The sequence below is a fragment of the Paenibacillus sp. DMB20 genome, from assembly GCF_000987955.1.
Taxonomy (GTDB): Bacteria; Bacillota; Bacilli; order Paenibacillales; family Paenibacillaceae; genus Paenibacillus_AQ.
Genome location: NZ_LAZU01000049.1, coordinates 1 through 47,382 on the forward strand (window position 1 = coordinate 1; position 47,382 = coordinate 47,382).

Annotated in this window: 36 protein-coding genes, 2 tRNA genes, 8 pseudogenes and 1 other annotated feature; of the genes and pseudogenes, 3 read left to right on the top strand and 43 right to left on the bottom strand. The window is 52.4% G+C overall.

Annotation, left to right across the window (positions count from 1 at the left end):
• Positions 1-205: 205 nt before the first annotated feature.
• The 39 genes and pseudogenes from rpmA to XI25_RS27065 all read right to left on the bottom strand — a co-directional run bounded on the left by rpmA (position 206) and on the right by XI25_RS27065 (position 41,418).
• Entirely contained in the window at positions 206-517 is a 312-nt protein-coding gene (gene rpmA / locus XI25_RS26875; protein WP_046680503.1) for a 50S ribosomal protein L27, read from the bottom strand.
• A 5-nt stretch (positions 518-522) separates the two neighbouring features.
• Positions 523-867, bottom strand: a complete 345-nt coding sequence (locus XI25_RS26880) for a ribosomal-processing cysteine protease Prp (RefSeq protein ID WP_046680502.1) — start codon at positions 865-867, stop codon at positions 523-525.
• 13 nt (positions 868-880) lie between these two features.
• Positions 881-1,192, bottom strand: a complete 312-nt coding sequence (gene rplU, locus XI25_RS26885) for a 50S ribosomal protein L21 (protein WP_046680501.1) — start codon at positions 1,190-1,192, stop codon at positions 881-883.
• 171 nt (positions 1,193-1,363) lie between these two features.
• Positions 1,364-2,590, bottom strand: coding sequence for an Rne/Rng family ribonuclease (locus XI25_RS26890; protein WP_046680500.1), 1,227 nt, complete (start codon positions 2,588-2,590; stop codon positions 1,364-1,366).
• A gap of 109 nt (positions 2,591-2,699) precedes the next feature.
• On the bottom strand, positions 2,700-3,566 hold the full coding sequence (locus XI25_RS26895) for a M50 family metallopeptidase (RefSeq protein WP_046680499.1): 867 nt from the start codon (positions 3,564-3,566) through the stop codon (positions 2,700-2,702).
• Positions 3,563-4,063 carry a peptidoglycan DD-metalloendopeptidase family protein gene (locus XI25_RS35465; protein WP_235440451.1) on the bottom strand — a complete coding sequence of 167 codons (501 nt, stop codon included), beginning with the start codon at positions 4,061-4,063 and terminating at the stop codon, positions 3,563-3,565. Before XI25_RS35465 ends, XI25_RS26895 begins: the two co-directional genes overlap by 4 nt.
• Complete coding sequence (locus XI25_RS35470) at positions 4,011-4,454, bottom strand: hypothetical protein (protein WP_235440452.1); 444 nt, start codon at positions 4,452-4,454, stop codon at positions 4,011-4,013. The genes XI25_RS35465 and XI25_RS35470 overlap by 53 nt, the downstream gene beginning before the upstream one ends.
• Before the next feature lie 208 nt (positions 4,455-4,662).
• Complete coding sequence (minD, locus tag XI25_RS26905) at positions 4,663-5,457, bottom strand: septum site-determining protein MinD (protein ID WP_046680497.1); 795 nt, start codon at positions 5,455-5,457, stop codon at positions 4,663-4,665.
• A gap of 3 nt (positions 5,458-5,460) precedes the next feature.
• Positions 5,461-6,123, bottom strand: coding sequence for a septum site-determining protein MinC (minC, locus tag XI25_RS26910; protein WP_046680496.1), 663 nt, complete (start codon positions 6,121-6,123; stop codon positions 5,461-5,463).
• A gap of 83 nt (positions 6,124-6,206) precedes the next feature.
• Positions 6,207-6,734: a rod shape-determining protein MreD gene (mreD, locus tag XI25_RS26915; protein WP_046680495.1), complete on the bottom strand. Its 528-nt coding sequence runs from the start codon at positions 6,732-6,734 to the stop codon at positions 6,207-6,209.
• Positions 6,731-7,594, bottom strand: coding sequence for a rod shape-determining protein MreC (mreC, locus tag XI25_RS26920; RefSeq protein WP_268794557.1), 864 nt, complete (start codon positions 7,592-7,594; stop codon positions 6,731-6,733). Before mreC ends, mreD begins: the two co-directional genes overlap by 4 nt.
• A 68-nt stretch (positions 7,595-7,662) precedes the next feature.
• Positions 7,663-8,697, bottom strand: coding sequence for a rod shape-determining protein (locus XI25_RS26925; protein ID WP_046680493.1), 1,035 nt, complete (start codon positions 8,695-8,697; stop codon positions 7,663-7,665).
• A 39-nt stretch (positions 8,698-8,736) separates the two neighbouring features.
• The gene (gene radC, locus XI25_RS26930) at positions 8,737-9,426 is read right to left on the bottom strand and encodes a RadC family protein (RefSeq protein ID WP_046680492.1); all 690 of its coding nucleotides are present in this window, start codon (positions 9,424-9,426) and stop codon (positions 8,737-8,739) included.
• Positions 9,427-9,486: 60 nt separating this feature from the next.
• Positions 9,487-10,092, bottom strand: a complete 606-nt coding sequence (locus tag XI25_RS26935) for a Maf family protein (protein ID WP_046680491.1) — start codon at positions 10,090-10,092, stop codon at positions 9,487-9,489.
• Between the two features lie 22 nt (positions 10,093-10,114).
• On the bottom strand, positions 10,115-10,357 hold the full coding sequence (locus tag XI25_RS26940; RefSeq protein WP_046680490.1) for a DUF4321 domain-containing protein: 243 nt from the start codon (positions 10,355-10,357) through the stop codon (positions 10,115-10,117).
• Positions 10,358-10,495: 138 nt separating this feature from the next.
• Positions 10,496-10,621 carry a hypothetical protein gene (locus XI25_RS35960; RefSeq protein ID WP_268794580.1) on the bottom strand — a complete coding sequence of 42 codons (126 nt, stop codon included), beginning with the start codon at positions 10,619-10,621 and terminating at the stop codon, positions 10,496-10,498.
• Between the two features lie 22 nt (positions 10,622-10,643).
• Positions 10,644-11,675, bottom strand: coding sequence for an SPOR domain-containing protein (locus tag XI25_RS26945; RefSeq protein ID WP_052759779.1), 1,032 nt, complete (start codon positions 11,673-11,675; stop codon positions 10,644-10,646).
• 219 nt (positions 11,676-11,894) lie between these two features.
• A complete protein-coding gene (murC, locus tag XI25_RS26950; protein WP_046680522.1) occupies positions 11,895-13,271 on the bottom strand; it encodes a UDP-N-acetylmuramate--L-alanine ligase in 1,377 nt (458 codons plus the stop codon).
• A gap of 7 nt (positions 13,272-13,278) precedes the next feature.
• Positions 13,279-14,655 carry a bifunctional folylpolyglutamate synthase/dihydrofolate synthase gene (locus tag XI25_RS26955; protein ID WP_046680488.1) on the bottom strand — a complete coding sequence of 459 codons (1,377 nt, stop codon included), beginning with the start codon at positions 14,653-14,655 and terminating at the stop codon, positions 13,279-13,281.
• A gap of 31 nt (positions 14,656-14,686) precedes the next feature.
• Positions 14,687-17,354 (bottom strand): annotated as a pseudogene (locus XI25_RS26960) (valine--tRNA ligase).
• An 818-nt stretch (positions 17,355-18,172) separates the two neighbouring features.
• A complete protein-coding gene (locus tag XI25_RS26965) occupies positions 18,173-19,621 on the bottom strand; it encodes a LysM peptidoglycan-binding domain-containing protein (RefSeq protein WP_046680521.1) in 1,449 nt (482 codons plus the stop codon).
• A gap of 209 nt (positions 19,622-19,830) precedes the next feature.
• Positions 19,831-20,746 (bottom strand): annotated as a pseudogene (locus XI25_RS26970) (RluA family pseudouridine synthase).
• On the bottom strand, positions 20,743-22,038 hold the full coding sequence (hemL, locus tag XI25_RS26975) for a glutamate-1-semialdehyde 2,1-aminomutase (RefSeq protein WP_046681028.1): 1,296 nt from the start codon (positions 22,036-22,038) through the stop codon (positions 20,743-20,745). Before hemL ends, XI25_RS26970 begins: the two are co-directional and overlap by 4 nt.
• Before the next feature lie 36 nt (positions 22,039-22,074).
• Positions 22,075-23,076, bottom strand: a complete 1,002-nt coding sequence (gene hemB, locus XI25_RS26980; protein ID WP_046680484.1) for a porphobilinogen synthase — start codon at positions 23,074-23,076, stop codon at positions 22,075-22,077.
• 75 nt (positions 23,077-23,151) lie between these two features.
• Positions 23,152-24,709 (bottom strand): annotated as a pseudogene (gene cobA / locus XI25_RS26985) (uroporphyrinogen-III C-methyltransferase).
• Between the two features lie 4 nt (positions 24,710-24,713).
• Positions 24,714-25,670, bottom strand: coding sequence for a hydroxymethylbilane synthase (gene hemC / locus XI25_RS26990; RefSeq protein ID WP_046680482.1), 957 nt, complete (start codon positions 25,668-25,670; stop codon positions 24,714-24,716).
• Between the two features lie 2 nt (positions 25,671-25,672).
• Positions 25,673-26,320, bottom strand: a complete 648-nt coding sequence (locus XI25_RS26995; protein ID WP_046680481.1) for a precorrin-2 dehydrogenase/sirohydrochlorin ferrochelatase family protein — start codon at positions 26,318-26,320, stop codon at positions 25,673-25,675.
• A 7-nt stretch (positions 26,321-26,327) separates the two neighbouring features.
• Positions 26,328-27,152, bottom strand: a complete 825-nt coding sequence (ccsA, locus tag XI25_RS27000) for a cytochrome c biogenesis protein CcsA (protein ID WP_046680480.1) — start codon at positions 27,150-27,152, stop codon at positions 26,328-26,330.
• Positions 27,153-27,169: 17 nt separating this feature from the next.
• Complete coding sequence (hemA, locus tag XI25_RS27005; RefSeq protein WP_046680479.1) at positions 27,170-28,576, bottom strand: glutamyl-tRNA reductase; 1,407 nt, start codon at positions 28,574-28,576, stop codon at positions 27,170-27,172.
• Positions 28,577-28,929: 353 nt separating this feature from the next.
• Entirely contained in the window at positions 28,930-29,328 is a 399-nt protein-coding gene (speD, locus tag XI25_RS27010) for an adenosylmethionine decarboxylase (protein WP_046680478.1), read from the bottom strand.
• Positions 29,329-29,773: 445 nt separating this feature from the next.
• Positions 29,774-30,361, bottom strand: coding sequence for a hypothetical protein (locus XI25_RS27020; protein ID WP_046680520.1), 588 nt, complete (start codon positions 30,359-30,361; stop codon positions 29,774-29,776).
• Positions 30,362-30,606: 245 nt separating this feature from the next.
• Positions 30,607-31,248, bottom strand: a complete 642-nt coding sequence (gene yihA / locus XI25_RS27025; protein ID WP_046680477.1) for a ribosome biogenesis GTP-binding protein YihA/YsxC — start codon at positions 31,246-31,248, stop codon at positions 30,607-30,609.
• 15 nt (positions 31,249-31,263) lie between these two features.
• A pseudogene (lon, locus tag XI25_RS27030) lies at positions 31,264-33,601 on the bottom strand (endopeptidase La).
• 84 nt (positions 33,602-33,685) lie between these two features.
• Positions 33,686-35,414: pseudogene (lonB, locus tag XI25_RS27035) on the bottom strand (ATP-dependent protease LonB).
• Between the two features lie 238 nt (positions 35,415-35,652).
• Positions 35,653-36,763, bottom strand: a pseudogene (ispG, locus tag XI25_RS27045) (flavodoxin-dependent (E)-4-hydroxy-3-methylbut-2-enyl-diphosphate synthase).
• Positions 36,764-36,866: 103 nt separating this feature from the next.
• A pseudogene (clpX, locus tag XI25_RS27050) lies at positions 36,867-38,130 on the bottom strand (ATP-dependent protease ATP-binding subunit ClpX).
• A gap of 14 nt (positions 38,131-38,144) precedes the next feature.
• A complete protein-coding gene (gene clpP / locus XI25_RS27055) occupies positions 38,145-38,735 on the bottom strand; it encodes an ATP-dependent Clp endopeptidase proteolytic subunit ClpP (RefSeq protein ID WP_046680471.1) in 591 nt (196 codons plus the stop codon).
• Positions 38,736-39,112: 377 nt separating this feature from the next.
• Entirely contained in the window at positions 39,113-40,435 is a 1,323-nt protein-coding gene (gene tig / locus XI25_RS27060; protein WP_046680470.1) for a trigger factor, read from the bottom strand.
• A 143-nt stretch (positions 40,436-40,578) separates the two neighbouring features.
• Positions 40,579-41,418, bottom strand: coding sequence for a hypothetical protein (locus XI25_RS27065; protein WP_046680519.1), 840 nt, complete (start codon positions 41,416-41,418; stop codon positions 40,579-40,581).
• A gap of 338 nt (positions 41,419-41,756) precedes the next feature.
• Between XI25_RS27065 and XI25_RS27070 the strand changes: the two genes are divergently transcribed.
• Positions 41,757-41,830: transfer RNA gene (locus XI25_RS27070), tRNA-Arg, on the top strand.
• Positions 41,831-42,166: 336 nt separating this feature from the next.
• Here XI25_RS27070 and XI25_RS27075 read toward each other — a convergent pair.
• Entirely contained in the window at positions 42,167-42,697 is a 531-nt protein-coding gene (locus XI25_RS27075; protein ID WP_046680469.1) for a GNAT family N-acetyltransferase, read from the bottom strand.
• Between the two features lie 295 nt (positions 42,698-42,992).
• Between XI25_RS27075 and XI25_RS27080 the strand changes: the two are divergent.
• Positions 42,993-43,423: pseudogene (locus XI25_RS27080) on the top strand (EamA family transporter).
• A gap of 178 nt (positions 43,424-43,601) precedes the next feature.
• Positions 43,602-43,825, top strand: a binding site (T-box leader).
• Between the two features lie 147 nt (positions 43,826-43,972).
• Positions 43,973-45,853: an arginine--tRNA ligase gene (locus tag XI25_RS27085; protein WP_046680468.1), complete on the top strand. Its 1,881-nt coding sequence runs from the start codon at positions 43,973-43,975 to the stop codon at positions 45,851-45,853.
• Positions 45,854-46,027: 174 nt separating this feature from the next.
• On the opposite strand, the gene XI25_RS27090 is transcribed toward XI25_RS27085, so the two are convergent.
• From XI25_RS27090 to XI25_RS27100, 3 genes are all read right to left on the bottom strand, one after another.
• Positions 46,028-46,471, bottom strand: coding sequence for a hypothetical protein (locus XI25_RS27090; RefSeq protein WP_052759722.1), 444 nt, complete (start codon positions 46,469-46,471; stop codon positions 46,028-46,030).
• A gap of 35 nt (positions 46,472-46,506) precedes the next feature.
• Positions 46,507-46,965: an SAM-dependent methyltransferase gene (locus XI25_RS27095; protein ID WP_046680518.1), complete on the bottom strand. Its 459-nt coding sequence runs from the start codon at positions 46,963-46,965 to the stop codon at positions 46,507-46,509.
• A gap of 259 nt (positions 46,966-47,224) precedes the next feature.
• A tRNA-Arg gene (locus tag XI25_RS27100) sits at positions 47,225-47,298 on the bottom strand.
• Positions 47,299-47,382 lie beyond the last annotated feature (84 nt).

Genomic DNA, 47,382 nt, shown 5'->3' on the forward strand with positions numbered 1-47,382 from the left:
CGAAGCTTATMCTTTCTTGATCTCTAAAGAAAAACGTCTATCGACGTACTTTCTCAGAAGACAGACCGCATTTAGCGGAAGTTTTTCTTGCGAGATAAGGAAGCCGCGTCTCCGAAGCTTATCCTTTCTTATCTCTTAAAAAAAGAAGCCCCCGGCAACTAATAATGCCGGAGACTTCTTATCTGTAAGCCCCTATAAGAAGCAATTAAGCTTCCACTGCAGCCGCTACCGGAGCAGCCTCAACCGGGTAGACGCTCACTTTCTTGCGATCACGACCCCAACGTTCGAATTTCACGACGCCATCGACTTTCGCAAACAAAGTATCGTCTTTACCGATGCCTACGTTTGTGCCTGGGTGAATTTTCGTTCCGCGTTGGCGAACAAGGATGCTGCCGCCGGTCACTACCTGACCGTCCGCACGTTTCACGCCCAAACGTTTCGCTTCACTGTCGCGACCGTTCTTTGTGGAACCCACACCTTTTTTCGATGCGAATAACTGAAGATCCAACTTCAACATGTTGTCTACCTCCTTCTTTTAGTAGTCATTTCTTTTATTTGAATATACTCACGGTATGAATCTGCAATTCCTTGCAACATCAGCACCATGGACTCGAGAAGCAGCTGAACTTGACCGGAATTCGTCGACTCCTCTTCAGACGGAAGCACCGCACTGAGAAAGCCGCCCTTCATTCGGGTCTCCATGATTGTACCGGTTAACGCTTCAATGGAGTTCACCGTACCTACGGTAACGCTGGAAACTCCGGCGCATACGATATCTTGTCCAGGGTCGGCATAACCCGCATGCCCCTTGACTTCAAAACCATGGATTCGTCCGTCTTCCTTGCGTGAAATTTGTACAGTAATCAATTACCGCACCTTCTTACGCTTGGATTTTCTCGATGGTTACTTTTGTATAAGGCTGACGATGGCCTTGCTTCTTGTGGTAGTTTTTCTTCGGCTTGTATTTGTATACAACGACCTTGCGGCCTTTGCCGTGTTTCTCTACCTTCGCGGTTACGGATGCACCGGAAACAACCGGCGTACCTGCTACCAGTCCGTCCCCTTTGGAAACAGCCAGTACACGGTCGAAAGTCACACTTTCCCCGTCACCTGCGTTCAGCTTCTCGATGAACAATACATCGCCCTCTTGAACTTTGTATTGTTTGCCACCAGTTTCGATAATAGCGTACATTTGCTTGCACCTCCTCATGTCTCAGACTCGCCTGATTCAGGTGTCCGTTCAATGGTTTGACCGTCCTTGTCAACCCGATCGGAGCGGTTACAGCATGTGCAGCAATTGCTCGCTATACACATACCTGATGATAATACCACAATCCGTTCATAGCGTCAATAGAATTACCGTTTAAACCATGCCTGTCCCGCCGCAAGCCTTACATATTCGGGAAAACGGGGCCAGGAAGCTTTCCCGGGCTTTTTTGCGCGTCATCTCCAAAAGCCCCAGCTTGGTCCAGCCGACCACAAAGCTCTTCGTCCGGTCTTTGCGCATGCCTTCTTCCATTACGGCGATGACCTCGCGCCGGTGTTCCTCTTCCTCCATGTCGATAAAATCAACGATAATCATGCCGCCGATGTCCCGTAGACGAATGATGCGCGCTATTTCCCGGGCGGCCAGCAGATTCGTTTTGGTAACCGTGTCTTCAAAGCTGTCCCCGCCTGTATACTTTGCGGTATTCACATCGATAACCGTAAGGGCCTCCGTCTGATCGACCACGATGGTTCCCCCGCCAGGCAGGATAATTTGTCTGGAAAAACCCGCTTTCAGCTGATCCTCGATCCCGTATGACTGAAAAATATGCCCCTTGCCCTCATAAACCCGGACCTTGGGATTGCTTCCCGGCATCAGATCAGCCAGATAGCTTTTCGCTTCACGGGCGTCACGCTCGCAGTCGATAATCATCTCGTCCCGATCGGGATCGAAAGCATCCCGGATAAACCGCTGCAAAATCCCCAGATCCCGATGCAATAAAGCGGGAGAAGAGGCTTCGGCGGCACGTTCCTGAATCCGCCCCCACTCCAGCCTCAACCATTCCAGGTCGCCTAAAACGGCTTCGACCGGCTCCTCTTCGGACACCGTACGCATGATAATGCCTTCTTCCCCGTGCCTCAGACGCTCCCCGATCATCTTAAGCCGCAAACGTTCCGCTTCCTTGGCTATCTTCTTGGATACCGCAACGTAATCGGAGTTCGGCATAAACACGATAAACCTTCCCGGCAGCGAAAAATGCGTTGTAACCCTGGCGCCTTTTCCGCCCCTCGCTTCCTTCATGACCTGTACCACCAGCTCCTGACCGACGGACAACAGTTCGGTTATGGAAGGTTTTTGCTTGGGCTGTTTTTCAAGGTGGGGATGCAGAACATCGTCCACATACAAGAAAGCATTCTTTTTCAGACCAATATCGACGAAAGCGGCCTGCATCCCCGGAAGCACGTTTACAACTTTCCCTTTATAAAAACTGCCGACGATGCTTTGCTCCCGGCTTCGCTCAGCCGCATATTCCACAAGCCTGTCATCTTCAATGAGGGCCATCTGGATGGTTTCCGGTTCACAGTGTACGATTAATTGTTTCATGGCTTCACCTCTCCATGGAAGACTACTCCATTGTACCATCCTATCACGAAGTCGCCCTTAAGGGGGCACTAAAACGCCATTTTTTTCCACATTGTTTCCTTCACGCTATTTACGGATACCACGGGGTCCCGCCGGATGCAAAGTACGAAGCTATCACATGCTGCTCCGGTACGACGGCCATCAGGCCTCCCTGGCGATTCATGACATAGATCAAATGATATTTCTCTCTTTTAAATAAACGCAAAATCTCATGCAAAGGTTTCGAGGAATCCGCAACAATCGGCTGCGCCCCAGCTGTCCTAAGCTCATGATCCTCAAACATCCGGCTTCGGGTCACCAAAAATCTCAAAAAGCGGTAAGGAACGTTGCGGTGATCCTCAAAATTCGAATAAGCCAAAAACAATCCGATCATAAGCAGGTTGAGCCTAAGCCCTTCCCCGCTCAGCAAGGGCCACAGTCCATATCCGAGCAGAAGAAGGCTGCATGCCAGACCGGCTCTGGCGGTCCACAGCAAAGTTGCATGATACGGAACAAACAGGCTGACTAAAGCCTGCAGTACCTTCCCCCCATCCAAAGGCAGAATCGGCAGCAAGTTGAACAAGGCGATGATCAGGTTGCCCTGAATAATGTACGACAAAAACGGCCCGTCCCCCAAGCCGGCGCTCTGGCACGTTAAGGCAGCGCCGATCATGATCGCGTTTTGCAGCGGCCCGGCCAAGGCAATCACGATTTCCCTAACCGCATTCAAACGTCCTTCAACATCCTCGATGACGGCCACTCCGCCAAACGGCAGCATCTGGATGGATCTTACCTTGAAGCCCATAGCCAGAGCCGCCCCCGCATGACCCAGCTCGTGGATGAACACGATCCCAAACAAAGTGAGCAGTTCCAAGAAACGGCCGGTAATTACGGACGCCAGCATGACGATGACAAAAAGAGGGTGCAGCGAAAGAACCGTGCCCCGGACGCTGATCAAAACGAGATCACATCCGCAGGATCCACCGTGCGATCGCCTTCTTTTAACATAAAGTAAAGCGCCGGTTGCTCCCCGCCGGATTCCGCGGGCAAGGTTCCGACGACATCCCCTCCCTGCACCCAATCATTCACCTTCAGAGCCGAAGCGGCAAGTCCGCTGTACAGCGCGGTTCGCCTGCCCGTATGCTGGATCAGTACCGAAAACGTGGAATCCTGTAGTTTTTTTACTTCCAGAACCCGGCCTGTTTCAACGCTCTTGACCTCCGGCGAGGACTGCGAATCCTCTTTAGGCACGATCAGAATGCCTTTCATATCCATGGCAAAGGATTGCACGATGCGGCCGTTCAACGGCGGCGTCAATGATACCGAACCGTTGACCTTGGTCGTGTCCTGCTCGCTTTGTCCAAAAATCGGGATAAAAGACGGGGCCCCGCCGAAATGCTCCTCATACCAGGTTTGGGCCGCCTGAAAATCCATTTCCCGGCTCAAGCTGTCCATGATATAGAGCTGAGCCCGAACCGCCCAAGGCTCCTGTATCGAAAAAAATTCCCCATACCGCCCCGAATAGCAGCGCACTAACGGTAATCCTTCGCAGCATGCTGCCGACAAAAGAAAATTTCTTCCGAGGAGGCGGCGCATCCGGCGATGCGTCATACCAGCCGCGGTAACCCTGCTTCCACAACTTTTCCGGGTCGGGCTCCATTTCCGGTGGAAGCGTGTCGGTATCCGGCTTAGAAAGTCGCGGTTGCTGTATATCATCGAATACCTTTCCATTCTTGACTGCCGGTTTATGAGTTTGAAATTCAAGGTTCTCTCCAGGTGCTCTTTTCTCCAAAATTTCCTTGATTCGAACTTGTCTCCTATGTTTAACCGAGGATTTGATGTCCAATGCTTTCTCCCCCTTGGGGCTTGTTTTACTCTATCCTATGAGAAGAGCAAACCGGTTTAGAACAAGCCCCTTTTGCTCACGGGAGCAGACGTTATCCTCGGATTCGGGCCGGATTGAAGTATCCGACAACTCGGATAATGCTGTTAATGGAACAAAAAAAACCGATGCGGGACAAGCGCATCGGCAAAGTAAACGAAGGATGATTGCATTAACCCATTCCGAAAAATTTCTTAAAGCGCGTAAACATTCCTTTTTTCTGATGAATCTGCATCAAAGGAACCGTGTCTCCAAGAATGCGGCGAGCGATATTCCGATAAGCGATGGCGGCCGAAGAATCGGGGTTCATGACCGTCGGCTCCCCGACATTCGCGGCTTTAATGACCAACTCGTCGTCCGGAACGATTCCGATAAGATCAATGTTCAGCACTTGGAGCACATCCTCGATTTCGAGCATATCGCCCGATTTCACCATGTTCGGTCGGATCCGATTGACCACAAGCTTGGGCGATTCCACATGGGAGCTTTCCAAAAGCCCGATAATGCGGTCGGCATCGCGCACGGCCGCGTTTTCCGGAGTGGTTACGACAATGGCCTTATCGGCTCCGGCAATAGCGTTTTTGAATCCCTGCTCGATCCCTGCCGGGCAATCGATGATGATGTACTCGTATTCCTTCTTCAATTCCAGGATGATGTCCTTCACCTGATCCGGTGAAACGGCGTTTTTGTCCTTCGTCTGGGCTGCAGGCAGCATATACAGCTCGTCAAAGCGCTTATCCTTGATCAGCGCCTGATTGAGACGGCAGCGCCCTTCCGCGACATCGCACAAATCGTATATGATCCGATTTTCGAGACCCATGACGACGTCGAGATTTCGAAGACCGATATCGGTGTCCACCAGACACACTTTTTTGCCCAGCAGTGCCAGGGCCGTGCCGATGTTCGCGGAGGTAGTCGTTTTTCCGACTCCGCCTTTGCCTGATGTTACGACGATTGCCTCTCCCATGTTCTACACCCCTTTAAACACATTAAAATCCCGGCCCAAACGAACGATGTTGCTGATCTTGTCTATTTTCATGCTTCCGTCCTGCAAATAAGCAAATTCCATGATCGTCTCGCGCGTTTCCCACTCATCCGGCGGTCTGCTGATCATATCGGAGATGCGCAGCTGGGTGGGAGCCAGGTAGGATGCCGCTATAATAGCGTTCTCGTTGCCTTCTACGCCTGCATGAGCCGTTCCCCGGAGGGCACCCAGTATGTAGATGTCGCCGGTCGCCGTAATGGTGCCGCCCGGATTGACATCTCCCAGGAACAATAAATCGCCCGCATGATGCAACACCTGCCCGGAACGAACCATTCCTGTCTTCACGGCAGGTCCGTACTCCGGCTCGGGCTCCGGCTCCAGCGGAGGCGATTCCACCGTACGAATAAGCAGATTCCCCTTTTGCTTCAAAATATCAAGGATGGATTGCTTTTGCTCTTCCGTGATGCGGCGGTTCCCCAACTTTATATCCACATGGATGATGGGACCGGTCAAAATATTTTGATGGCTATGCTCAAGCTTGTACCGAAGTTCGGTCAGCAATTCTTCCAATTCGCATTGATCGTCAAGCAGGAATACCAGGCCATCTTTGATGCCCTTAATCGTTACATGATTGGATTTTACAGCCATAAGCCTGTCCCTCCCATCTTCATACATTTCGCGCCCTAACCCTATAGTTCCTGCTGGTCTTCCTAAAATGTCAGATTTACGGATCAGGCTGCCTTGCTTCTCTTCGGCCCTTTGGCGATGAAATCGAATTGCTTTCGAAGAGGGACATAAATAATCAAGGCAAACGCAAAATGAATAAGGAGATCGGGCAGCATATGATTCAGCAGGGCCCAGTTATACGAATCCGGGTTTATCCGGAACAGCTTGTATATTCCGAACAGCATGCTGTCAAGCAGCAGGCTGCCCAGAATCACCGCCGTCATCATGATCGGCAGCGGCGCTCTCGGCGTCTTGAACAAGAGTCCGATAATATAAGCCGATACTCCCATCGTAAATGAATAAGTTCCGATCATCTCTCCATAATATACCACGTCGTGAAGCATTCCGAATACGAGCCCCAGAACCAGCCCCGTATGGCGGTGATGATAAATCGTCGCAAACAAAATGGCCACGTACATGAAGTTGGGATTGATTTTTCCCTGCAGCGAGCTTGGCGTCAGCCAAAAGCCGACGGTCCCCTGCAAAATGAACACCAAAAACAACAGCAGAATCAATACCTGATGACGTTTCATCCCTTGGGCTCCTCCGGCGTGAACACGACCAGAAGCGTTTTCCAATCCTGAAAGCTGGCCGACGGTTTGATCGTAGCCGTTTTGGTGAGTCCGAATTCGCCGGTTTCGACCTTTTCGACCGTTCCTATGATCATGCCGCGCGGAATGACGCCTCCGTTGCCCGAGGAAATGATGAGGTCTCCCTCTTTAATCTTATCATCCTGCGGAATACGGGTCATTTTCAGCATCTTTGTCTTCTTGTCATAACTTTCGATGATGCCGAAGGTATCCTTGTTCGAGGCCGTGGCGGCGATCTGCTGGCGTTTCGCGTCCTGCGGGTCAAGCGTCGTCAGCAATTTGACGGTCGAGGTAAAATTGCCGACATGGCTGATGACGCCGACCATCCCCTCCACAGAGGTTACGGACATGTTCATGCGAACACCTTCCTCGGCTCCCAGATCGATCACCAGCGTATGATTGTTCGGATCCTGGTTCACACTTAGCACGTTGGCCGGGCGATAATCATAGTCGAATCTCTTCTTCTGGGCTTCCGTAAATCTCAGCATGTTCATGTAATCGATGTTCTCGTTCTTGATGCGATGGTACTCCGCGCTTTCGCGGACGTACTGGGCTACCGTTTTTTTCAGGCGCTCGTTCTCCGCGTAAACTTCCTTCATGTCGCGTACATCTTCAAAGAAGCCCGCTATATAAGCAGCGGGCTTGTAAAATACGCCTTGCACAAAACCTACCGTATCCCTCACGAACTTCTCGGGCCAAGTCAACCCCATCCTTGGCCCTAGCGTGAAGCCCATAAGAGCAATGAACGTGACAAGCCCGATCAGCATAATAAACAGACGCTTGTTGCCTAGCAGCTTAAACAGTTTTCAACACCCTCTAACGTTACTGTTTTCTCTCCCACTTACCAGGGGTTGACACACATAAGTTCACACTACCGTTTGGAACGGACGGCAGAGCTGCTGCGGGATTTAAACAGGTGAATATTATCGAGCGCTTTTCCCGTACCGATCGCTACGCAATCCAGCGGATTCTCCGCCACGATGACAGGCATGCCGGTTTCCTCGGCGAGCAGCTTGTCCAGATTGCGGAGCAGCGCGCCTCCGCCCGTAAGCACGATACCGCGGTCCATAATGTCTGCGGCCAGCTCCGGCGGGCACTTCTCAAGCGTAACTTTCACGGCATCCACGATCGCGTTAATCGTATCGGCCAGAGCTTCGCTGATTTCATCCGATGTAATCGAGATGGTCTTCGGCAGCCCCGTTACGAGGTCACGTCCGCGAATTTCCATCGTTTCCACCGTTTCCAGAGGCATGGCCGAACCGACCTCCATCTTAAGCTGCTCCGCGGTACGCTCCCCGATCATGAGGTTATACTGGCGCTTGATGTAAGAAATAATGGAATCGTCCATCTCGTCGCCCGCAACGCGCACGGAACGGCTGGTAACAATGCCGCCTAGCGAAATAACGGCAACTTCCGTCGTGCCGCCGCCGATATCGACGACCATGCTGCCTGTCGGCTCCCATACCGGAAGGTCCGCACCGATCGCTGCGGCAAAAGGCTCTTCAATCGTATAAGCTTCGCGGGCACCCGCTTGCTTCGTAGCGTCTTCTACCGCGCGCTGCTCAACCGCCGTAATGCCGGAAGGCACGCATACCATCACGTTGGGATGGCGCGGAAACAGCGAGCGCTGCTTTTGCGCCTGGCGGAGAAAATACTTGATCATGGTTGCCGTCGTATCAAAATCGGCGATAACGCCGTCTTTCATCGGACGGATAGCGCGGATATTGCCCGGTGTGCGCCCAATCATCTTCTTGGCGGATTCGCCAACCGCCTCAATCGTTTTGGTATCCGTACGCAAAGCTACCACGGAAGGCTCTCTGACCACGATTCCTTTTCCACGGACATAAACAAGTGTATTCGCCGTCCCCAAATCAATTCCCAAATCTTTCGTGAAACCACCTAACATGCTGCAATCTCCCTTTCTTCCTCAATCTGAACTATTATATTACATCAGGCCCCGTTCCTTCAAACTTACAAACGTTCCGTCTCCAATGATCAAATGGTCCAAAACATCAATTCCGATAATACTCCCGGCTTCTACCAATCGTGAGGTCAGGGATATGTCTTCGGGACTTGGTGTAGGATCGCCGCTCGGATGGTTATGTGCACATACCAATGACGCACTGCTGCATTTGATAGCGGCTCTAAACACCTCGCGGGGATGAACGATGGAGGCGTTTAAGCTTCCCATGGAAAGCGTTTCTTGGGCTATGACGTGATTTTTAGTGTTTAAAAACAAGCAAACAAAGTGCTCCTTCTGGAGATAACGCAGCTGTTCGCTCAGCAACTCGGCCGCGTCGTGAGGGCTGCGTATGATGACCGGCTCCATATGCCTCGAACTGGCGAGCCGCCGTCCAAGTTCGATTCCCGCCTTAAGCTGAACGGCCTTGGCGGTTCCTATTCCCTTGATTTGCGTCAATTCCTCAATGCTGAGATCGACCAGATGGCGGATGCTCCCGATCTGTTTCAGAATTCGCTGTGCCACATGGACCGCAGACTCCTGACGGGTTCCCGTCCTAAGCAGTATCGCCAGAAGCTCAGCGTGGCTCAAAGCGCTCGCCCCATATGACATCATGCGCTCTCTAGGTCGTTCTTCATGGGGGATGTCGCGCAGCAAAAATGCGGGCGACTCCATAGTTTCCCCTCTTTCCTTAGACTTAAATCATACTCTGCCAATCCTGCCGAACAACTGAAATTAACCCAACACCGTTATTCCCATCTCTTCCAGCATATCGCTTAGAAGGGACAGGGGAAGGCCTACAACGTTAAAATAATCACCCTCGATGCTGTCCACAATGGTGGCTCCAAGGCCCTGAATAGCATACGCGCCGGCTTTGTCGGCGGGCTCCCCGCTGCGCACGTAGGAAACGATCTCTTCTTCGCTTAACGGCTTCATGCGAACGGAAGTTACCCGGTGGCGGACGATGCTGCGTCCCGTCTCCGCATCCACGCAGGCTACCCCGGTGTACACTTTATGGGTGCGTCCCTGCAAACCCGATAGCATTCTTACGGCATCTTGTTCGTCCGCCGGTTTGCCAAGTATATCACCCTCGAGAACGACAATCGTGTCACTCCCTACAATGACCGCGCTCCCGCTTGCTTCGGAAAGCTTGCGGTAGACAGCATCCGCCTTTCTTAGCGACAGGGTTTCGACAATCATATCGGGACTCCACCCGAAAGGCGTGTCCTCATCGGCATCGCTTCCCATGATCTCGAACGGGATCCGCAGCGATGCTATCAGCTCTTGGCGCCGCGGGGATGTAGACGCCAGTATAATGTATCGCGATGCCTTTTCTTTCACGAGGGTATGTCTCCTTTTGTAGTCAGAGCCTGCGGTACAGCCAGACCGCTGTGATCATGCCGATCAAACCCAGCAGGCAAAGCTTGATTTCAATGTTAATGTCATAGTTTATGATGTCCAATTGTGCTTCGGGCGACCACTTGATTATTGTCGAAGCGGTCAGAAAAGACAGAGCTTTGACAGGCAGCAGCAGTTTTGCGATCCACGTTCCGGTCAGCCACCCCAGCAGTATAAACAAAAAAAGCACTCCTGCGTTTTTCTTCATCCGTCCTCTTCCCTCGCCATTTTTTGACACCCTCATTATTATACGGTGTATCGGTAAGCAATACAAACAGAAATCCGGCAGGGGGAACTATTTCCAGTTCGCCTGCCGGATTTTGCAAATCGTAATCGGTTGCAGCATTTATAAAGCTTCTACAAGCTTTCTTTGACTCATGATATAGTTCATCATGCCCGCTTGAATTTCCCACAAATGCCCCTTGGCCCGATTTTTGTTGTATTCCGAAAGGGCCGTCACGGAACTGTTCATGCTCTGCTCCATGTTTTTAAGTTCAGTCCCTGCCTCGGGACCCAGTCCCAAAGAGACCAGCTTGATTGCCTCTATCCACTGCAAATGAAGACCGGTGATAGCTTTCATCGATTCCCCGTTCACGGGGCCCGGACTTTCCATGCTGAGCAAAGACGAGGATAACAAGCTGAGCTGTGATGCCAGTCCGCCGCTCACCTCGAAAAAAAATGTCCAGTGCTGCCGCATCCCCTGCAAAAATGGCCGATTGCGCTCCAGGCATCGTCACTTCCCGTACATACAGCTCAACGCCCTCGTCCTTGAGCTGGCTGCTGAGGAGCTTAGCCTGCTCCCTGTCGGGCGAAACACCTGCATATACCCGGTTATCCATGGATGTATCGCCGTAAGCCGCAAGACCTGATTGCGTCAACTCTCCCTTGGCCTGTTCGGCGCGCTCCCCAGTGCTGAACACTCCGTATTGTAGCAGGTAAAAGGTCTTTTCGGGAATCGACACCGCGATCGAGGCCCCGCCCGCAGCCGGAGCAGCTCCGTCCGTTCCGCTATCGTTTTCGCCAGCCAAAGCGGCCGTTTGATCCGGACCGCTTTTTTCCGGCAAGACTTCCTTGTTTGAAGTTCCTCCGTTAAACATGTTGAGCACAATCGTTCCAAACAGCAGTCCGGTTAAAACGGCAGCCGTGATCGAACCGGCCAGCTTCCATACCGAGGTCGGACGGCGCGACCGGTAGTACCCGTAATCCTCCCGGACAGCGTAACCCCCGCCTTCCATATTACTGGGTTCAAGGTAATCTATTCTATCCTCCGATTCAGGAGAAGGCTCGTACCAAACATCCGTTTTCGCGTAAATTCCCCTATCCATTTTTTCCGGATCGACGATGAGAGGACCCCTGACTATCTCTCCTTCCGCTTGGCCGTCATCCGGCTCCTCGGTATGAAGCAGCCGCCTGTGCTCCTCTGCCAAACTTCCTCCGCCTCTGCGGTCATGCCGATATGGCCTGAACTCTTCATTCAAGCGGTCGTCCTCTTGATCAAACCTGATCGTCATTCGTGCCTTGTTCATCCGTCCGTCCACCTCGCTCGTTCCTCTTCTACAACTACCTATATGTAGGACGCAGACAAGTTATGAACGGAAGCTGACAAACAAGCAAAAACTCCTCCGTCCTATAAGAAGATGAAGGCGTTTTTTCGCAAAAAAAACCACCCGGCTCCCTGAAGAGTTCAAGGATCGCGGGTGGTTCGATTATAACGAATATTCAAGCAGGATCAACATCGGCGTAAATTATTTGCCGCCTTTGAGGGAGTCGGCCAGAGACGCTCCGACCTTCCAAATATCTCCGGCTCCCATGGTCAAGACCAGATCGCCCGGTTGAACCCGTCCTCTGAGATCGTTCAAGACGTCCTCTTTGGTCGGCAGGTAACGGGCCCCCGCATTGCTGTTGCGGATAATCAGTTCGACCAGCTTGGCGGAGCTGACGCCTTCGATCTGTTTTTCGCCGGCAGGGGAATAAATATCGGTAATGATCACCTCGTCGGCTCCGCCGAAAGCACGGCTGAACGCGTCCAGCAGGAAAAACGTTCTGGAATAGCGCTGAGGCTGGAACACGGCAATGATCCGCTTCCCTGTTGCTTTAGCGGCACTGACCGTAGCCTCGATCTCGGTAGGATGATGGGCGTAGTCATCGATGACGAGTATATCATCAATCTCTCCAAGCACTTGAAATCGGCGCTTGGCTCCATTGAATTTAAAGATGGCCTTGGTTATATCCTCGAATGGCACTCCTGCCTTCATACAGGCGATTACCGTAGCCATGGCATTATACACATTATGCTTCCCGGGCACGGACAGCTCGACCTTTCCGAGTGCCTGCCCGTCGCGCGACATCGTAAAGGAAACATGCCGGTCTCCAAGCACCAGCTCACTGGCGGTATACTCCGCATCTCCATGAATGCCGTACGTGGTGACTTTGTTTTTCAACTCCGGCAGGATGGCACGGATGTTCTCGTCATCGGCACAAACAACGGCGGTTCCGTCTTCCCGAATCTGGCTTAAAAATTGCACGTATGCGGATTTAAGCCGGTTGAAATCACCGTCATAATTCTCAAGATGGTCAGCTTCAATGTTTAAGACGATCCCAAGCCAAGGGTGGTACTGAAGGAACGAGCCGTCGCTCTCATCCGCTTCGGCCACCACGTAATCCCCCTGCCCTGCCTTGGCATTCGTGCCCACATTCATGATTTCTCCGCCGATAATAAAGGTAGGGTCGACGCCGCATTCTTCCATAACCAAAGCGATCATGGACGATGTCGTCGTTTTTCCGTGGGCGCCCGCTACCGCGACGCCTTTCCTTTCATTCAGCAGTCTTGCAAGCATTTGGGCACGGTGGAGGACCGGGATGTTCAGTTCCTCGGCGGCCAGCCGTTCCACATTATCCCTGGACAATGCGGTAGAATAAACGACCAGGTCCGCTCCCTTCACCTGTTCCGCCGTATGGCCAATATATATTTTGGCGCCTTTGGCTGCCAGCTTTTCCGTTAACTCCTGGGAAGCCACGTCAGAACCCGTGACCTTATACCCCATTTCCAGCATAACCCGCGCAATGGCGCTCATTCCATAGCCGCCAATTCCGATAAAATGAACATGTTCTGAAGTATTCAACAGATTTTCACCAACCTTTTTCAGCATCGGAAAGTCCCAGGAGGCTGGAACGCACGTCGGCTATCAGATATAACGTGCCCGACACCACCCCAAGATCCTCCGCTTCCGTCCGTGACTTCAACAATTCAAGTGCGTTTTTCCAATCCGGTTCTATGATGATTTGCAGCGTTTGTTTGGCGTATTTCTCCCTTATCTGCTCTACGATGTTCCGTAACGCGTTGGCGTCCATTTTTCTCCGGAAATCCGGTTCGGTCAGGATAAGCGTATCCACTATAGGCAGTATATGCTTCAAATACGGTTCATGATGCTTATTTGCCAGCATTCCCATCATCAAGTTAAGCTTCCGGTATTCATAAATTTGCGGGAGGCTTTTGGCCAAGGATTCCGCTCCCTCGGGATTATGGGCCCCGTCCAGGACGATTCGGGGGGAGGAGCCTACCTGCTCCAGCCTGCCGGCCCAGCGCGTTTCCAAAAAGCCCTTATTCAAATCCTCTTTCTCGATAACAAACGCCATGTAATGCCGAAGCACCTCAAGCGTCATCATGGCGCAGGCGGCATTCGCGCACTGGTGCTCCCCCTGCAGCCCTATGCGTATTTCCGCCTCGCGGAACGGACCCGAAAAAGAGAACGTCTGCCCCTCTTCGTCCCCTCCGAGCCGCCGATAGGAAAACTGCTCCCCGGCCAGGTACAGCGTCGACCGGTTCCGGGCTGCGGCCTCCTTGATAACCTTCACCGCTTCCGGCTGGGTTACCGCACTGACGACAGGCACGCCCGGCTTGATGATGCCAGCCTTCTCCCCGGCGATTTCGGCAACCGTCTCGCCCAAAATGTCCGTATGGTCCATGCCGACATTGGTAATGACGGAAACGACCGGATGAACGATATTCGTCACGTCCATTCTGCCGCCGAGGCCGGTCTCCCATACGACGACATCCGGTACGCTTTCCTGGGCGTAATACAAAATCGCCAAGGCCGTCGATACTTCGAACATCGTCGGCGAACCGAGCTCGCCGCCGGCTATCTCCTGCACCAGCGGATACAAGCGATTGGCAAGCCTCAGCAAGGTCTCCTCCGGAATATCCTCACCGTTATATTGAAACCGATTCGTGAATTTCGTGATATACGGCGATGTGAAGGTTCCGACAGAATAACCGCTTTGTATAAGAACCCGGGTCAGAAAAGCACAGGTCGAGCCCTTGCCGTTCGTTCCGGCCACGTGAATAAACTTCAGCCGGCGTTCCGGATTGCCCAGCATCTCCATAAGTGCCTTGATCCGGTCAAGCCCGGGACGGATACCGAATGGGATCAGGCCGTTAATCCATTCCACGGCCTCTTCGTAACTTTGAAGAGGGGCCGACTGGCCGGCCCCGTTGTGGTAACTCATGCTTCTCACCTTCAGGTCAATATTCTAGGGTTTATCCTTTTAACTCTTCAATCCGGGCAATGACTTTGTTCCGTTTATCCGTATAATCGGCCTGCTTGGCTTTCTCTTCCTCGATGACCTTGGCAGGGGCTTTGGCAACAAACCCTTGGTTGCTCAGCTTTTTCTCTACACGTTCAACTTCGCTGTTCAGGTGCTGTAACTCTTTTTCCAGTCGGGCAATCTCCTGGTCAATGTCAATCAGCCCGGCCAGAGGCAGATAAAGCTCGGCTCCCGTCACGATGGCGGTCATCGCTTTCTCCGGCGTTTCCAGTTCAAGCCCTGCCGTATACTCGGAGGTATTGCAGAACCGGCGGATGTAATCCGCGTTCCGTTCCACGATTTTGAGTACCTGCTCGTCGGATGCTTTAAGTTTAAGCTCGATTTTTTTTGCTCATCGGCACATTCACTTCCGCCCGGATATTACGGACTGCACGGATAACGTCCATAAGCATTTCCATTTCGGCTACGGCCTCTTTGTTTTCCAAAGAAGGATCGTAAGCCGGCCAGGAAGCCAGCATGACCGTTTCGCCTTCATGAGGCAAGTGCTGCCAAATTTCCTCGGAGATAAACGGCATGAACGGATGAATCAGGCGCATCGTGCGATCCAGGACGTAGACGAGGACCGACTGGGTATTTTTCTTGGCTGCCTCATCTTCCCCGTAAAGCGCAAGTTTGGCGAACTCGATGTACCAGTCGCACAGGTCATCCCAGATGAAATTGTAGAGCAATCGACCCGTTTCGCCAAATTCATACGCATCAATTAGACGCGTAATATCCCGTGAAGTTTCGTTCAGGCGATGCAGAATCCAGCGATCGGCGGTACCGAGATCACCGGTGATATCGATATCGCTATGTTTAAAGCCCTCCAGATTCATTAACGCAAATCGCGATGCGTTCCAGATTTTATTCGCAAAGTTCCGCGCCTGCTCCACCTTTTCCCAACGGAAACGGAGGTCTTGGCCCGGCGTGCTGCCTGTGGAGATCATATAACGCATGGCGTCCGTACCGTACTTCTCGATAACTTCCAGAGGATCCACGCCGTTCCCGAGCGATTTTGACATTTTCTTGCCGTCGGCATCGCGAACAAGCCCGTGCATGAGCACATCCTTAAACGGTTTTTCGCCCGTAAATTCGAGTGCCGTAAAGATCATCCGCGCTACCCAGAAATAAATAATGTCATATCCCGTAACCAGAACATTCGTCGGGTAGTAGCGTTTAAGATCTTCGGTCTGGTCCGGCCAGCCCAGCGTGGAGAACGGCCACAGCCCCGAGCTGAACCAGGTGTCCAAAACATCCTCGTCCTGCTTGAGGTTCGTGCTTCCGCACTTGGAGCATGCATTCACTTCATTATGGGACACGTGCATTTCTCCGCACTCGCCGCAGTACCAGGCCGGAATGCGATGTCCCCACCAAAGCTGGCGGGAAATGCACCAGTCGCGTACGTTTTCGATCCATTGAAGATACGTTTTCTCGAAACGCTCCGGTACGAAATTGACGCCTTCGCCGGATTTTTGCGCTTCGATCGCTCTTTCCGCGAGGGGCTTCATTTTTACGAACCACTGGGTGGACAAATACGGCTCAACAACGGCGCCGCTCCGTTCGCTGTGACCCACCTGGTGGACATGGTCCTCGATTTTAATCAACACGCCGGATTCTTTCAGATCGTTCACGATCTGCTTCCGGCACTCGCTGCGGTCCAGTCCCTCGTATTTCCCGGCATAGCCGTTCATCGTACCGGTTTCATCCATCACGGTAATTTGCGGCAGGTTATGGCGCAGGCCCATTTCAAAATCGTTAGGGTCATGGGCCGGGGTAATTTTTACGGCGCCGCTGCCGAAGTCCTTCTCGACGTACTCGTCGGCAATAACCGGTATTTCGCGGCCGACGATCGGGAGAACCAGCGTTTTGCCGATCATGTCCTTATACCGTTCATCCTCCGGGTGAACGGCCACGGCCGTATCGCCGAGCATCGTTTCCGGACGGGTGGTGGCTACGGTAATGCTGCCGCTTCCATCCTTAAGCGGATAGCTTAAATGATAAAGGTGGCCCTGGATTTCCTTGTATTCGACTTCGATGTCGGATAATGCCGTGCGGGCGGCCGGATCCCAGTTAATAATATATTTTCCGCGGTAGATCAGGCCCTTTTCGTAAAGCTTGACGAAAACCTCGCGAACCGCCTTGGACAACCCCTCATCCAGCGTAAACCGCTCACGGGAGTAATCCAGGGAAAGTCCCATTTTGGCCCACTGATCCCGGATCGTATTCGCGTATTGTTCTTTCCACTCCCACACTTTCTCCAGGAATTTTTCTCTTCCGAGATCGTAGCGGGTGATGCCCTGCTCGCGCAGTTTCTGCTCCACCTTCGTCTGCGTGGCAATTCCCGCATGGTCGGAGCCCGGCAGCCACAGCGCGTCATAACCCTGCATCCGTTTTACGCGAATCAGGATATCCTGAAGGGTGAAGTCCAGCGTATGTCCGATATGAAGCATGCCGGTGACATTCGGCGGCGGAATGACAATGGTGAAGGGCTCGGCATCGGGACGCTGTCCCGCTTTGAAAAAGCCTCCCTCTTTCCAGTACGAGTACCATTTCTGCTCCGCCGCTTTGGGGTCGTACGTTGTCGGCATTTGAGCCGGGGTCTGGTTTTCCTTGTGTTCCATAATCTCTTACCTCCGTTACTTAGTAAGCATTGCCATACAGAATGGTTTTAGCCGTTTTTAACCGTAAGAACTTTCGTTTGTGGCCGGCAACAAGAAAAAACGTCTATCGACGTACTTTCTCAGAAGACAGACCGCATTTAGCGGGAGTTTTTCTTGCGGTATCAGGAAGGTCCATGCTTCGAAGTTTATGCTTTCTGATATCTAAAGAAAAACGTCTATCGTCGTACCCCAAAGAGGACGGACCGCATGCAGCAGAATAAGTTTCTCTTGCGATACAGGGAAGCAGTCGGAAGATGTTATGCATCCCTATATCATCAAAAAAAGCCCTTCGTCCTCAAAGGACGAAAGGCTTTAGTTCTCTCGCGGTACCACCTTTGTTTCGCAGCGTTTGATCTTTCTCGCCGTTCCGGCTGAACGCCCATCTCAAATCGATCAAGCGATGCGACACTTTATACAGGTAACGGCTGCAGCCGGCATGCTCTAACTTACACCCTAAAAGTACGTGCAAAGCTCAAGCAGGCAACTCCGGGGCGACTTTTCGCAAGCTGGTTCCTGCGGAATCTCTCAGCGCTGCAATTCCGCTCTCTGAAGGCCATCTCTTCCTACTCTTCCCGTTCTTCGTTGTTGGTTGGTAATTTCCTTTATTGTATTCCGCTTTTTCTGTGATGACTATAGACAACTATAACCTTCTTGCTGACCATAGTCAATATTTCGAGCCATAACGCGAAGGAATTGTTGTATTTCCAAAGCAAAAACCGCACATCCTTGATGTGCGGTCATGGATCAACCCTTTAGATGCGCCATGATGAGGGCAATGGTCAGGGGATGTACAATATCTGGCCTTCCTCCACGCTTTGGTCCGACAAACGGTTATAAAGAAGCAGTTCCCGCGGACTAAGCTGGTACCTCTCCGCGATGGCCTCCAGCGTCTCTTCCCGTTGGACAATGCACAGCCTCACCTTGCGGAAAGGGGTATCCTCCTGGCGGCCGCCAAGAAACAGCGATTTCCACTGCACGTCTTCCGCAGCGGCTGGCTCAGCCGTTTCTTCTTTAGGCTCCTCCTCCTCGCGGATGGCGGCTTCCTGCTCTTGAACTGTCCGGCTGGACTGTAAAAGGGAGGAGAATCCCACGCCTCCGGTATTGTTGACGGTGCTGTTTTTGCTCGAAAAAGCAACCTTTAGCTCCGGTTTTGCCAAAGGCTCCTCTTGCAAGGCAGTCTCTTCCGCGGAAACCTCCTCCTGAAGGGCCTCCGCCTCGGCATAGGTCTCTAGCGGTTCGATAACCGATGTCTCCGGTACGGAGGAATGCGCCGGTGCCTCCTCATCCTGACGCTCGGTAGCAATCCCTGGGAAAATGCCGGATTCATGGACAGGCTCTTCATTCTGCGTCTCCGGTGCACGCTCGAAGTTCCATACATTCGGGTTCGACGGTTCCGAACCGCTTTGAGCCTGAACCGTAAAGGGCTCTTCGACCGCATCGGTATCGGCGGGCTGTCCTGCTTGCGCAAACGGGTCCCTATGTAACTCCGTCACGGATTCATATGCGCCGTATGGGGCGGCAGCTTCGACATTATTCCCGTATGCAGCGTTGAATCCGTCTGCAGGCACCGGCTTTTCATCCGGGTATGCCGGATCGGCAGGAGGCTGGAACACGTAACCGGCTGCCTGGACCGTCGCGGAGCCGCTATCGAATGCCTCCTGGTGACCAAAGGCCTGCCCCGTTTCAGCCTGAGGTTCTGCCGTCTGTCGGTCCGCTTCCCGAAAATCGGCATGGTCTTCCGAAGGCATGTCGGGAGCATGTACCACCGTGATTTCCTCATCATTCCATGCTCCGTCCGACGCTTCCTGAACGGCTGCCTGAATTCCTTTTAGGGATAGCACGCCGGTAATGTTCAGGCTTCGCTTTGAGAGAAGATCCACATCAAAGTTTTCGATTTCCACCGCAATGTCCTCAAGCGATGTCACCCGGTTCAGCGGAACGGTGATTTCCACAGGTATCCAATGCTCCAGAGGCTCGGATTCTCCCTCTTCGGTATCGCCTTTATACAGGCCCGCCAAAAGCAGATGACCCCGAAGCGTCGCCTGCTCTTCCTGACTGATAACCTGGATATGCGGGATCAATTCGGCCTCTTCCAGCTCTTCAATTCCCGGCAGATCTTCCGCTAAAATTATTCGTTCGTAAATATCAAACCGCAATCCGTAGGACTGGTCGAACACGGGAATGTCCTCCTTTTTGGCATATACTATCCGCGGCGGGTCCCGCGGCATGAGCCCGTTGTCGTCACTCATTTTATCTATATGCCGAAAATAGGTGAGCATGCCTCTTTTGAGGAACAAGGACCGGATAGCCGATGCGGTTCTTGCCGTTTCGTTCTTCATACATAAAAATATCCCCTTCAAGTTCCACTCGATCCTCATGGGTAACATAAGGTTTTCTCGAGTGTCTGCTTGAAGGGGATAATACCATGGACAACGCCTTATCGAGGAAAAGGCTTGCTTGCCATTTGCTCTTTCAGCCGGATCAGGTCATCCGGCCACGGCGCTTCAATCTCCACCTCTTCCCCCGTAAACGGATGGGCGAAGCAAAGACGCGCTCCGTGCAGCGCCTGGCGGTCAAAGCTAACGGAATACCCTCCATAGAGCGAATCACCCAGAATCGCATGCCCCATGTGGCTCAGATGGACGCGGATCTGATGTGTCCGTCCCGTCTCCAAACTTAGGTACAGAAGACTTGCCTCCCGGTAAACCTCCGCATCGAGTATCCGGGTAACCGCATGCTGGCCGGTCAGGGAAACCCTGCGCCGTTGGGCGTGGTGCCGATCCCTGCCAATCGGCAGATCGATAACCTTCAGGTCGGGCGATACCCGGCCCTGAACCAGCGCCGCGTAGATCCGGACGATCTCTTTTTTTTCTCATCGCCTCGTCCAGCTTGAGCTGGGCATACTCGTTCTTGGCGTAGAGCACGGGCCCTGTCGTATCTTTGTCCAGCCTATGGATATGCCGTACGGCGGCCTCCGTTCCGGATGCCTCATAATACGCAGCGACCGCATGGTTCAGCGTCGTTTCATTACCGCGGTCGTCCGGATGAACCGCCATCCCCGCCGGCTTGTTCACCACCAGGCAGAAGTCATCCTCGTACAGAACATCCAATTCGGCCCATATCGGCTCGATTCCCGCTTCTCTGGAAGGAAAGAGGGACAGCCGCAGCCGATCCCCCCTCCACTGGATTCCTCCGTTATGACGAAGCTTTTTCGCCAGCTTTTCCGGCATGAAAACGGTATCCGTCAGCCACTTGTCCGTGGCTTCGTCCCGATCCGTCAAGCCGGTGAGTGCTTTTCCTGGCGTCAATTCCAGCCATTCGCCCCGCCGGGCCCAGCTTCCCCGGTAGCTCACAGGCTTTTCAAGGCACGGCGGTTGGCTTCGATGGTCGCCTCGATATCCGCCTCAGCATGAGCCGCGGATATGAACATGCCTTCGAACTGGGACGGCGGAACGCTGACGCCTTCCTGAACCATGGCTGCAAAATAGCGGCGGAATAAATCCAGATCGCTCGTCTTCGCCGTGTCAAAATTAACAACCTGCTGATCCGTAAAGAACGGGCAAACCATCGAGCCGACCCGGTTGATGGTTAGCGGAATGCCGAATTCGCGGGCGTTCTGCTCAAGCCCGGCCTGAAGCTGGGCTCCCCGCTCCTCAAGCTGATCGTATATTTCCGGTGTCAGCAGCTTCAATGTAGTATATCCGGCAGCCATAGCCAGAGGGTTGCCGCTGAGCGTGCCCGCCTGATAAATCGGACCGGCAGGGGCAATCTGGTTCATGATTTCCTTCTTTCCGCCGTAGGCGCCCACAGGCAGTCCGCCGCCGATGACTTTTCCGAGGCATGTCAGGTCCGGTTCGATCCCGAAACGTCCCTGGGCACAGTGAAGATCGACCCGGAAACCGGTCATCACCTCATCAAAAATAAGCAGGCTGCCGTAATCGGACGTCACCTTGCGCAGTCCCTCGAGGAAACCCTCCCGGGGCGGAACCACGCCCATATTGCCGGCCACCGGCTCAACAATGACGGCTGCGATCTCTTCGCCAAAGCGCTCGAATGCCAGCTGTACCGATTCAAGGTCATTATATGGAACGGCAATCGTGGTCGTGGCCACCGCTTCGGGAACGCCTGGGCTATCTGGTAGGCCGAGCGTCGCGATGCCCGAACCCGCTTTGATCAGCAAACTGTCCGCATGGCCGTGATAAGACCCTTCGAATTTAATGATTTTGGAACGTCCCGTATAACCGCGGGCGAGCCGGATCGCGCTCATGGTCGCTTCCGTGCCGGAGTTGACCATCCGTACGATTTCCACCGACGGCACCCGTTCGCAAACGAGCTTGGCCATTTCCGTCTCCAAAAGCGTCGGCGCGCCAAAGCTTGTTCCCTTCATCGCCGTCTCGCGAAGCGCCTCCACCACCTCGGGATGCGCATGACCCATAATCAGCGGCCCCCAAGATCCCACGTAGTCGATAAAAGAATTCCCGTCAATATCGTACACGCGGCAGCCTTCTCCCCGATCCATGTAAATCGGGGTCAGGCCTACCGATTTGAACGCCCGGACCGGGCTGTTCACGCCACCCGGGATATACTGCTTCGCCTCTTCAAAGGCCGTACGCGAAGCTTCCTCTTTTCGTTTACCTTGGCTCATTCTCGCCACTCCTATCTGTCCGATGACATAACTATCTTAACGGTTCCGTATCCAGCCCGCCGCATCCTTGGAAAAATACGTGATGATGATATCGGCTCCGGCACGTTTCATGCCCGTGAGCATTTCCATAACGATCGCTTTCTCGTCAATCCATCCGCGCTCGGCCGCAGCCTTGATCATGGAATATTCGCCGCTGACGTTATAAGCGACCAACGGCAGATCAAATTGGTCGCGAAGCAGCCGGACGATGTCGAGATAGGCAAGAGCCGGCTTCACCATCAGCATATCGGCTCCCTCAAGCACGTCGCTCTCGGCTTCGCGGAGCGCCTCCCGCATATTGGCCGGGTCCATCTGATAGGTCTTGCGGTCCCCGAACTGGGGAGCGGAGTCGGCCGCATCGCGGAAGGGCCCGTAAAATGCGGAGGCATATTTGACCGAGTAGGACATGATCGGAATATGCTGGAAGCCGGCTTCATCCAGAGCCTTGCGTATCGCCTGTACAAAACCGTCCATCATGTTGGAAGGAGCGATAATGTCGGCTCCCGCTCTCGCTTGCGATACCGCCGTCCGGGCAAGCAGTTCCAGGGACTCATCGTTGATGACGTCCCCATGGACGTGTCCGTCCCGCTCGAAGGTATGTACCATGCCGCAATGGCCGTGGTCCGTAAACTCGCAAAGGCATGTATCCGCGATGACGAGCAGGTCCGGATGCCACTCTTTAATCAGGCGCGTTGCTTCCTGAACGATTCCGTCATCGGCAAAGCCCGATGTCCCGACGCTGTCCTTCGTTTCCGGAATACCGAACAGCAGCACGGCCGGAATGCCCAGCGCAGCGATTTCGTCCACTTCCGCCTTCAGCGTATCCAATGAGAAATGATACACGCCGGGCATCGAAGTAATTTCATTCTTTATTCCGCTTCCATACGTTACGAATATCGGTTGTACCAAATCCTCCACGTTCAACACGGTTTCGCGAACCATGCTGCGGATGCCCGCGCTTTGGCGCAGACGCCGGTGGCGCACAATCGGAAAGCCCATTTTATTCCCTCCAAGTTTAAATAATTGTCGTTCATTCCCTAGATGCATATCTATGAATGCTCAAAATATATTCAATCAGTCGCGGTGCCGCCTCGGCTCATCCTTATTCCACTCGCACAGAGCCTCCACCAGACTGTCGATCGTCGCTTCCTTGGCCATCATGGAAACGTGAAGGCCGGCTTTTCTGGCCGTGTCGGCAGTCAGCGGTCCGATACAGGCAACCGCGGAATCCCGCAGAAGTTCTGCCGGCGGGGTCTTTCCCATCTTTTCCAATATGCGAAGAAGGTTAGTAACCGTGGACGAGCTCGTGAACGTAACCGCATGGATTCCGCCTTCCTCGAAGAGCTTCATTAATTCGTCGTCGTCTTCTCCGGCCAGTACCGTTTCATAAGTTTTGATATCGGTTACCCCAAGACCCATTTCTTTCAACTGCCGAGGCAGCCAATCCCTTGCGAGATCCCCCCGCGGCAGAAGAACCTGCTGGCCTGGCTTCATCTGTTCGCCGTACGCGTCGACAAGCCCCTCAGCCTGGTATCGTTCCTTCAGAACTTCCGCGGCGATACCGCGTTCGCGCAAAGCAGCCCCCGTCGCCGGTCCGACCGCCGCGATTCTTGCACGTGCCAGTGACCGGATATCTTTGCCTGCCTCGCTCAAGTGACGGAAGAAATACTCCACTCCGTTCACGCTCGTAAAAAAAGACCCAATCATAAGAGACCAGCCGATCCAACGCTTGTCGGATATCCGACAAAGCCTTTTCCGACGTTGGCATCACCGTTTCGATGACCGGAAATTCATAAGGCTCGCCGCCCAACTCCTCGATGCGGCCGACAAGCTCGCTGGCCTGGCTCCGGGACCGTGTCACAAGAATTCTTTTGCCGAAAAGCGGCAACTGCTCAGCCCACTTCAAGTGCTCCCGCTGCAGGACAACCTCCCCGACAACGATCACGGCGGGAGGCTGAAAATTGGCGGTTTTCACTTTTTGCTCGATGTTCTCGAGCGTGCCGGTAATCGTATCCTGTTCCGCGCGCGTGCCCCAGCGTACAAGGGCTACGGGCGTTTCCGGCGGTCTTCCGTGAGCCATCAGCTGGCGGCTGATATACCCGATTTTGGCAACTCCCATCATAAAAATAAGGGTCCCTGTCGCGTTGGTCACTTTGTCCCACTGGATCATGCGGTCCAGCTTGTCGGGGCTCTCGTGCCCTGTAATGATCGACAGTGAAGAGGCAAGATCCCGGTGTGTCACCGGTATCCCGGCATACGCGGGAACGCTGATCGAAGATGTGATTCCCGGGACAATCTCAAAAGGTATCCCGTTTCGGTACAGCAGTTCCGCTTCTTCCCCCACCCTTCCGAAAATGGTGGGATCGCCGCCCTTCAGCCGGACGACCTTTTTTCCTTCGAGCGCCAGATCGACCAGCAGCTGATTGATCTCCTCCTGCTTCATCGTGTGCCTGTCCGGAAGCTTGCCGACATAAATCTTCTCGGCTCCCGGCTTCAGCCACTTCAGAAAACGGGGAGACGCCAGCCGGTCATAAACCACGGCATCGGCTTTTTCCAGGCATTCCTTCCCTTTTATCGTGATCAGCCGCGCGTCCCCGGGACCCGCTCCGACCAAATAAACCTTGCCTGCCATCCGATCATCCCCTAACTTGTGCCAAAATCTCTTCTGCTCCCATAGCTTTCAGCTGTTCGGCAACCTGGATGCCGAGCCTGTCGGGATCCATTCCCTCCGCTGATTTTTTCAGTATCCGATCTCCATCGGGGGAACCTACCATTCCCGTCAATCGTATAATTTTTTGCCCTTCATGGGAATGACCTGTCGGCGCTTCCGCAAGGACGGCATAAGCTCCGATCGGAACCTGGCAGCCGCCGTTCAGCTCGTTCAGATACTTGCGTTCTGCGGCGACCGTCCGTGCCGTATCTTCATCATTGTATAAGGAGAGAAGGCGAAGAAGCTCCGCATCGTTCTCGCGGCATTCAATGCCGAGAGCCCCTTGTCCGACGGCAGGAAGGCATGTCTCTACGGGCAAATACGAAGTAATGCGATCTTCCCATCCCATCCGCTGCAGTCCGGCTGCCGCCAGAATAATCGCTTGATATTCCCCGCTCTCCAACTTGCGGAGCCGCGAATCGATGTTTCCCCGAATCCACTCCACCGTAAGATCCGGCCGGTAAGCCTTCAACTGGCTGGAACGGCGCAGGCTGCTGGTGCCTACCTTGGCGCCTTGAGGCAGCTTGTCCAGGCTGTCCGCTTCCATGGAAATCAAACAGTCGCGGGGATCCTTGCGGCGCGGAACCGCGCCGGTTGTCAGCCCTTCAGGCAAGAACGAGGGCATGTCCTTCATGCTGTGAACGGCCATATCGATTTCGCCGTCGATCATCGCCTGCTCGATTTCCTTGACGAACAAGCCTTTACCGCCCACTTTGGACAAGGTCACGTCAAGAATGCGGTCGCCTTTCGTTACTATTTTTTTAACCTCAAACCGATAGTCGAACCCGTTCTCTTTTGCAAGCCGCGTCAAATCATCGATGACCTGCCCGGTCTGGGTAAGCGCCAGCGCGCTTTGTCTGCTGCCAACTACAATGGTACGCATCGTTACTCCTCCTGATTGTGAGTGATCCACTGATCGATCTGTTCCGGACTCCACGGGATAAAGTCCCCCCGCCGTATGTCCTGTAGTATATCGATTTCAACTATTTTTCGCAAAAGCTTCCGCCGGGCGGTCTGGGACCGGACTTTCTCTTTAACGGCAACGCGCAGTTCATGCAAAAAATCCAGGTACATTTCAAATTCGTCGCCCAATTCTTCCTCCAGCCTGCGGCAAAGGTTTACGGCGGCAGCCGGCCCCGCCCCCGCCGTCGATACGGCGACGGTAAGCCGGCCCCGTCTCAGGACGGCAGGACTGATGAAATCGCCGGATTCCCCGTCGCTCGCCACATTAACCATAATGCCCAGCCTTCGGGCTTCAGCCGCCACCTTCCCGTTCACTTCGGGAGGAAAGGAAGCCGCGTACACCAAAAAAGCCCCTTCGAGGTCTCCCTCTCTATATTCCCTGCAAGTCCAGCGCACAACCCCTTCTTCCGCCAAGGATATCAGTCTCCCGCTCAGATTCGGACTAATGATATGTACAGCGGCCCCGGCTTCAATCAGCGTCTCCGCTTTACGCTCCGCTACCGGGCCTCCGCCGATGATCAGGCAGCTCTTCCCCTCGCAGTTCAGCATGACCGGAACATATTGAACCATAAGCGTTTCACACCCCCGACCAGCTGTGAAACTCGGACCAAGCGTTCAAGAAGAAATTCAGCACGATGAACGCCAGGCCGATCAGCGCCCATCTTGCGGTTTCCAGGCCGGAACGGCGCTGAATCCGTCGTCTCACAAAATAATTGACATATATGCCCAGAGCAACGCTCGTGGACAGCACTTTCAGATCCGCCAGCAGCGTCCACCGGCCTTCCGTAGCCACCGAAAATATGGCCAACCCGAGGGACAATACGAGGACCGGCGTTCCGATCAAAAGAGCATTGTACGAATATTTATCGAGTATTTCCAAACTCGGCAGCCTGCGGATCACGTCATTCCATTTTTTGTGTTTCAGTTTGCTGTGCAAAAACAAGTACATTCCTGCAAAAACCGCCCCCACGGTCAAGGCCGTTAAGCTTACGCTGGCAAGCGCGATATGGAAAACGAGCAGCCCTTTTACGGGATCCCAAGCTTCAAGCGGGTTATAACCCGTCGTCAGCAGCAGGCGGTTCAGCACGGTGACGCAAAAACCGACCACGCTTAAGAGCAGGGCGGCAAATTCCGCACGCTTCACGAAGGTGATGGCTATGGAAGTTAACGTCACGCCGAACGAACACAACAGAAGGAAATCGAATGAGGTAAACACCGGCAGCATGCCCGTTTCGATGACGCGCTGCAGGACGGCCACGAGCTGAAACAGGGCAGCAACGACAAGAAGCCCTGTGCCTATCCGCTTTGCTGCCCGATTGCGGGATACGCAATCCGAGATATAAAACAGAAGGCTCAGGGCATAAATACAAATGCCGATATCATAGATTAGGTTTAGCGACATGGTTTCGTCACCCGCCCTTAGAGAGCGGCTGGGGCAAGGGACATCTGAACCGTTTTCCGCTCGGCCGGTTGTTCCGCGGATTTAACGGGAGTTTCAACCTCCATTGTGGAAACGTTGTTCAGAGCCTTGCTTTCCGCTCCTTGCTCATTCTCTTCGATCAAGCTTTCCAGGGCAAAAATCTGGGTGAAATAGTCCAGCGCCTCCGCAGCCTGCTTGCCCCCCGTCATCTCCTTGATCCGGTTGATCGGATCATGCATCATCTGGTTGACGATGCTTTTCGTCAAACGGCGGATCACTTTGCGCTGCCGCTCATCCAGTTCAGGCAGCTTGTTGAACAGACTCTCCAGCGTTTCCTCATGAATGCTGTTCGATTTGTCCTGAAGCGCCCGGATGGCCGGTCTGACCCCCAACGTCTTCAACCACTGGTGGAAAGCCTCCATTTCCTCCTGAATCATCGTTTCGATCTTTGCCGCTTCCGCACGGCGCATTTCGAGATTGCTTTCCACGATGCCTTCCAGGTCATCGATATCATACAGGAAGACGTTCTGCACGTCGCCGACGTCAGGATCAATATCCCGCGGAACGGCAATGTCGATCATAAAGAGCGGACGGGCTTGCCGCTTCTTCATGGTTTCGTTCACCAACATCGGTCGGATCACATAGTCATTCGCTCCCGTCGAGCTGATGACGATGTCGACCTCGTGCAGGCGTTCCGTTGCCTCCTCCATGCCGAGCGGCGTACCTTTAAACTTCAGGGCAAGCTCTTCAGCGCGGGCCAGCGTCCGGTTAGCCACAAACACCTCGGCTGCCCCGTTTGCGTACAAATGCTTCACGGTCAGCTCGCTCATTTTTCCCGCGCCCAGGATAAGCACCTTTTTATCGTGGAACGTCCCGAAAATGCGTTTGCCCAGCTCAACCGCCGCATAGCTGACCGAAACGGCGCTTTCTCCGATGGAAGTTTCGGAGTGCGCACGTTTCCCCAGCGTCACTGCTTGCTTGAAAAGCATGTTAAACCAGGTTCCCGTCGCCTTTTCCTTCTGTGATTTCAAGAAGGCATTGCGCACCTGGCCCAAGATCTGGGTTTCCCCGATGACCATGGAATCCAGCCCGCAGCTCACCTTAAACAGATGGGAAATCGCCTGCTCGTCTTCATATATATATAGATGCTTCGTAAATTCTTCACGTTTAATGCCAAACCACTGCTCCATAAAGCTGCGGATAAAATAGCCGCACATGGAAAGACGGTCGACCACGACATATATCTCGGTACGGTTGCAGGTAGCAACAATGACGCCCTCCAATACGCTCTTGGTCGACTTCAGCTGTTTCAACGCCTCGGGCAAATCTTGCTCCGCGAATGTAAAGCGTTCTCTGACTTCCACAGGCGCCGTGCGATAGTTCAACCCAACAACGACGATGTGCATTGCATGTTCACCTGCCTAATGGTTATTAAAGCATTGCTCTATCTGCATTTAAGGTCCCAAAAATTGTCCTTTATGATATACGCTTTCTTTTGACCATGATAATTATATCACAGGATGTCGAAAACCCTTGTCTATTTTATGAAATGTTTATGAAATCCCCATCTTTTTAATCTTTCCATCACTTAAAAACCCTTGTCTGGCCGCTCTTATTATTGTGGTATGTTTTAGGTGCAGATATACGCCGACGTCAAGTTAGCAGCCTGATCAAAAGCGATTGGTTCGAACAGCCCTTAAAAACAAATAACCATGGAAAAGGTCCATGGTTATCAATATACACTTTTTTAGATGCTTGGTTACACCAGTTCAGCCTGCTTCATCTCAGGCGTTTCGACAGTCAGTTCGCCCAAACCTCGCACGAGCTTTTTCGCATAGCATTTTTCAGGTTTCAAAACGGATACCAGGTAATCAATAGCCAATTGCGGATCCACCGTCTCCCCGCAGGTATAACAGTCAATCGCAGCAAAACCTCTCTCAGGGTAAGTATGAATAGAGAGATGGCTTTCCGACAGCAGTACAAGAACCGTAGCGCCTTGCGGCTCAAATTGCTTGGACTGGACGGACATTACCGTTGCTCCGCAGGCTTCAGCGGCTTCCACCATCTGAGCTTGCAAATATTCAGCATTGTTCAGTAGTTCAAAGTCGACTCCCCAAGTATCAACAGCAACGTGTCTTCCGAAAGTTGAGTATTCCATCTTTCGGTTTCCCCCTTCCTAGGAATAAAATGTTTGAAAAATTTCATCCGCTAGGACCTACGTCATTCACTTCCCGAGGGAATAATCTCTCGCAACATTACATGTCCTGAGTGAATCCTGGTTCCTATATTCTTTTCAACGAGATTAAAAATAACATCTATGAGGGCGAAATGCAATACATTTTTGAAAATTGTGGCGATAAATATTTTACAGATCAGCATATGAGGCAAATCAACCGATGGATCATGGAAGACAAGCCGCATTTACCCGCTCTTTATCATTTATTTCCAATGTCGGATTTACTAAACCGAAAATGCTCCGCATCTAAAAAAAACGACGGCGTTTCTGCAAGGCATGAAGCCAACCATGAATGAAATTTATGCTTGGCTTATGATGAAAAAAAGCCTTCCGGCATACCGGAAGGCTTTCGTTAATTTCGAGCTTCTCAGGCTTCTAAAACGAACAGGCGCTGATTGTAGTGCCGCAACCGTTCGTCAATACGCTCAATGCTTAAGGCCGATGATGCCGCCAAGCGTTGATCCAGGAGATCGTTAATGTTCCGCTGAATCGCCTCGATCTCTTTCTCTGTCACATTGCTTTCGAATAGACGCTGCAGTTCTCCGACCGTATTCTTGTACTCATAGATCAGACTGCTGGCATCGTCCGTCAACTGGGCAATCCGCTGTACCGTGCCGTCTTGATAGTCATAGCTCATGGTGAAACCGCGATAGATCCGGTTGACCCTGCCCGACCCTTTGCTTGCGGCAAAAAGATTCCGCACCGCATTGGTCAAAGAAGGGGTTACCAGCCGGCACGACAACTCACAGACATACAGGCCATCTTTGCGTTCGAAGGGCAAATGAACTTCTTCCCCGCTTTCGCCTTCGAGCACGATCTCCTGCCCTCCGCCATCCATTACCTTCACACGGAAATTGATCGGGGAGGCAATGCTGCTCTGAAGAAATTGATTCATTTGAACGTCCGTCATTTGCATGGTGGCTTTAATATACTCTGTGGCTATCCGATGAGCCATAAAAATCTCCTCAATTCTTTTAACAATCCTTACGTTAATTATAACGCAGGCATCAAAGGTTTTTCTTGTCATCGGATTGAGATTATTCAGCAAATTTCATAAAAAAAACGGATTAAGACGGATTCTCCGTGAAAAATCCTCTGGGATTCTCGCTTTCATACGGAAAATACACCGTATCCCTACGGTATCGGATAAAAAGTTTAAGGCACGGGAAAAATCGAGGTCTAGGCTAACCGCCAGTCCATTTAGTCGGATAAAGAGCCGCCATCCCCATTGATTTCGCCTTCATCCTCATCGGGGGCACGATCTGCGTAAGACTGAATAATGCTCCATAATTCATCTTTACCCAGACCGCTTTCCGACGAAAACATGACCATGGAATGCTGCGGCTGAAAACCCAGGGTTTCCTTGACCATTTTGATGTGTTTTTGCCAGCGGCTCCGGGGGATTTTGTCCGCTTTCGTAGCCACTACGCAGACAGGCCGGTTATAATACTGCAGCCAGTCGTACATATTGACGTCGTCTTTCGACGGCGGATGCCGCAAATCAACGACCAGCAGGACCAGCTTTAGGGCATCCCGTTCAAGCAAGTATTTTTCGATCATGGTTCCCCAGGCTGCCCGCTGGGTTTTGGATACCTTTGCATAACCATATCCGGGGAAATCCACGAAATAAAGCCCGTCATTGATACGGTAATAGTTCAAATGCTGCGTTTTGCCCGGCGTCGAGCTTGTCCTCGCCAGGTTTTTTCGGGAAATCATGCGGTTGATCAGCGACGATTTGCCCACATTGGAACGCCCTGCCAGAGCAATCTCCGGCAAGGCGTCATCAGGATATTGAGCGGGACCTACGGCACTGATCACAAATTCAGCTTTGGTTACTTTCATGGTTGCAATTCCTCTCTAGTGCAATCCCGCCGGCTCCACAAGAGCATGCTGGAGCACCTGATCCATATGGGATACCGGTATAAATTCAACATCGTTCTTTACGCTGTCGGGGATGTCGCGCAAATCCCGTTCGTTGTCTTTCGGGAGCAGAATTTTTTTTGTAGCCTGCCCGGTGAGCGGCCAGGGACTTCTCTTTCAGGCCGCCGATCGGCAGCACCCGTCCCCGAAGCGTAATTTCGCCGGTCATCGCGACGTCGCGGGCAACATGCCGTTTGGTCAGGGCGGATATAAGGGCTGTGGCCATCGTAATGCCGGCGGAAGGCCCGTCTTTCGGGATCGCCCCCTCCGGTATGTGAATGTGGACGTCAAGCTTCTCATGGAAGTCCGGTTCAATCCCAAACTCCGCCGCTTTGGATCGCGTATAACTAAACGCAGCCTGAGCGGACTCCTTCATGACATCGCCAAGTTTGCCCGTGAGCGTCAGTTTGCCTTTTCCCGGTACAACGGTGACCTCGATGGTAAGCGTATCTCCGCCGACCTCGGTCCACGCCAAGCCGGTGACGCTTCCCACCTGATCCTCCAGCTCGGCCATGCCGTAACGGAACTTCGGCGCGCCCAAATATTCCTTAATATCGTCTTCGCCGATCGCGATGACTTCGGATGCGTCGGTAACGATTTTCTTCGCCGTTTTCCGGCAAAGGGCGGCAATCTGCTGCTCCAGATTACGAACCCCGGATTCCCGGGTATATTCCCGGATCACTTTCAAAAGAGCCTTCTCATCCAGCTGAAGCTGTTCAGACTCAAGGCCGTGCTCTCGCTTCTGCTTCGGCAGCAGATAGCGCGAAGCGATCTGAAGCTTCTCAAGCTCGGTATAGCCCGGGATATTCAGAACTTCCATCCGGTCGAGCAACGGACGCGGAATGTTATGCAGCACATTGGCCGTCGTTACGAACATGACTTTGGACAGATCAAACGGAATTTCGATAAAGTGATCGCTAAAGGTGTTGTTTTGTTCCGGATCGAGCACTTCCAGCAGCGCCGATGCCGGGTCACCCCGGAAGTCCGCTGCCATTTTGTCGATTTCGTCCAGAAGGAACACCGGGTTTTTGGATCCGGCGGTTTTCATCCCCTGGATGATCCGGCCCGGCATTGCGCCGACATAGGTCCGGCGGTGGCCGCGGATTTCGGCCTCGTCGCGAACGCCGCCCAAAGATATACGGACAAACTTGCGTTCCAGCGAACGGGCAATGGAACGGGCAAGGGAGGTTTTACCGACACCGGGAGGACCGACAAGACACAGGATCGGCCCTTTCAGCTTCTTGACGAGCTTCTGAACGGCCAGATATTCAAGCACCCGCTCCTTCGGCTTCTCAAGGCCGTAGTGATCCTCATCCAGAATCTGCTCCGCCTTCTTGATATCCAGATCATCCTCGGTCAGCGTATTCCATGGCAGCGCAAGCAGCCAGTCGACGTAGTTCCGGATGACACCGCCTTCGGCGGAACTGGACGGCATTTTTTCAAGACGGTCGATTTCTTTCTCGATTTTCTCCTGCACGCGTTCCGGAAGCTCCAGTTCCTTCAGCTGGCTTCGCAGCTCTTCCACTTCGCCCGCGCGGCCTTCCTTCTCTCCAAGCTCTTTCTGGATCGCCTTCATCTGCTCGCGAAGATAGTATTCCTTCTGGGTTTTCTCCATCTGCTTCTTGACGCGCTGATTGATTTTGCGTTCCAATTCAAGCACTTCACGCTCATTGTTCAGGATGTCCAGCAGCTTCTCCAGACGCTTGCGCACGTCGATCGTTTCGAGAATTTCCTGCTTATCCTTTATTTTAAGCGACAGATGGCTGGTAATAACGTCCGCAAGACGGCCCGGCTCTTCGATATCGGAAACCGCGGCCAGAGTTTCGGGCGTCACTTTTTTGGACAAATTGATGTAATTCTCAAATTGCCCCAGCACCGTCCTCATCAGGGCGGCCACTTCGGAATCGTTATTCTCCTCCTCGGGAAGCTCACAAGCAAGGACTTCGTAATAGTCCTCGTTATCGGTATATTGAATAATCTCCGCCCGTTCCATACCTTCCACTAACACGCGTATGGTACCGTTCGGAAGCTTGAGCATTTGTCTTACATTCGCTACCGTACCGATCCGAAAAATATCCTCTTGCGTCGGCTCTTCAATGTTCACTTCCGATTGAGAACAAAGGAGAATCAAATTGTCTTCAACCATAGCTTTTTCTAATGCCTTAACCGATTTCTCCCGCCCCACGTCCAGATGCAGCACCATGCTTGGGTAGACGAGAAGTCCTCTTAAAGGCAGCAAAGGAAAACGACGACCTTTGTTTTTATTGGGTCCCATCGCTTTCACACCTCCAATGGCTCTCAATGTTGACACTATTCCTATTTTATCAAATGTTCGTATAAAAAACCAACAAAGCGGTTGTTAACAGCTGCCCGCATCGGTCATTCCCCCCGCGTGGGGAGGGTTAGCCTGGAGCAGCGAGCCGGAAGCGGCCGGAAATGTCTCGCTGGCCGGCATTTGAACAATATCCGGAGTTACGGCTCCGCCGAACACCTGAGCGAATACTTCCTTCACGGATTCAACGGGAATAACCCGCAGTCCGTTTAAATCCTGGAACAAGGTCTGCCAGTTATCCTTCGGAATGATCACCGTGGTTGCACCTGCTTGGAAAGCCGCCTCCACCTTGGCAATCACGCCGCCGATCGGCTTCACTTTGCCGTGAATGCTGATTTCCCCGGTCATGGCGATTTTGTTGTCCACCTCAAGCCCCCGAATGGCAGACACGATCGCCGTAGCCATCGCGATACCCGCGGAAGGCCCATCGATCGGCGTTCCGCCGGGGAAATTGATATGCAGATCGTAATCCTTCGGACAAAAGCCCATGGATCCCAGAACGGTGAGCACATTTTCGACGGAACCTTTGGCCATGCTTTTACGCCGCAGCTTGCGCGCTCCTCCGCCAAGCTCCTCCTCGTCCACTACGCCCGTGATGTTGTAAGTGCCCCTGCCTTTGTCGGCAGCAACGGCGGACACCTCGATTTCCAGCAGCGCCCCCATATTCGGGCCGTAAACCGCCAAACCGTTGACAAGACCGACCTGGGGACGTTCCGGCACCTTCCGGTCCGGCCGCGGCTGCAGCTGGCTGCTGCTCGCCACCCATTCCACATCGGCTGCACGAAGCGTCTCCCTCTTTTCAGTAAGAGCCAGCCCCGCTGCCAGCTGAATCATATTCACGGCTTCACGGCCGTTCGTGCAATACCGTTTGACGACCTCCACCGATTCGGGGCAAGGCTTTAAGCCGATCTTCTGGATAGCGTCCTCCGCGATCCGTCCGATTTCCTCCGGCAGAAGCGGACGGAAGAAAATCTCCATGCAGCGCGAACGCAAGGCAGGCGCGATTTCTTCCGGCGAACGCGTCGTTGCTCCGACCAGCCGAAAGTCAGCCGGAAGGCCATTTTGAAAGATATCGTGAATGTACGCCGGGGTATTGGCGTCTTCGGAATTATAATACGCGCTTTCGAGCAGCACTTTCCTGTCTTCGAGCACCTTTAACAGCTTATTCATTTGAATCGGATGCAATTCACCGATTTCATCCACGAACAAAATTCCTCCGTGGGCTTTGGTTACGGCACCGGGCTTTGGCTGCGGTATGCCTGCCACGCCCATGGCCCCGGCTCCCTGGTAAATCGGGTCGTGTACGGAACCGATCAGCGGATCGGCAATGCCACGTTCGTCAAAGCGTGCGGTGGTCGCATCGATTTCCGTAAACTTGGCGTCATATTTAAAAGGCGATTGCGGATTTTTTTTTGGCTTCTTCGAGGACGACGCGTGCCGCCGCCGTTTTTCCGACTCCGGGCGGGCCGTAAACGATGACGTGCTGCGGATTGCTGCTGCAAAGCGCGGCTTTCAGGGCACGGAGCCCGTCCTTCTGGCCGACGATGTCATCCATCGTCTGAGGCCGGGTTTTCTCCGCCAGCGGTTTCGTCAGCGTGATGGAACGGAGCTTCCGAAGCTTGTCGAGCTCTTTGCGCGACTCCCGGTCAACGGCCGTTTTGCTCGTCTTTTGCCCCCGAAGCAGATTCCAAAAATAAACGCCGATGATTACGGCAAAGAACAGCTGTACCAGCATAATGATCACATTGAGATTCACAAGTCATTCCTCCCGTTTCTCCGTAATTTCATTCTGAAACACGTTAATACATGATAGTATTGCCTGTTTCAGTTGAAGGTAAAAGTATTCTTTCAAATGAATTACAGAGAAACCAAGGGCCGGGAACGGCGAAATGGTCCCCGCCAGGTTGTTTCTGCGGTAACTGCGCATGCAAAAAAGCCGTGCCGGAAACATCCGGCTGACGGCTTTCTTGCGAACGTATGGAAATATCCGGCGTTTATACGCCAGTTTTATGCTTGCGGCCCGGAATTTCACCGGTTTCTTCATACACCTTGACGATATGGTCGATCTCCTTCTTCAGCTCTTCGACCATCGTTTCCTCCGGCACTTTGCGGATCATTTCCCCATAGCGGAACAAGAGCCCTTCTCCGCGCGCGCCGGCGATGCCGATATCGGCTTCCCTGGCTTCGCCCGGGCCGTTAACGGCACAGCCGAGCACGGAAACTTTAATCGGGACTTTGAGATTTGAAATGTATTCTTCTACTTCGTTGGCGATGGAAAACAAATCGATATCCAGACGGCCGCAGGTCGGACAGGACACGAGTGTCGGCGCGTCCGAAATCAGACCGAACGTTTTCAAAAGCTCCCGTCCCACCTTGATTTCTTCCACAGGGTCCGCACTGAGGGAGATCCTCATCGTATTCCCGATTCCCATGGACAGAAGCGCGCCGAGTCCGGCTGCGCTCTTAACCGTTCCGGAGAACAGCGTGCCCGCCTCGGTAATGCCCAGGTGCAGCGGATACGGAATGACCTCCGCGGCTTTGGTGTAGGCGGCGATAGCCATCGGTACGTCCGAGGCCTTCAGCGAAACGATAATATCGCGGAAATCCAGCTCTTCCAAAATGCCGATATGATACAAGGCGCTTTCGACCATGGCCTCCGGCGTCGGGTAGCCGTATTTTTCGAGCAGGTGGTTTTCCAGGGAACCGGCATTGACGCCGATCCGGATCGGAATGCCTTTTGCCTTACACGCCTTGACAACCTCCTCGACCTTCGCCCGCTTGCCGATGTTGCCGGGGTTGATCCGGACCTTGTCGATTCCGTTCTCGATCGCGGCAAGGGCCAGCTTGTAGTTGAAATGGATATCCGCCACGAGCGGGATATGAATCCTTTTTTTTTATTTCCTTGATGGCTGCAGCAGCCTCGTCATTGTTAACCGTGACCCTCACAAGCTGGCACCCGGCTTCTTCCAAACGCAGAATTTCGGCAACCGTCGCCTCCACGTCTGCGGTTTTGGTCGTGCACATGCTTTGAATGATGACTTCGTTGCTTCCGCCGATGGTGAGGTTACCCACTTTAACGGGCCGTGTGTCCTGTCTCAAAAACATGGATCAATCTCTCCCATAGAACGCCAAAGCTCCACCCCGGCAAAACGGATATGCCGCAAGCGGGAGTGGAGAGTTGACGTTGTTTTATTTAAAAGCGCCGGAATCAGGCGCTTTCTTCTTGTTTCTTGTCATTGGTTCCGTTTCCTTGAAGCTCGGGAATAACCTTATCCCGTACAACCTTCTCTGTAATGACGCAGTCCGTAATATCGTCACGGGACGGCACTTCGTACATCACCTCAAGCATGATGCCCTCAATGATGGAGCGAAGACCGCGCGCACCGGTATTGCGCTTGATGGCTTCACGGGCGATCGCTTCCAGCGCCTCTTTCTCGAATCTGAGGTTGACGTTATCCAGCTCAAGCATCTTCTGATACTGCTTGGTCAAAGCGTTCTTCGGTTCGGACAGAATCCGGACAAGCGCTTGCTCGTCAAGCGGCTCAAGGGTCGAGATGATCGGCAGACGTCCTACAAACTCCGGAATCAGGCCGAATTTAAGCAGGTCTTCCGGCAGAACCATCGTCAGGTATTCCCCAGGCTTCAGATCCTTCTGCCCCTCACCTGTGGCGTTAAAGCCGATGACCTTTTTGCCGATCCGGCGTTTAATGTACTGTTCCAGTCCGTCAAACGCGCCGCCGCAAATAAACAGGATGTTGGTCGTGTCGATCTGGATAAACTCCTGATGAGGATGCTTGCGTCCGCCTTGCGGAGGTACCGAAGCGACCGTGCCTTCGAGAATTTTCAGAAGGGCCTGCTGCACGCCCTCGCCCGATACGTCGCGGGTAATGGACGGATTTTCGGATTTACGGGCCACTTTATCGATTTCGTCGATATAAATGATGCCGCGTTCGGCTTTTTCAACGTCGTAGTCCGCAGCCTGAATCAGCTTCAGCAAGATATTCTCAACGTCTTCGCCCACATAGCCTGCTTCTGTCAGGGAAGTCGCGTCCGCGATGGCAAAAGGAACGTTTAGGATTTTGGCCATAGTCTGCGCCAGCAGCGTTTTACCGGAACCGGTAGGACCGAGCAGCAAAATGTTGCTCTTTTGCAATTCGACGTCCTCGATTTTGTTTTGCGTGTTAATGCGCTTGTAGTGATTGTATACGGCTACCGACAAGGATTTTTTTTGCTTGATCCTGGCCGATGACGTATTGATCCAAAATACCGCGGATTTCCCGCGGTTTCGGAATATCCTTCAGATCGACCTCTTCCTCGTGGCCGAGTTCCTCCTCTACGATTTCCGAGCACAGATCGATGCACTCGTCACATATATAAACGCCGGGACCAGCAACCAGCTTGCGGACCTGCTCCTGGGATTTGCCGCAGAAGGAGCATTTCAGCTGCCCTTTGTCGTCGTTAAATTTAAACATGCTATAACCACCTCTTAAGATTTGATCGGTGAAGACAGGACATCGTCGATAATCCCGTATGACTTCGCTTCTTCCGCGCTCATGAAGAAGTCGCGGTCCGTATCGCGTTCGATTTTTTCAAGGGGCTGACCTGTGCGTTCCACATAGATACGGTTAAGCTTCTGTCTTGTCTTGATGATCCAATCTGCGTGGATTTGAATATCGGATGCCTGGCCTTGAATTCCTCCCAGCGGCTGGTGAATCATGACCTCGCTGTTCTCCAGCGCATACCGTTTGCCCGGTGCCCCGGCGGTCAGGAGCAGCGACCCCATGCTGGCGGCCATGCCAACGCAAATCGTGGACACATCAGGCTTGATGTACTGCATCGTATCATATATACCCATCCCGGCCGTTACGGAACCACCGGGTGAATTGATGTACATGTGGATGTCCTTCTCCGGATCTTCCGCAGCCAAAAACAACAGCTGGGCAATAACAAGATTGGCGACATCGTCATCGATCGCACTGCTGAGGAAGATGATGCGATCTTTCAGTAATCGGGAATATATATCGTAGGATCTCTCTCCCCGATTGGTTTGTTCCACAACCATAGGTACAAGACTCATGCGACCAACCTCTTTTCCTTGAAAATTATACTTTAGCGTTACAAAAGATATTCTAACATGTTCAAAGCGCCATGTCATTTTTTAACCATGTTTACATTCTATGAACTGGCCAAAAAATATATCCTGCCAACTTATCTCAGTATGTATGCAAGTAGAAACGACGCCATCGTCCTCTGGGGATGGGGCAAAATTGACGTTTCTACCAGGAAATATAAGCCAAGTATAAATGAACTACATACTTTGCTTATATCTGCGCAAAAACACCCATTTCATGTCATTTTTAGTAACCAATTGGGTGTTTTTAGGTAAAAATAAGGCACGCCATCAAAGAACGTGCCTTATCCAATCTAACGGCCGCTTATGCTGCGGCCTTATTATTATTCTTCCGTTGCTTCTTCTTTTGGAGCAGGTGCGCCTTCAACGCTGTTCTCGAGCAGGAAATCGATCGTTTTGCGAAGCAGAAGTTCTTCGCTAAGGCTGTCCAAGGAACCGTTGGAAGACAGAATGCTGCGGATTTCATCAGCGGAACGCTTGTACGTTTCAGCCATGTTGTTCAGCTCTTCATTGATCTCCTCTTCGGATACTTCGAGCTTCTCTTCCTTCGCAATCTGCTCAAGCACCAGATTGTTGCGAACGCGTTTTTCGGCATCGTCCTTCATTTGACCTTCAAGATCGGATTTGGACTGGCCGGAGAAGCTGAGGAACATGTCAAGGTTCATGCCTTGCTGACGAAGACGATTGTCGAAATCGCGCATCATGTTTTGAACTTCGGATTGTACCATGGCTTCAGGAATTTCAATCTCGGCGTTTGCTGCCGCTTTTTCGACAACTTCGTTTTCACGCACGCCTTGGGCTTCCTGTTCCTTACGGGAAAGAAGCTGTTGCTTCAAGTCTTCCTTGTACTCGTCAAGCGTATCGAATTCGCTTACGTCTTTGGCGAACTCGTCATCCAGCTCAGGAAGCTGCTTGCGCTTGATTTCGTGCACTTTCACTTTGAAGACCGCTTTTTTGCCGGCCAGCTCTTCCGCATGGTAAGTTTCCGGGAAGGTTACTTCAACGTCCTTGAAGTCGCCAGTTGCCATTCCGATGACCTGGTCTTCAAAGCCGGGAATAAAGCTGTTGCTGCCAAGCTCCAGGGAATAACGCTCGGCTTGTCCGCCTTCAAACGGAACGCCGTCAATGGAACCGTCAAAGTCGATGACCGTGATGTCGCCGGAAGCTGCCGCGCCTTCGTCAATCACGACGAGTTCGGCATGACGCTCCTGCATGCGCTCCAGCTCTTGCGCCAGTTCTTCGTCGGTTACTTCAGCTTTCACCGCCGCGACCTCAATGCCTTTGTAGTCGCCCAGTTTCACTTCAGGTTTCACCGTTACTCTCGCTTTGAATTTGAACGCTTGGCCTTTACCGAACTGCTCAATGTCGATTTCGGGACGATCTACGGGAAAGATTTCCGCTTGATCCACAGCCTCGCCGTATGCTTCAGGAAGCAGGATGTCGATCGCGTCCTGATAGAGGCTTTCCACTCCATAACGAGCTTCAAAAATCGGCCGAGGCACTTTTCCTTTACGGAAGCCCGGTACGCTTGCTTTTTTTACTACTTTATTAAAAGCCTTGTCGAGGGCAGCCGCTACGCGGTCCGCTTCAACCTCAACGTCGAGAACGCCAAGGTTCTTCTCTATTTTTTCCCAAGTTGCTTTCATTTATGCTTTCCCCTCCAAAAATTCACGTGGTCGGCGTAGATAATATAACCCGTACCGAATAACCACTATAGTATAAACAACATTAATTTCTTTTTCAAGGGCGAACCCTTGCCGCTCTGTGCGGGAAACGTTTCCCCGCCGATTCAGTCATGCGCGCCCGCGGATACGAATTGTTTAATAGAGCGGTAGGCCTGTTCATAGCGAAAACGCATCGTGTCGGTAATGCCGTAGGAGGAACGAATTTCTTCTTCTTCCCGGATTCCTTTCAGACTCTCGGAGACGGTATCATGCAGTGCGGCAGCCCAAATGTCCTGCGTAGCTTCGTCGTTATCGAGCATGGACCGATAATCGGCCGTGCCATAAACCGCCATAATGAACTGGGACCACAGCTCCTGTGCAAAATAATATAGAGTCGGCTCATGCACTTCCGTCTTCTCCGCCACGCGTTCGAGTATGCGTTGCACGGCTTCCGGAAAATCACCGGGGCTCAGCGGGATTTGGTCGACCTCCACTTCCGTTGTTTCCGAGCCCCGCGGCAGGACGACCGTCCCCGACATTCCTCTTCGCCGCAGGGTCTGCAGCACCCGGAACTGCAGGAGCGGATGAAGAGGCTTCTCTTTAAGCCAATCGGTCAGCGCCTCGTCCACCTCCGGCCGATCCAGGTACGCCAGCTGTTCCAACGCAAGCACGGTCTGCTCGGTAAGCGGACCGTTCATGACGGTATCCAGCAGTTTATCCGCATAGCCGGCATCCTGCGAAAGCTTCTCCCGGACCATTCGCCGGGTCATCTCCGCTTCGTCTTCTTCATCTTCTTCATCCAAATGCCCTTCGCCGGCTGCTCCCGATGAAGCAGATGGAAAAGCGGCCTCAAGCCACTCCAGCAGTGCCTGCCATTCCTCGTAATGCCGTTCATCCTGGCCTTGACACCGGAGCAGAAAGCGGAGAACCTCCTTGGCCTCCCCGTAACGTTCGTTTTCGAGCATGACGGTAAGCTGGATCTGATAGAAATCCAACGTCTTCGGAAACAGGATGATGTTTTTGTCGTCTTGGTCTGGGGAGTTGGAGTCCTTTATAAGGACACCTCCTTTCTTATCCGTTTTTTATATTTGTTGATTATAGCATAACCCCTTCAAAGTTAAAAAAGAGAGCCTGTCCGGATATGGCCGTCTCCAACCGCACTTTAGGGTTATCGAACAAACCGTTGGCAGCATATCTTATCTTTATAACACAATACGGGGGCGATTAATCGTTCTTCCAGAAAAAAGTCTGTTGAATTTATTTTTTTATTATGGTATGATATTTTCTGCTTGAAAAATGACATGTCCCAGTAGCTCAGCTGGATAGAGCAACGGCCTTCTAAGCCGTCGGTCAGGGGTTCGAATCCCTTCTGGGACGTATATCAAAAAAAAAACGCCTTAGGGCGTTTTTTTTTGCGTTCCAGGGATGAGAACCCCTGAATAGGGGGGCGTCGGAGCATAAGCATCGATAGCATCCGCTTCGCAGTCCGCCGAAGGCGGTATCCCTTCTGGGACGTAAAGCAAAACCGCCTTTTAGGCGGTTTTTTGCGTACAGGGATGAGAACCCCTAAATAGGGGGCGTCGGAGCAACTGCAAGTATTTCGAATTCTGCCCACTTTGGCCTTCGATGCTATTTTCCTCGTCGGCATGCATCGTAGTGGCCGGGTCAATACGTCCCGAAAATCGTTACAGGTAATACGTCGTACTCCCATGTTTAGCTTGCCACTCTTCTTGAAGAAGCCCCATGATCACCTGATCGCGGAAGCCGTTCATTGTCCACATGGCTTTTCGCCGCATGCCCTTCTACAGTAAAGCCGACTTTTTCATAACAACGAATCGCCCGTTTGTTATCAGCAAAAGTGTCCATGTCGATACGGTTCAGGTTGTAGCGCGTGAAGAGAATTTTTACAAATTCAGATAATGCAGTTGTCCCGTACCCTTTCCCCCAGTAACGCCGGTCACCGATCAACATGCCGATCGTGGCCCTGCGCGCCACCCGGTCCATATCGCGAAAGGAAATCTGGCCAATTACCACCGGCTCATCTTGAACATCCTCTTGCGCCTCAATCACGAAAAAGCGTTGCGTATCCAAGGGCGATTGTCTCCGAAATTCGTCAATTAGATGCTCTCGTGCGGGAATCGCGTTGCCAAACCCGCCTGCCGCCCAGAACATTACTTCTTCATCCAACCGGAAACGGTAGATCTCATCTACATCGCGGAGTTCTACGGGCCTAATCTTGACCATCAAGCTCACTCCTCCCAACAATTTATCTTCTCGTGTTAGCTAAAATCATAATTTATCATACGTTATCCACGTTCAGCAAAAAATCATCAATTCCTTAACAAAAAAAGAGGACGTTTTTCCGTCTCAGGACGGAGAAACGCTGAGGGAGGATGCCGGAACCAACAAAATTTTTATCCGGCTCTCCTTCATCTATGTTGCATTCCTGAGCTTCATCACGGTCAGAGTCTGGTTTAAATTTCAGGCCTGCCATATACTACTTAAGCATGGATTCCCAAAATTTAAAGGAGGTTAAGACATGCCTTTATGGCTTACATACGCGCTGCTCTCGGCTGTGGCCGCAGCACTCGTTGCGATCTTCGGGAAGATCGGGCTTCAAAACATTGACGCTAACTCTGCTACGGCCATCCGTTCCGTCATTATGGCTCTGTTTCTGCTCGGTGTGGTGGCTGTTCAAGGTAAATTTTCGCAAATCGGCGAAATATTGGCTCAGCGAAAAGCCCTCGGCTTTATTGTGCTCAGCGGGGTGGCCGGAGCTTTATCATGGCTTTTTTTATTTTTTGGCCCTGAAGTACGGAAAGGTTTCACAGGTCGGTCCCATCGATAAGCTGAGCGTTGTCATTGCCGTCATCTTGGCTTTAGTGTTTCTCGGCGAAAAAAATATCATGGATCAACGCGGCCGGCGTCGCATTGATTGCCGTCGGAGCTCTTTTGGTGGCTGTAAAATAGGCCTTGCGGCGGCGGTAGGATTCGTTCTGCGCTGCCTGCAATGATGATAGGACAATTTCAATTCCACTTAGCGAGATCGTATAGTATAACCATCAAACATATGCATTTCAATATTTTCAATAAAGATCGCGGTTGCTTTTTCGGAAGGATTGGTTATAATATGAAAAAAATCAATACAGCAAGTTCGATGATCGGGAGAGTAATGAACGGACGTCTATGTCCAAGCGAGCCGGGAGAGTGGGAGCCGGTACAGACGCGTTCACGAAACGGACCCGGGAGATGGACTTCCGAAGCGCAACTAGGGAGCCCCGGTTTACGCCGTTAAAGTATACGAAAGTGGTCGACCCAAACAAGGTTGGCAACGAGAGTGGTACCGCGAGAACTATAGTCCTCGTCTCTTATGGAGACGGGGACTTTTTGTTTACCCGAAAGTCTGCATTAAGATGCCCGTGTAACACTTTATATTGCAAACATTCGCTCTTGTCCCGGTCCGCATGCTCTGACTTGCTGCAATACTTCGTTTTTTCATTTTAAAGGAGGATAACATTCATGTTAAAACCGCTCATAAGCTCAGCCGTAGAACAAGCTGTGCAGCAGGTCTTGACGTTGTCGGACGCCATCCTGCCGGATGATGTCCTAATTCAAATCGAGCAGCCTGCCAATATGGATCATGGCGACTATTCCACAAACATCGCCATGCAGCTGGCAAAAATCCTGCGAAAGGCGCCCCTGGCCATTGCAGGCCTGATTAAAGACCAGCTTCAGCTTAATTCGAAATTTACCAATCTTATACCGTGGATCGAGGTCGTCCCTCCCGGCTTTATCAACTTCAAGCTGGATTGGGCCTCCTGGGCGGCCATGGAATTGGAACCAGCTCCCGCGCCGGTTGAAAAAGTGGTGGTTGAACATACCTCCATTAACCCGAACAAATCCGCCCATATCGGCCATCTGAGAAACTCGTGCATCGGCGACACGCTCGTTCGCTTGCTTAGAAAAAACGGATACCGCGTCGAGGTCCATAATTATATTGACGATCTGGGGAACCAGCTGGCGGATACCGTCGTCGGCATGCTCCATTTTCCGCTATCCAAAGAGCATCACAGGTTCGGCGATTACTGCTGGGATATTTATTCATCCATTAACAAGGCCTACGAACACGATTCGGAGCTTGCGAAGAAAAGAACCGAGGTTCTTCATGCCCTGGAGGAGGGGAATCAGAACCTTTCCTGGGTCGGTCTCCTGGTCGCGGAGCGGATCGTAAGGGAGCACTTGGAAGAAATGAAGCAATTCGGCATTGAGTATGACCTGCTTGTGTGGGAGAGCAGCATCGTGAAGGAAGGCTTCTGGGCGTCCGCTTTCGAGCTCCTGAAGGGAACGTCATTGTTTCATCTGGAAACGGAAGGGAAGCTGGCTGGCTGCTGGGTACTCAAGCAAAGCGATAATGCCCCTTCCCTTTCCGCAAACCAAGCAGACGGCGCTCATCCCGACCACAGCGCCGATAAGGTTCTCGTTCGCTCCAGCGGGATATTAACCTATACCGCCAAGGATATCGCTTATCATCTTTGGAAATACGGACTCCTTCAAAATGATTTCGAATATAAAAGATTTTCGGACGGCGTATGGACCACCGGTTCCCACGGCGAGCGCATGCCGTTCGGTAATGGCGACATGGTCGTGAACGTCATCGATTACAGGCAGCAGTATCCGCAGGCTATGGTCAAACAAGCCCTTGAGGTCCTAGGATTTGATAATGAAGCGCAAAAGCTCCGCCATGTCAGCTACGGCGTCGTTTCCTTAAGTCCTTCGGCCGCCGCCGAACTTGGCATCGACACCACTGACGGAAAAGCATCCTATGCCATGTCCGGGCGTCAAGGGATCGGGATTAAAATTACGGAGCTGATTGACCGTGTAGAGCAGGTGATCGAGCAGTCCCGTTCGGACAAAAACGGTTTGTCCAGCCGGGAGATCGCTGCCGCTTCCATCCGTTATTACCTGCTGCGTTTTGCCCTGCAAACGGAAGTGGTGTTTGATCTGAAGCAGGCGACCGAAATCTCCGGAAATACCGGAGTCTATCTACTCTACTCTTATGCCCGCTCGCTCAGCGTGCTGAATAAGGCACAGGAAGCGGGAGTATTTCCGGCCGTTCCTCACCGGATCGATCATCCGGAACAGGCGGAGCATGCGCTTCTGAGACATATCAGCGCGTGGCCGGATGTCCTGGACGCGGCGGCGCAAGAGCTTTCTCCAAGCATGCTTTGCAATTACGCCTATGAGTTGGCATCGCTGTTCAACAATTTTTATGGAGCTTGCCCGATCCTTAAGGCTGAGGGCGATTCCAGGAAAAAACGCGTTTGGCTTACCTCCCTCTTTAAGGATACGCTCGGCGAGGTACTGGAAGTATTGGGCCTGCCGACACCGTCCAGAATGTAATAAACCTCAACATAACGCCTATCGGCGTATCAGTAAGCAAATCTGTCCTATTCAGCCGGAAGATTTTCATGGGGATTTCGGTAACGGATTTCCTATTAAATCGGGTTATCCTTATTGAATAAGCCCCTGCTTCTTCTTTAATAAAGAGATGCAGGGGCTTATTCATCTAATGGATTACTGCAAACCGCGGACGGTCAGTTTAACGATAAACCCATCCTTTGTTTCGGTCTCTTCCGAAATCGTCCAGTTGACGGCAAGCGCTTGTTTCAGCCGGGCCAGCTCCGCCGCATTCAGCGTCACTCCTTCAATGAAACCTTCCCCGACAGTGAAATCGGTCTCCGAGCTTAAGCCGAACGTTTCCTCCAGCCATATTTTCAGACCGTTCCGGGTGTTGAATGTGATTCGGTAGCCTTCGAGCACGGCTTTCTCCAGGTCTTCCCCATGGTCGCTTGCATAGCTGAACAGCTCCTCATACTCAAAATGCCCGTTTTGCGCTTTTGCAAAGGCTTCAACTTTCCCCGAACGGATGGCATGCTGAAGCTCCTCGGATGATAATCCGCACTTCTGTGCATGTTCCAAAAGAATCGCGGTGTGCTGCGAAATTTTATTTTCTGACACGATGAAATCTCTCCCCTTCTATGTATGACAACAATTTACCAATATTCAGACATGAGGTCCGTAGCCCAAGAAGGCTGTGAAACGTCTTCTCTCGGCAAAAACTCCTTCATGACGGGCTTAATGTCCAGAACCGGCGTGCCGTCAATCGCGTCCAGACCTTGCACCGTCAAGGTACGCCCATCATGGCCCAGCAGCCGAACGGTAGTCAAGCCGATTTTGTTCGGGCGGTTTTTGCCTCTCTGCGCAAAGATCCCGACCTTTGGATAAGCCGTTTGGTTTCTGGGGTGCCGCGCTTCCGTTTGGATCTTATGTTCCTCCACCTGATCAAAATAAAAAACGATATCCAGGTGCGAAAATTGGTCGATCCCCTCCAGCGACTGCTCGCTCAAATTTGGGGCCAGCTCAATGGTCGAGATCACCTCTCCCCAATGGTCGTCTTTAACGACTTTACGGGAACTCCTGACGCAGGCTACTGGCTTTACGGTGATTTCCATGATCAGCATCCCTCCTGACGTTTAGCCGCTCATTACAGTATAAATCTTTTTCAAGCTGATGGGGAAGGGGTTCTCATCCCCTGGAACGAAAAAAAAACGCCCTTAAGGCATTTTTTTGACATACGTCCCAGAAGGGATACCGCCTTCGGCGGACTGCGTAGCGTATGCTATCGATGCTTATGCTCCGACGCCCCCCCTATTCAGGGGTTCTCATCCCCTGGAACGAAAAAAAAACGCCCTAAGGCGTTTTTTTGACATACGTCCCAGAAGGGATTCGAACCCCTGACCGACGGCTTAGAAGGCCGTTGCTCTATCCAGCTGAGCTACTGGGACATGAGTATGTATTTGAAACAGTGACAAGGAATATTATATCGCATCTTCACCGATTTTCAAAGAACAATTTTTTTCAATTACAAG

Bases quoted from the DNA above. Each gene is read 5' to 3' on its own strand.
- rpmA (WP_046680503.1), bottom strand. From the start codon at position 517: ATGTTGAAGTTGGATCTTCAGTTATTCGCATCGAAAAAAGGTGTGGGT.
- rplU (WP_046680501.1), bottom strand. From the start codon at position 1,192: ATGTACGCTATTATCGAAACTGGTGGCAAACAATACAAAGTTCAAGAG.
- XI25_RS26890 (WP_046680500.1), bottom strand. From the start codon at position 2,590: ATGAAACAATTAATCGTACACTGTGAACCGGAAACCATCCAGATGGCC.
- XI25_RS35465 (WP_235440451.1), bottom strand. From the start codon at position 4,063: ATGGACAGCTTGAGCCGGGAAATGGATTTTCAGGCGGCCCAAACCTGG.
- minD (WP_046680497.1), bottom strand. From the start codon at position 5,457: ATGGGAGAGGCAATCGTCGTAACATCAGGCAAAGGCGGAGTCGGAAAA.
- minC (WP_046680496.1), bottom strand. From the start codon at position 6,123: ATGGCTGTAAAATCCAATCATGTAACGATTAAGGGCATCAAAGATGGC.
- mreD (WP_046680495.1), bottom strand. From the start codon at position 6,734: ATGAAACGTCATCAGGTATTGATTCTGCTGTTGTTTTTGGTGTTCATT.
- XI25_RS26925 (WP_046680493.1), bottom strand. From the start codon at position 8,697: ATGTTAGGTGGTTTCACGAAAGATTTGGGAATTGATTTGGGGACGGCG.
- radC (WP_046680492.1), bottom strand. From the start codon at position 9,426: ATGGAGTCGCCCGCATTTTTGCTGCGCGACATCCCCCATGAAGAACGA.
- XI25_RS26940 (WP_046680490.1), bottom strand. From the start codon at position 10,357: ATGAAGAAAAACGCAGGAGTGCTTTTTTTGTTTATACTGCTGGGGTGG.
- XI25_RS35960 (WP_268794580.1), bottom strand. From the start codon at position 10,621: ATGAACAGTTCCGTGACGGCCCTTTCGGAATACAACAAAAATCGGGCC.
- XI25_RS26945 (WP_052759779.1), bottom strand. From the start codon at position 11,675: ATGAACAAGGCACGAATGACGATCAGGTTTGATCAAGAGGACGACCGC.
- XI25_RS26955 (WP_046680488.1), bottom strand. From the start codon at position 14,655: ATGAGTTACCACAACGGGGCCGGCCAGTCGGCCCCTCTTCAAAGTTAC.
- XI25_RS26965 (WP_046680521.1), bottom strand. From the start codon at position 19,621: ATGCCGCGGGACCCGCCGCGGATAGTATATGCCAAAAAGGAGGACATT.
- hemL (WP_046681028.1), bottom strand. From the start codon at position 22,038: ATGAGCCAAGGTAAACGAAAAGAGGAAGCTTCGCGTACGGCCTTTGAA.
- hemB (WP_046680484.1), bottom strand. From the start codon at position 23,076: ATGGGCTTTCCGATTGTGCGCCACCGGCGTCTGCGCCAAAGCGCGGGC.
- hemC (WP_046680482.1), bottom strand. From the start codon at position 25,670: ATGCGTACCATTGTAGTTGGCAGCAGACAAAGCGCGCTGGCGCTTACC.
- XI25_RS26995 (WP_046680481.1), bottom strand. From the start codon at position 26,320: ATGGTTCAATATGTTCCGGTCATGCTGAACTGCGAGGGGAAGAGCTGC.
- ccsA (WP_046680480.1), bottom strand. From the start codon at position 27,152: ATGTCGCTAAACCTAATCTATGATATCGGCATTTGTATTTATGCCCTG.
- hemA (WP_046680479.1), bottom strand. From the start codon at position 28,576: ATGCACATCGTCGTTGTTGGGTTGAACTATCGCACGGCGCCTGTGGAA.
- speD (WP_046680478.1), bottom strand. From the start codon at position 29,328: ATGGAATACTCAACTTTCGGAAGACACGTTGCTGTTGATACTTGGGGA.
- XI25_RS27020 (WP_046680520.1), bottom strand. From the start codon at position 30,361: ATGGCTCATCGGATAGCCACAGAGTATATTAAAGCCACCATGCAAATG.
- yihA (WP_046680477.1), bottom strand. From the start codon at position 31,248: ATGAAAGTAACCAAAGCTGAATTTGTGATCAGTGCCGTAGGTCCCGCT.
- clpP (WP_046680471.1), bottom strand. From the start codon at position 38,735: ATGAGTCTTGTACCTATGGTTGTGGAACAAACCAATCGGGGAGAGAGA.
- tig (WP_046680470.1), bottom strand. From the start codon at position 40,435: ATGAAAGCAACTTGGGAAAAAATAGAGAAGAACCTTGGCGTTCTCGAC.
- XI25_RS27065 (WP_046680519.1), bottom strand. From the start codon at position 41,418: ATGCTCGAAAACGAACGTTACGGGGAGGCCAAGGAGGTTCTCCGCTTT.
- XI25_RS27075 (WP_046680469.1), bottom strand. From the start codon at position 42,697: ATGGTCAAGATTAGGCCCGTAGAACTCCGCGATGTAGATGAGATCTAC.
- XI25_RS27085 (WP_046680468.1), top strand. From the start codon at position 43,973: ATGTTAAAACCGCTCATAAGCTCAGCCGTAGAACAAGCTGTGCAGCAG.
- XI25_RS27095 (WP_046680518.1), bottom strand. From the start codon at position 46,965: ATGGAAATCACCGTAAAGCCAGTAGCCTGCGTCAGGAGTTCCCGTAAA.